The sequence below is a fragment of the Micromonospora sp. AMSO31t genome, from assembly GCF_008868175.1.
In the GTDB taxonomy this organism is placed as follows: Bacteria; Actinomycetota; Actinomycetes; order Mycobacteriales; family Micromonosporaceae; genus Micromonospora.
In genome coordinates, this window is sequence record NZ_WBKT01000004.1 from 1 (window position 1) to 54,601 (window position 54,601).

Consider the following 54,601-nt stretch of genomic DNA (forward strand, 5'->3'; position numbering starts at 1 on the left):
CCTGCCACCGGCCCACCCGTACCCCGATCTGTTCATCACCGCCGACACGGCGACGGTCGACGGGGCGGAGGCCGTCGCCGACCGGCTCTCGGCGGTCGGCGGCGTGGACATCCTGGTGCACGTGGTGGGCGGCTCGCACGCGCCCGGCGGCGGGTTCGCCGCCCTGGACGAGGCGACCTGGCTGGAGGAGCTGAACCTCAACCTGCTCGGCGCGGTCCGGCTGGACCGCCGGCTCGTCCCCGCCATGATCGAGGCGCGGCGGGGCGCGATCGTGCACGTCTCGTCGATCCAGCGGCGCAAGCCGCTGCACGAGGCCACCCTGGCGTACGCCGCAGCGAAGTCCGCGCTGACCACCTACAGCAAGGGCCTCGCCAACGAACTCGCCCCGCACGGCATCCGGGTCAACAGCGTGGCGCCCGGGTTCATCCAGACCTCGGCGGCCGACGCGCTGATCGACCGGCTGGCGGCCGCGTCCGGTGTCGACCGCGACGCCGCCCTCGGGCAGCTGATGGACAGCCTCGGCGGCATCCCGCTGGGCCGTCCCGCCTACCCGGCCGAGGTGGCCGACCTGGTCGCCTTCCTCGTCTCGGACCGCGCCTCGGCGATCGTCGGCGCCGAGCACGTCATCGACGGCGGCACCATCCCGACCGTCTGACCACCCCATCCGCCGGAAGGAGCACCCCATGGACACCGCACCCGCCATCATCCCGGCGGGCACCGTGGTGACCGCCACCATCACCGGCGACTTCCCCGGCAGCCCGTTCGCCGGCCTGCGGTTCCGCTTCGAGGACTTTGACGACACCCACATCCGCCGGCTGCGCATCGCCCCCTGACCACCGGCGGGACGTGCCCCACCGCGCCGGTCGGCGGCGGCTCGGGCACCCGGCGGAAATCCGCTACGGCCGTGCCCCGGCGACGGGCTACCGTGCGCGGATGAGCGACGCCCCGACCCTGCACTTCTACACCGACCCGGCCGAGTTCCTCGCCGCGGCCGGCGACCACCTGGCGGCGGACCCCGTGGTCGGCACGGTCGTGGCCACCGTCGCGCACCGGCAGCTGGCCGGGCGGGCCGACGGGGTCGCGCCGCCCCCGGACGACTGGTGGCTGGTGGTCCGGGACGCCTCCGGCGAGGTCGTGGGCGCCGGGATGCGGACGGCGCCCTTCGCGCCGCGCCCGCCGTTCCTGCTGCCGATGCCCGACGAGGCGGCGGTGGCGCTGGCCCGGGTGTGGCACGAGCGTGGGGAGGAGGTGCGCGCCGTCAACGGCGCGCTTCCGGCGGTGCGGCGGTGCGCCGCCGAGGTGACCCGGCTCGGTGGCGGCCGCGTCGAGGTCGCCCAGCACACCCGGCTGCACGAACTCGGCGACCTGGTGGAACCGGCACGGGTCCCCGGGGCGTTGACGGTCGCCACCGAGGACGACGTCGACCTGGCCGTCGAGTGGTTCGAGGCGTTCATGGCCGACGCCGACGAGCAGGCGGGCCGCCCGCGCGGGGTCAGCGCGCACGAGACCCCCGACCGCACCGAGCTGCTGCGCCGGATCCGCGCGGGACGGCTGTGGTTCTGGACCGACGCGGCGGGCCGGAGGGTGCACCTCACCGCCGCCAACCCGCCGTCGTTCGGCGTCGCGCGCATCGGCCCGGTGTACACGCCGCCGGAGCAGCGCGGGCACGGCTGGGCCAGCAACGCCGTGGCCGAGGTCTCCGGGCTGCTGCGGGCCGAGGGCGCCCGGGTGTGCCTCTTCACCGACCAGGCCAACCCGACCTCGAACCGGATCTACGCCAACCTCGGCTACCGGCCGGTGGTCGACATGGCGAACCTGGTCATCGTCCGCTGACGGCGACCCGGCACGGCCGGCCCCGCAGCGCGGGACCGGCCGTCGGCGCCGGGATCAGCCGGCGAGGCCGAGGGCGGCCAGCCGCTCCGGGTCGGCGATCACGTCGATGGCCGCGATCCGCCCTCCGGTGACGGTGAACGCCATCACCGACAGCGGCCGGCCGGCCGCGCTGACCAGCACCCCGGCGGCGCCGTTGACCAGCACCGGCCGGGCGAACGGCGAGAACCGGCCGAACGTGGGGGCCTGCGCGGCGACCACCCGCGCGCCGGTGAGCACGGTGGTGTGCCGGGCCCGGGCGGTCCCGCCGTCGGAGCGGAGCACCACGTCGGGGTGCAGCACGGCGACGAGGCCCTCGAAGTCACCCTCCCGGGCGGCGGCCAGGAACGCGGTCACCACCTCCCGCTGGCGGGCCAGGTCCGGGTCGGGCACGGGCGCCTGGCCGCGCACCCGGCGGCGCGCGCGGCTGGCGAGCTGCCGGGCGGCGGCCGGCGACCGGTCGACCAGCGCGCCGATCTCCTCGAAGGGCACGCCGAACATGTCGTGCAGCACGAAGGCGAGCCGCTCGGTCGGGGTGAGGGTGTCCAGGACCACCAGCAGCGCCAGCCCGACCGAGTCGGCCAGCACCGCGGCGTGCGCCGGATCGGCGTCCGGCTCGGTGACGTCGACGACCGGGTCGGGCAGGCGTACGTCGAGGGGGTCCTCCCGGCGGGTGGCGCGGGCCCGCAGGATGTTCAGGCTGACCCGGGCGACCACCGTGGTCAGCCAGGCGGCCAGGTTGTCGACCTCGGCGGTGTCGGTGCGTGCGAGCCGCAACCACGTCTCCTGCACGGCGTCCTCGGCCTCGCTGAGCGAGCCGAGCATCCGGTAGGCCACCGCCCGCAACTGCGGCCGCTCCTGCTCGAACCGTTCGGCCAGCCAGGTGTCCTCGCCCATGTCCCAGTCCTTCCTCGCGGGTTCCCCGGTTGACCGACCCCGGCCGGCCGGTCCGTGTGACCGGAGGTGACGCCGCTCACTCCCGGTCACACATCCGGCCCGCCGCGGGTCGAGCCGGTGAAGCCGAAACGTAGCGGATCTCCGACACGGAGGACGACATGAACGCACCCATCCTGGTCACCGGCGGCACCGGCACCCTCGGCCGGCTGGTCGTGCCCCTGCTGCGCGAGGCCGGTCACCCGGTGCGTGTGCTCAGCCGCCGCGGCGGCCGGCCCGGCGACGGCGTCACGCACGTCACCGCCGACCTGCTCACCGGTGCGGGCGTCGACCCGGCGGTACGCGGCGTCGGCACCGTGCTGCACCTGGCCGGCGGCCCCAAGGGCGACGACGTGGCCACCCGCCACCTGGTCGACGCCGCCCGGCGCGCCGACGTGGGACACCTCGTGCACATCTCGGTGGTCGGCGCGGACCGGGTGCCGCTGGCCTGGCTTCGCTCCAAGCTGGACGCCGAACGCGCCGTCGCCGCATCGGGCGTGCCGTGGACGACGCTCCGCGCCGCCCAGTTCCACGACCTGGCGCTGACCATGGTGGAGAAGATGGCGAAGCTGCCGGTGGTGCCGGTCCCCGGCGGGCTGCGGCTCCAGCCGGTCGACGCCCGGGAGGTGGCGGCCCGGATGGTCACGCTGACGCTGGGCGCGCCGGCCGGCCTGGTGCCCGAGCTGGCCGGCCCCCGGGTGTACGGCCTGGACGAGCTGGTCACCGGCTACCTGGCGGCCGTGGGCCGGCGGCGGCTGCGGCTGCCCGTCCGCCTGCCGGGCAAGGCGGGCCGCGCGTACCGGAACGGGGACAACCTGGCCCGCCCCGACGCCACCCTCGGGGTACGCACCTGGGAGGCGTTCCTGGCCGAGCGGCTGAGCCGTCCGGCGGCCGGCGTTCGCGGCTGAACCATCGGCGCCGGTCAGGGCTCGCCGGACACGCCGATCGGGACGGTCCCGATCGGCGTGGCGGTCTACCACAGCGGGGGCATCGACCGAGGTGCCGGGCGAAGAACCGCAGCGAGCCAGGTCCTCCCCGGCGTGGTCCCGCAGCGTCCAGTCGGGGCAGGTCGGCACCGGCACGTCGAGGCTGGGCGCGGCGGCGACGGCGGCGCGGAAGGCGGTCCGGACAGCGATTTTCACCGCCCGCCGGCGGGACAGTTGTTGCTCGTCAGCGTGACGCTGTACTCGGTGTCGTCCTGGGTGATGCCCGACGCTGAGCCGTCGAACCAGGTCTCGACCTTCTCCCAGCCCCGGTGCTGCTCGTAGTGCAGGTGCGGCGCACCGGAGTTGCCGGTGCTGCCCACCCGCCCGAGCTGCTCGCCGCGGACGACTTTCTGTCCGGCCCGGACCAGCGGCGGTTCGAGCAGGTGCAGGTACTGCGTCTCCCACTTGCCGCCGTGGTCGATCTTCACCCAGTACCCTCCGCCACGGCCGCGCGGACCCTTCGGGTTGTCCGGGGTACGCCCACCCAGCGACCCGTTGATCCCCGCCACGGTGACCGTGCCGGCGTGGGACGCGAGCACCGGCCGCCCCCACGCCTCGCCGGCCGTGGGGAACAGGTCGACGTCGTAGTCGTCGTGGCCGGGGTAGGTGCCCAGCCGCCAGGTCTCGCCGCAGGGCACGGGAAGCTGGAACGGCGGGCGTGGGCCCGGCGGCAGCAGCAGCGGCACGACGACCACGGCGAGGGCGAGAAGGGCTGCGGCCGCGCCGACCGCGAGCCCGACGCGCACCGCCCGGCGCCGGTCGCGGCGTCTGGGTGACTGGCCGGTCGTCATCGCCCCGATCATGGCAGACACCCACCAGACCGCGGACGCCGTTCCGACCCTGCGACCCCTCCCCCGGTCGCGGCCGACGCGCGGGTCAGCCAACGACGCGGCGGACCCGCACCTTCGGACGCTCGTTGCGCAGGTGCCGGTGCAGGTGTTGCCGAACCTGTTCGTTCCAGACCTCCTGGTCGTAGTCCGGGTCCGGCGGGATCCACCGGTGCGACCCGTCGCTGTAGTGGAACTTCGCGTCCCCGGCGCGGAGGATGCTCACCGCACCCACCCGAGGAACCGCCGGTGCAGCACGCCGGCCGGCAACCAGTGCAGATCGGCGGAGGCGCGGACGAGCTGCGCACCGAGGTAGAGGGCGAGCGACACGGACGCGCCGCCGAACTCGGCCCTCAACTGCTGACGACGGGCCGCGCACGGCCACGGCCCGGCACAGCCACCACAGCTCCAGATCGGCAACACCGGCTCGTGGCTGGTCGGCGGTCGTACAAGCTGGGGCACGGCCTGTCCACTCAAGCTCACTCCCTGCCGGTCACGCCCGGCGAGACGGTCGCTGCGGGCGGAGTTTCCCTGGTCAGAAGAAGCCTGGCCAGGGACGGGTGAAAGATCCAGCGGGCCCGCGTCCGCTGTTCGTCCGTGCTGTCCGCGGACAATCACCACCGCTAGGGTGTGCCGGGTGGACGACTTCCTTCAGGTGTCGACGGCGACCGAGACCCGTGATGCCGGGGTCCGGCTCGCGGAGGGGGCCGTCGCCGCCCGGCTCGCCGCGAGCGCACAGGTGCAGGGCCCGGTGACGAGTGTGTTCTGGCATCTCGGCGAGCAGGGCACCGGCGAGGAATGGCAGGTTCTGCTCGTCACCACCGCCGCGCGATACCCGGAGCTGGAACGTTTCCTGCTCGCCGAGCACCCGTGGCAGAACCCGCAGGTCGTCGCGGTGCCGATCGTGGGCGGGGCTAAGGACTACCTGGAGTGGCTGCGGCGGTCGGTCCGGGACGCGTAGCCGCCTCGCCAGCCAGTGACCGCAGCTCGACCACACAGGGCAACTCCGCCGGCCAGCCGGAGGGCCGTGGCGGCGGCGTCGCAGGCCATGTCGACCTCGTTGGCGTCCAGATACGCGTCGGCGAGCCAGGTGCGGTACAGCGCCTTGTCCCGGGCGTAGGTGTCGTCGAAGCCGGCCAGGACCCGCTCAAGGACAGGAACGGCTCGGACCGGTCGACGAAGCGCCGTCCAGCACCCCCCGGTCATGATCTCCCCCTCTCGGCTGTCGACCCAGTAGACCCAGTCCGGCTCCGGCCGACCGTCCGACTCCGTGAGACACCTGGTGCCGATACCCAGGTACCGGTCTGCCGTGTCCGCCTCCCCGGCGTTCGCGAACGCCCAGGCGGCACGCAGGTGCAGCAACGCCCGGACCCCGGGTGTCGCGGCTGCGCCGACAGCGGCGCGCGCCGCCTCGGCCAGCTCGACGGCTCGGGCGCCCAGGGTGAGCTGTTGATAGGCGAGAAGCGCGAGTCCGTTGCCCACGAGTGCCGAATCGTCCGCCTCCTGGGCCGCCGTGAGGCTGGTCCGGTACAGGCGCTCCGCGTCGTCATGGACACCGGCGTCGAAGGCCGCCCAGCCGGCCAGTTGCGCCTGCTCGGCGAGGATCGCCAGCAGTTGCCGGCCGATGCCCTCGCGGTAGGAACCGTCCCGGATGAGGCGGGTCGTGGACTCGACCTCGGCGGCGTACGCGCGCCGGGTGTCGGCGCCGCCGAGGTAGTTGTCGAGGCGGCGGAGCCGGGCGGTGCGTTCGGCGAGTCGCGCCGGCGTGGCAGCGCCCACCTGGCGGCCGTGGTTCAGCAGGGTGTGGGGCAGGGCTGCGGCGAGGCCGGCCGCGGCGACCAGATCCCGCCGACGGACGCCAGGTCTGGCGGCCAGCGCGACCAGCTCGCCTCTGGCCCGCAACACCCGATCGAGCCGCTGGGCGATCTGCGGCGTGGGGATCTTGGCCCCGGTCTCCAGCTCGTGCAGATAGGACTTGCCGTAGAACGTCAGTCTCGCCAGACCGCGCAGGGAGAGCCCGCTTTCCTCCCGCAATGCACGTAGCCGCCCCGCGAACGAAGGATCGGTCATCTTCTCACCTACCGAGGTGACCCGAGCGACACCGGAGACACGTACGAACACCACACGGTGGCGATCGAGCACGGAAAGTCCGGCTGCCTCTCTCTCGAGGATTCCCGCGTGGGCGGCCCTCACCAACCGACGGTGGTGAGGCTGATGGGGGTGAGTTGGCGGACCTGGGGCTCGATCCACTGTGCCGCGGTGACCAGCTTGACCAGCCGGTCGATGGTCTCCGGCGGGCCGGCCACGAAGCTGCGCCGGTCGGCCGGGCAGCCGTAGCGGTCGTCGAAGCAGCCACCGTCGAGGGCCCGGACCGCCATGCCGGCCTCGGCGGCGAGCAGCATCCCGGCCGGCAGGTCGACCGCCTCCGGGCGGTAACCGACGATGCCGTCGATGTCGCCGCGGGCCAGCATCACCCAGGACAGCAGCGGCGCCCACAGTTGCAGCACCCGCCGCGCGGTGGTGTCGAGCACGACCTTCAGGGCGCGGGCGGTGCTGTCGTCGCGGGCCACCCCGTGCCCCTGGGTCCAGGCCAGCACCGGCGCGGTCGGCACCGGCCGGCGGGGCGCGTGCAGCGGGCGGGCCGCCGGCCCGGACTCGTGCACGAAGGCGCCCTGGCCGCGCACGGCGGACCAGGTGCGCCCGGCGACCGGGTCGTGCACGACGCCGAGCACCGGTGAGCCGCGGTCGCAGAGGGCGATGCCCACCACGTACGCGGGTAGGCCGATCGCCACGTTGTTGGTGCCGTCGAGCGGGTCGACCAGCCAGGCCCAGGTGTTGTCGGCGGCGTACTCGCCGCCCTCCTCGGCGATCACGCCGTGCTCCGGCCAGCGGGCGCGGATCCGGTCGACGATCAGCCGTTCGGCGGCCAGGTCGAGGTCGGTGACGAGGTCACCGGAGTCGTTCTTGGCGCGGGCGTGCAGCTCGCCCCGGGTGCCCCGGCGCAGCAGCCGCCCGGCCGCCTGGGCCGCCTCCACCGCGAACCGGTGCGCGTCGCGCAGCTCGGGCCCGTCTCTGTTCGGGTCCACGTCCATGGCTCCTCCAGCCGGTCAGCCCCGTGCCACCAGTCGCGCGATGTCCCGCGCCATCCGCGCCGTCTCGGCCGCGCCGCAGCGGTCCCGGCGGATGCGGTGGCTGCGCCCGTCCACCGCGCCGAGGCTCAGGTCGCACACGCCGGGAGTGGTCCGGCCGAGCGCCACGGTCACCGCCGGCTCGCCGGCGTCGACCTCCGAGGTGTGGAAACCGCCGGCGCGCAGCGCGTAGGAGTCGCCGGCGGAGTGCGTCTCCACGGTGGCGGTCGCGGCGGTGACCAGCCGGTCCGTGGCCGCCATCTCGTCCACGTCGCCCCGGCTGTGCACCTCGTAGATGCGCCACGACGGGTCGGCGGGCGCGTCGGTCACCTCGATCAGCTCGTTGCGGACCGTGCCGTGCAGGACGTGGCTGAGCAGGTCCCAGCTGTGCGAGTGCATGGTCGAGGTGGTCGGCTGCACCGGCGGCGGGTCGGCCGGCCAGGCGTGCACGCAGATCCCGTCGGGGCCGGTGCGTTCCACCGGCAGGCAGGTGAAGCCGAGCGGGTGCCGGACGGCCAGCAGCGGCCGCCGCCCCTCGGCGACGTCGTCGAGGACGTCGAGCACCCAGCCGCGCAGCAGTTCCGGCCGGGCGCCCCGGTCGATCTCCCGTTCGAGGTCGGCGTAGGTCATCATGCGTACGGGTTCCTCGCCTGGAGGGCCCGGCCCACGATGTCGGCGACCTCGCGGTCGCCGAAGGACCGGGGTAGCGGCAGCCCGAGCGCGGCGAACAGCTTGCGGACCTGCTCGACGGAGGGCTCGTCGTCCAGCTTCACGGCCGCGGCGGCCTCAATGGGCACCCGCCGGCTCTGCTTGCGGCTGTAGTCCAGCTCGATGTTGAACCGGTTGTAGTAGAGCTCCCTGCGGTCGATCCGCAGGGCCGGTGTCTGCGGGTTCTCCTGCGTGATGATGACGCAGGACGAGGAGAGGTCATAGCGGAAGGTGGTCATCTGCGCGGAGAGCCGGACCTCGACGGTGAGCAGCCCGGAGCGTTGCAGGTGCCAGCAGGCCGCCAGCACGGTCGCGTAGGACTCCTTGCGGGTGCGGTCGACCGTCCAGCGCTCCCCCGGCGCGTCGGGGTCGAGGCTGCGCCGGAACCGCGCGTAGCGCTCGCAGACGTCCTCGTCGGTCGGGTCGATGATCTCGATGGCGAAGCTCAGGGTGGCGTTGCGCCGGCGGGCGTGCTCCAGGCACTGCGGCAGGGTGACCGCGCGGGTGAAGGTGCCGGTGCCGCCCTTGAACGCCCACGAGTCGGTGTGCTGGCGGGCCTCGGCGAGGGCCCGACCGACCTCGCTGCCGTGCAGCACCCGCACCATCGAGACGCTGTCGATGGCCTCGCGGGCCCGGTTGAGGGCCCCGTCCGGGCCGGTGATCTCGTGCATCTGCGGGACGAGTTCGGTGAGCCGGTCCCGGGTGGCCCGCATGACCTCCCGCACCTCCTGCTGGGCGGTCTCCCGGCGCAGCCGGTCGCGGAGCACGGCCTGGGCGAGCACGGCGAGGACCAGCAGGATGGCGCTGTTGACCACGTCCTGGCTGACCGTGTTGGTCAGGCCGAGGACGGCCACGGTCACGGCCAGGACGAGGCCGATGAACGCGTCGAGATTGTTGACGACCCAGGTGAACAGGCGCGCCATGACATCCCCCGGTCGACGACGGAACCCCCATGATAGCCCTTTGTCAATCTCACCATCACGCGCTGTTCGGGTGGCCCGTACCCCTGGGTGACGGCGCCTGCGCCGTGCGCCGGGCGGCGCAGATCAGCGACCCGCCGAGCCCCGGCGCCAACCGCGCCAGCAGGCGGGAGGCGACCCACCGTCCACCCGGGAGCCGCCAACCGACCTCGTTGGACCGGATGGCCAGCGGCGTGAACCCGGCCCGGCACAGCACCCGCCGCAGCAGCGAGGCCGTGAACGGCCGGATGTGCAGCCAGAGGTAGGGGTGCAGCGGGTCCACCTGGCGGGGCGCCCGGCCGGCGAGGAACGCCAGCCGGTCCTGCGCGGGCGCCAGGTTGGGGGTGGTCAGCACGAGCAGCCCGCCCGGGGCGAGGACCCGGTGGCACTCGCGCAGCAGCGCGAGGGGGTCGTAGACGTGCTCGATCAGCTCGCCGGTGAGCAGGCCGGCGAAGCTGCCGGCGCGGAACGGCAGGCCGCGGGTGGCGTCCAGGCAGACCGGCAGGGCCGCGCCGCCGGCGGCCCGGCGGGCCGCGCCCAGCGCGGTCTCGGCCATGTCGGCCACCACGAGCGGGCCGGGCAGCGTCGCCGGGTCGAGCATGCCGCGCGGGCCGCAGCCCAGCTCCAGCACCGGCCGTCCGCCGGGCACGCCGTCGACCATGAGCCGGGCCGCGACCGCGCGGCGGACCCGGTGGTACGGGTCGTCGACGTACCCGTTGACCTGCGCGCCGTCGTGGTAGCTGCGCCGGTTGGCGCGGCGGCCGTGCGCCTGCGCGCTGCGCGACGAGGTCCCGGTCGGCGGCTCGGCCATCGCACCCTCCACTGCGGTCGTCGCCCCCGTCGGCGACGCCCTCCCTCCAGCCTCGCACCGCTCCCGGCCGGGGGCGCGGAAATCCACCCCGGGTACGCCGACGCGGCGGCCGGGGTCCGGTCGCCGCGTCGCGGGTGTCGGGTCAGATGGCGCGGGCCCAGTCCAGCCGGCTGCTGTCGTCGTACTCGTCGCCGGGGATCCACCAGGGGTCGCCGAAGCCGCTGGTCGAGACGATGATGTTGCCGCCGTCCGGGGCCTCGTTGGTCGGGGGCACGGACAGCGCGGCGCAGTAGCGCCCGTCGGGCGAGAACACCGGGGACTGGTAGTAGCGGGTCTCGTCGGTCAGCCGCTTCAGGCCGGTGCCGTCGATCCGCACCGAGCCGAGCGCCTGCCCGCCGAGCACCTCGGTGTCCCGGGTCCACCGGTTGGTGCAGAACACCACCCGCTCCGAGTTGGGCATGAAGACCGGCCCGTGGAAGAGCTCGCCGGCCGCCTCCGGGGTGTAGATCGGCCGTACCTTGCCGGTGGCCAGCTCCAGCGTGCGCAGCTGCGGCCCCTCGGAGCGGCTGGTCCAGCGCATGACGATCATGGAGCCGTCCCGGGACCAGTTCGGCTGGGACATGGCGTGTCCCTGGACGAGCACCCGCTTCGCGGCCGTCGCCACGTCGACGGCGACGAGGGTGTCGCGGTCGACGACCAGGGCGATCTGCGTGCCGTCCGGGGACCAGGTCGGTGCGCCGTAGACGACGCCGAACGGGTCGGCGAGCAGCGTCCGGATGTCACCGGTGACCCGGTCGAACAGCGACACGTAGGGCTCGAGGCTGCCGTCCCCGGACCGGGCGTTGTTGATCCAGGCCACGTAGCGGCCGTCGGGCGACGTGGTGGCCTGGTCGCCGTCGGTGAGCAGCTGCTGCGGCGTGGTGCGCCCGGGGTTGACCTGGAGCACACCCCAGCCGACGCTGACCAGCCAGGGCCCGTTGACCACCTCGGTGGTCGCCGCCGCAGCGGCGGGCGCCGCGGCGGTGAGCCCGGTCGCCGCGGCCACGCCGGCGAGCGCGGCGGTACGCAACAGGGCGCGTCGATTCATCTCGGTCATGGAAACCCCCCGTGGTGGACGTCGCCCCACCCTCCTGAACGGACGATCACGACGCATCGGACGAGCGGCTGGTCCACGCTCGGCCACTCGGTCAGCCCGTACGGCGACCGCCCCGGTGGCCGGTACCCTCGCCCCGGTGACCTCCGACGCGCTGCGCCGCGCCCTGACCGACCCCGGCGACCCGCCGCTGCCACCCCTGCCCGAGGTGGCCGTCGAGCTGCTCGACGCCCTCGACGCGCCGCCCCGCCTGGCCGCGCACCTTCGGCTCGTGCACGACGTCGCCCGGCAGCTCACCGCCGCGTTCGCCGACCGGTTCCCGCTGGTGCCGTTCGACCGGCAGGCGGTGCTGTTCGGGGCGGCGATCCACGACCTCGGCAAGGTGGCGCACCCCGAGGAGCTGTCCGGGCCCGGCTCGGCGCACGAGGAGGCGGGCTACCAGCTGCTGCTGCGCTTCGGCGTGCCCGAGGAGCGGGCCCGCTTCGCCGTCACCCACGCGGCCTGGCACGGGCCGGGCGTGCAGTTGGAGGACCTGCTGGTCAGCCTCGCCGACAAGGTGTGGAAGGGAAAGCGCGTCACCGACCTGGAGGAACTGGTGGTCGACCGGCTGGCCGACATCACCGGCCAGCCGCGCTGGCAGGCCTTTCTGGACCTCGACGACGTGCTCGCCGGGCTGGCCGCCGACGCGGACCGCCGGCTCGCCTTCCAGGCCGAGCATCCGGTGCACGGCTGACTCCGGTCTCAGGCGTCGGCCGGCTCGGGCGACCCGGCGCCGGCCAGCAGGGCCTCCGCCGAGCTGGTCCGCGCGTACAGCAGGAACCGCCCGGCCCGATGGGTGCCGACCAGGCCGGCGTCGCGCAGCGCCGTCAGGTGGTGGGAGACGGTGCCGGCGCTGAGGTCGCAGCGCCGGGCCAGCTCGGTAGTGGCGGCCGGCACGGCGAGTTCGTGCAGCAGGGTGGCGCGGGTACGCCCCAGCACCCGGGCCAGCGCCGCGCTGGCCGGGGCGGCGCTGCGCTCCCAGAGAGTCCCGACCGCGCGGGCCGGATAGCGCAGGAGGGGCTGCGAGGTTCGCTCGGACAGGTTGGACCAGACCCGCGCGCCGCCGAAGACCGACGGGACCAGCAGCAGGCCGCGCCCGCCCAGGTCGACCGTCCCGGCGCGGGTCAGGTGGTCGACGTGCAACGTCCCGTCGTCCCAGGAGACGTACGGGTCGATCTGGTTGAGCAGGCCGCGCACGCCGTCGGTCGCCATCCGCCCGGCACCGACCAGCACCTCGCGTTCCAGCAGCGTCCGCATCCGGGGCCAGTACGGGGCGATCGCCACCTCGGCGTAGTCGGCGATCACCTGCGCGAGGCGGGCCAGCCCGGCCGGCGGGTCGGCGTACAGGGCGGCGAGCCGGGGCGGGCGCGGCCCGGGCAGCTCGTCCAGGCCGGCCCGGACCGCCTCCGGCGGGGTGGCGGCGAGGGCGGCCAGCTCCCCGTCGATGGTGGGCAGCGCGGATCGCGGGGGCGGGCAGACGAAGCCCGGGATCACCACGGTCGGCATCGGCACGAGGTCGGCGAGGAGCCGCCAGTCCACCGCGGAAAGCCGGGGCCGCACCTGCCGGTGCCAGAGCTGGTGGGCGGGGAACCAGTCGGGGCTCCGGAGCACCCGGACGCTGGCAACCGCCTCCCACAGCGGTGAGATCGCGAAGCGGACCCCGGCAAGGTCCCGCATCCCCAGCGTGACGCTCAGCACCCGCGCCTCCCGACAGATTCGACCTGGCTCAAAGTTATCGACCGCGGCGGCGACCCCGGCCATGGTCCCCTGTCATGACCACCACCGTCCCGGCGGCCACCCGCTGGCCCCGCCCGTTCCGCTATGTCTACGCGGCCAACCTGACCGAAGGCCTGGGCTTCCAGGTGGGCTACCTGGCCGTGCCGGTGCTGGCGGTGTCGGTGCTCGCCGCCACCCCCGGCCAGGTGGGCCTGCTCGCGGCTCTCAGCACCGCCGCCTTCCTGCTGGTCGGGCTGCCCGCCGGGGTCTGGGTGGACCGGTCGCCCCGCCGCACCGTGATGGTCGCCGCCGACCTGGCCCGCGCCGCCCTGTACGCCTCGATCCCGCTGGCCTGGTGGGCGGACGCGCTGACTCTCGGCCAGCTCTACGCGGTGGTGCTGCTCACCGGCGTCGGCACGGTCTTCGGTGACGTGGCCGCGCAGAGCTTCCTGCCGGAACTGGTCGGCCGGGACCGCCTGGTGGCGGCCAACTCGCTGCTCATGACGACCAACGCCAGCATCCAGATCGGCGGCCGGGGATTCGGCGGTCTGCTCGTGCAGTGGCTCGGCGCCCCGCTCGCCCTGGCCCTGAACGCGGTCACCCACCTGCTCTCGGCGCTCGCCCTCACCCGGGTACGCCCCATCGCCACCGTCGGGACCGGCCGGGACCGGCCAGCCGGCGGGTTCGGCCGGCAGCTCGCCGAGGGCGTCCGGCACGTGCTGGGCAGCCCGCTGCTGCGCCCGCTGGCCGTGTCGCTGGCCGGCATCAACCTCACCGTGAACCTGATGACCACCATGCTGCCGGTCGTCTTCCTGCGCGACCTCGGCCTCGGCGCCGGCGCGCTCGGGCTCTTCCTCGGCGCCGGCGGGGTCGGGGCGCTGCTCGGCGCCGTGACCGCCCGTCCACTGGCGACGCGGATCGGGCACGGCCGGGCGCTCTGGCTGCCCGGGCTGCTGGTGGCGCCCGCCGGCGCGCTGGTCGCCCTGGTCGACACCGGAGCGTGGCTGTGGCTGGCCGGCCTCGGCTGGCTGGCGCTGGCCTGGCGGACCGGGATCGGCAACGTGATCGGCGTCAGCCTGCGGCAACGGGCCACCCCGGACGCGCTGCTCGGCCGGATGAACGCCACCTTCCGGTTCCTGCTCACCGGCGCGATCGCGGTCGGCGCCGGGCTGGCCGGCCTGCTCGGCCAGTACGCCGGCCCCCGTACCCCGCTCTGGGTCGGCGCGATCGGCGCCGCGCTCACCTGGCTGCCGCTGTACCGGTCCCCGGTGCGCACGCTGCCCGACCCGGACCGGCTGCCTCCGGCCGCCGGGTGAACCGGGCACCGCTGTTACCCGGTGGTTACGCGGCTGCGAAGGCGCTGTGGCACGGCCGGCCGACCGTCTGGGCAGGGACACCGGACGGGGTCCCGGCACACCGCCAGGGAGGCCACCATGAAACTGAGGAGAACACTGCTGGCGCTGGTCGTCGCGCTCGGCGGGCTGGTCGCTGGCGCCGGCAGCGCCACGGCGGCGGCCGCGCCGTACTGCGGGATCACCTGGGGCAGCACGGCCAAGACGGCCGGCGCCCTGAGCTCCGACCCGCTGATCGAGGTGCGCACGGGGCGGCACGACTGCTGGGACCGGGTGGTCTTCGAGTTCGCCGGACCGGCGAACGGCTACTCCGTCGCCTACGGCGAGACGTACACCGAGGGGCAGGGCCTTCCGCTGAGCCCGTACACCGCCGGGGGCGCGCTGCTGTCGGTGTCGCTGCGGGCGCCCGCGTACGACGACGGGCACGTCGCCACCCTCCCCTACCGCGCGGGCGAGCACGCCGCGACCGTGCTGGGCTACCGCACGCTCCGGGACGTCGTCTTCGGCGGCAGCTTCGAGGGCTACACCACCTTCGCGGTGGGTGTGCGCGCCCACCTGCCGTTCCGGGTCTTCGTGCTCAGCGGCCCCGGCACGCACAGCCGCATCGTGATCGACGTGGCCCACCAGTGGCAGGCGTGACCTTTCCCCAGGTGAGAGGGGCCGACCGGCCCCTCATCACCGTCCGTTGCGCCCACGCCCCCGGCGTCGCACCGGACTACCCTGGGTGGTCATGGAGGGCCGTGTGCTGGTCGTCGAGGACGACGCCTCCATCCGGGAGGTGACGGCCCTCGGCCTGCGCCGGGCCGGGTTCCGGGTGGCCACCGCCGCCGACGGCCCGGCCGCCCTCGCCGCCTGGCGGGCCGGCCCGGTCGACCTCATCGTGCTCGACGTGATGCTCCCCCGTCTGGACGGATTCGAGGTGTGCCGGGAGATCCGGCGCACCAGTCAGGTGCCGATCCTCATGCTCACCGCCCGCACCGACACCATCGACGTGGTGGTCGGCCTCGAATGCGGGGCCGACGACTACCTCCGCAAGCCGTTCGACCTGCCGGAGCTGGTCGCCCGGGTCCGTGCCGTGCTCCGCCGGACCGTCGCACCGGCTCCCGACACCACCGTGACCGCCGGGCCGCTGGAGATCGACCCGGCCCGTTTCGTGGCCCGCCGGGACGGCCGCGAGCTGACCCTCACCGCCACCGAGTTCCGGCTGCTGCTGGAGCTGGCCCGGCGCCCCGGCCAGGTGTTCACCCGCGAGCTGCTGCTCGACCGGGTGTGGGGACACAGCTACCTCGGCGACTCCCGGCTGGTCGACGTCGCCGTGCAGCGCCTGCGCGCCAAGGTGGAGGACGACCCCGCCGCGCCGACCCTGATCCGGACGGTCCGCGGGGCCGGCTACAAGCTCTCGACGGGGTGAGCGCGCCATGGTGGCCGGCAGAGTCGTACCCGGGCGGCTGCGGCGCCGGCTCGTCGTCGCGTTCGTCCTCGTCGCCGGCATGTCCGCCGGCACGCTGGCCACCGGGTCGTACCTCATGCTGCGGCAGGCCCGGTTCGACGGCTCGCTGCAACGCGCGGCCGCCGACGCCCGCTACCAGTTGGTGGTGGCCGCGCAGTTCCTGCCGCTGACCGACGCCCGCCGCACCGACCTGCTGGCCAGCTTCGAGGAGTCCGGGCGGCACGTGCTGCTGGTCGCCGGGGACACCCAGGCGTCCAACCCGCGCTACGCGCCGACGCCCGACCCGGACCTGCGCGCGAGCGTCGCCGCCGGCCAGCTCGGCTTCCAGCGCACCTCCGGCCGGCCCCACCTGCTGGTGGTCGGCGGCCGGATCCCCGGCTCCACCGTCGAGCTGTACGTGGTGACCGTCGAGGACGACCTCGTCGACGCCCTCGACCAGCTCCGCACCGCCTCGATCGTCGGCTGGGCGGCGGTGGTGCTGCTCGCCGCGGGCGTGGGCAACGCCCTCGCCCGCCGCACCCTGGAACCCGTCGGCCGGGCCAGCCGGGCCGCGCGGGCCGTCGCCGAGGGGCTGTTGCACACCCGGCTGCCGGTGCGCGGCCGGGACGAGTTCAGCGCCTGGGCCAGCTCCTTCAACGAGATGGCCGAGGCGCTGGAAACCAAGATCGAAGCGCTGTCCCAGGCCCAGGCCCGGGAGCGGCGGTTCACCGGCGACGTGGCGCACGAGCTGCGTACCCCCGTCACCGCACTGGTGGCGGCGGCCTCGCTGCTCGCCGACCAGCTCGACGCCCTCCCGGCCGACGCCCGCCGCGCCGCCGAACTGCTCGTCGCCGACGTGGTCCGGTTGCGCCGGCTGGTCGAGGAGCTGATGGAGATCTCCCGCCTGGACGCCGGCCGGGAGGTGCTCGCCACCCGCCCGGTGGACGTCGGGGCGCTGCTGCGCCGGATCGTCGCCGCTCACCCGGACGCCGCCCGGACCACGGTGGACGGCGACGCGCCGCCCGTGGTGACCGACCCGCGCCGGCTCGAACGGGTCCTGAGCAACCTCGTGGCCAACGGGATCGAGCATGGCGGCGGCGACCTGCGCGCCGAGATCCGGCACACCGGCGTCGACCTCGTCATCGACGTCGCCGACCGCGGGCCCGGCATCCCCGCCGAGCACCTGGCGCACCTCTTCGACCGGTTCTACAAGGTGGACCCGGCTCGCACCGGCCCGGGCAGCGGGCTCGGCCTGGCCATCGCCCGGGAGAACGCCCGGCTGCTCGGCGGCCGGCTCGACGTGACCAGCGAGGTCGGCCAGGGCACCCGCTTCCGCCTCACCCTCCCCCTCGACACCGGGGGCACACCATGCGACGCCTGATGCCGCCGCTCGCCGCGCTGCTGCTGCTCACCGCGGGCTGCGTCCCGCCGCGGACCGGCACACTCGGGCCCGCCCCGGCCGGGCCGTCGCCGACCACCAGCGCCGCCGCCGCACCGACCGGCGCTCCCGCGCCGACCCCGCCCGCGCCGGGCATCCCCACCACAGCCGCCACGACGGGTACGCCGACCAGCGCCGCACCGACCGGGCCGGACGGGACGCTGACCGTGCAGCTCTGGTTCGCGCGGGCCGGGAAACTCGTGCCCACCCGGCGGACGCTGCCGGCCACCGTGGCCACGTCCCGGCTGGCGCTCACCGAACTGGCCGCCGGCCCGTCCCCGGCCGAGCGGGCCGCCGGCCTGACCACCCTGGTCCCGGCCGGCACGGAGGTCACCCGCATCGCCGACGGGGTGGCGACGCTGGTCCCCCCGGCCGATCTCGACGCCGGCGGGACGGTCACCGCGCGGCTGCGGCGGGCCCAGGTGGTCTGGACGCTCACCCAGTTTTCCACCGTCCGGCGGGTCGCCTTCGCCCCGACCGACACGGCGACCGGGCGGGACGACTACGCCGACCTGCTGCCGCCGATCGTGGTGACCGCCCCGGCGATCGGCGACCGGCTCGCCAGCCCGGTCACCGTCGCCGGGACCGCCGACGTGTACGAGGCGACGGTGAGCGTCCGGGTGCTGGACGCGGCGGGCCGGGAGATCGGCACCGCGTTCACGACGGCGTCCTGCGGCTCGGGCTGCCGCGGCACCTACCGGCTGAACGTCCGCTACCGGCACGCCGCGGCCGGACGCGGCACGGTCGAGGTGTACGAGGTGTCGGCGCGCGACGGCTCGCGGATCAATCTGGTGCGCGTCCCCGTCGACCTGGCCGCCGGCCGGTGACGGAGGCAGAGCTTGTCGCGCGGAACCGATTGCCTTTCGATAGGTTACGAGCGATAGTCGATGCATGTTCACAGCTCAACGGGCGGTGGCTCCGCTCAAAGCCTTCCTCGTGCTGCTGTTCGGAATCCTCGTCCTGTTCCAGGTCATGTCGCTGCCGGGGCAGTTCGCGCACATGGCCAGAGAAAATCCGGACCTGGCCTACCTGAGGTGGCCGGCGACCGCGGTGTCGGTGTTCTGGGTGCTCTGCATCCAGGTGGTGATCGTCTGCACCTGGAAGCTGCTCACCCTGGTCAAGAAGGACCGCATCTTCAGCGAGGCGTCCCTGTCGTTGGTGGATGCGATCGTGTGGGCGATCGCCACCGCGTGGGTGGTGCTCGTGGGCGTCTTCCTCTACGTCGGCTTCAACGCGAACGACCCGGGACTGCCGCTCCTGCTCTTCCTGCTGGTGACCGGGGTGACCGTGCTGGGGCTGCTGATGGTGGTGATGCGGGAGCTGCTGCGGCAGGCCACCACGCTTCGGACCGACATGGAAGCGGTGATCTGATGCCCATCGTCGTCCGCATCGACGTCGAGCTGGCCAAACGCAAGATGAGCGTCGGCGAGTTCGCCGAGCGGGTCGGGCTCACCCCGGCCAACGTCGCGGTGCTGAAGAACGGCCGGGCCAAGGCCGTCCGCTTCAGCACCCTGGAAGCCATGTGCCGGGTTCTGGACTGCCAGCCCGGTGACCTGCTCGAGTGGGTCGAGGAACAGGGAGAAGACCGATGAAGTACGCACTGGGCCTCGTCGCCGTCCTCGCCGTCGCGCTCGGCGTCGCCGGCTTCGTGTACGGGGAGGCCGACGACTCGCCCGGCCTCCAGCTCCTGGCCGGCCTGCTCGTCATCGGCGCGGTCGCGGTCGGCGTGCGGATCGTCCGGCGCAGCCGGTAGGCGTCGCTGCGAGCTGAGGATTCGAACCTCAATTCCCCGATCCAGAGTCGGATGTGCTGCCTGGTTGCACCAGCTCGCAGGGGATCCGCGGACCGCGGACCGTGCCCCGACCAGGATTCGAACCTGGGCTCTCCGGTTTCGTAGACCGGCGCGCTCTCCGCTGCGCCACCGGGGCGGACGACCGGCGCCCCTCCCCCTCGCGGGGCGCCGGTCGGTTCAACCCTTCACACAGACGACCTGCTTGAGGTGGGCGACCACCTCGACCAGGTCCTCCTGCTGGGCCATCACCTGGGTGATGTCCTTGTACGCGCCGGGGATCTCGTCGACCACCCCGGCGTCCTTGCGGCACTCGACGCCGGCCGTCTGCGCGGCCAGGTCGGCCGTGCTGTACGTCCGCTTCGCCTGCCCCCGCGACATCCGCCGCCCGGCCCCGTGCGACGCCGAGCAGTACGCGTCGAGGTTGCCCCTGCCGCGCACGATGTACGACCCGGTGCCCATCGACCCCGGGATGATGCCCAGGTCCCCGCGGCCCGCCCGGATCGCGCCCTTGCGGGTCACCAGCACCTCGACCCCGTCGTAGCTCTCCTCCGCCACGTAGTTGTGGTGGCAGGAGATCGGCTCGTCGTAGCCGACCTGCGGGAACTCGTCCCGGACGACGCCGCAGAGCAGGGCGAGCATGACGGCCCGGTTGCGGCGCGCGTACTCCTGCGCCCACCAGAGGTCCCGGCGGTAGGCGTCCATCTCCGGCGTGCCGGCGAGGAACACCGCGAGGTCCCGGTCGGGCAGGTCCACGTTGTGCGGCAGCCCGCGGGCCACCGCCATGTGCCGCTCGGCCAGTTCCTTGCCGATGTTGCGGGAGCCGGAGTGCAGCATCAGCCAGACCCGGCCCTCGTCCGGGCCGCCCTGCTCCAGGCAGACCTCGACGAAGTGGTTGCCGCCGCCGAGGGTGCCCAGCTGGCGCTGGGCCCGGGTCTCCAGCTGCGCCACCTTCCGGTCGAGGGTGGCGAAGCGCCGCCAGAACTCGTCCCAGCCGCCCTGCTCCAGCCCGCGCACCCGGCGCGGGTCGACCGCGTCGGCGCGCATGGCGAAGCCGACCGGGATGGCCGCCTCGATCGCGGTCCGCAGCGGGCCGAGGTCGTCGGGCAGGTCGGCCGCGGTGAGCGAGGTGCGCACCGCGGACATGCCGCAGCCGATGTCCACGCCGACGGCGGCGGGCGAGACGGCCTGCCGCATGGCGATGACCGAGCCCACAGTGGCGCCCTTGCCGAAGTGCACGTCCGGCATGACGGCGACGCCCTGCACCCAGGGCAGCGAGCTGATGTTGCGCAGCTGCCGGGCCGCCTGCGCCTCGATCGTGTAGGGGTCGGTCCAGACCCGGACCGGCGCCCGGGTACCGGCCAGCGGGGTGAAACCCATCGTCGTCTCCTCGGTTCAGGGGTGGTGTCGTAGGCCGTACGGGACTCGAACCCGCAGCCTCCCGGGTGAGAATCGGGTGAGCTTCCAATTGCTCCAACGGCCCGCGGAACGGCGGGTGCCGTCCGTGTGAGGTCCGGGACCGCGGAATCGAACCGCGTGTCTCTCGCGCCCAAGGCGAGCGGGTCAGCCAGCTCCCTCGTCCCGGTTGCTCTTCCGTTGAGGTACGCCCCTCGGACCCGGTGAACGAAAAAGCCGCCCGGTCCCTGGTCACGGGGCGGGCGGCTGCGCGTTGTGTCGCGCCGGCGCTTAGTCGCGCCACCACCCCGGTTGCCACTGCTGCGGTCGGCAGCGACCCTGGCCCGCTTCGCGCGGCAGGGCACCGCCGCGCGGCGCGGGCCGCTCGACCTCGGTGCGATTCTGCTGCGACACGGTGTGCTCCCTGGGCGGTGGAACCGGTTGATGTTGGCCCGTTCACGGTACGGGCGGGGGCCGGAGTGCCGCAACGGATATTGGCGAGGACGTTTCGGCCGGCGCCGAACGGACTCCGGTCTAGCGTCGGACCAGGCAAAACGGAAGGGGTACGGGATGGACCTGCGGTGTCGGGTGGCGGAACGGTTCCGGGAGGTCAACGGGGAGCACCCCATGACGGCCGCGGACGACGCGTACGTCAGCGCGCAGTTCGTGGTGCTCGACGCGCTGTGCGCGGCGTCCGGGCGGGACCCGGACGGCGTACGCCGGTTGATGCTGGACCGGCGGTTGCCGCTGCCGGGCTACCTGCGCTCGGACGGCGCGGAGATGGTCCCGGCGGACCTGTTCGCGCTGGCGGAGCGTGCCGGCGGGGTGGACGCGCTGCCCGGGTGGTTCGTGGGGCAGTGGGCGGACCCGGCGGACGGCGCGGAGGAGTGGGACGCCTACCTCAGCGGCCAGTACGTCTGCCTGCGTGCGGTGACGCCGGAGTCGATCCGCCGCAAGGGCGAGCTGACCACGGCGATCGGGGCGGCGCCGGCCGAGCCGGACGCCGGGTCGCCGGCCTGGCTCGACCGGCTGCACGCGCTGGTCGACGAGTTGGACGCGCTGGAGCCGGCCTTCACCGGCTACGACCGGCTCCGGTTCGGCGGCCCCACCTCCCGCGACACCTGCGTCGACGCCGTGCGCGCCCGGTATCCGCGGCGGGTCAGCGCGCCGACCGGCCGGTGACCCGGCGGGCGACGGCCAGCAGGTACTCCCTGCGGTGCAGCGGGTCGTGGTCCCAGCGGGGCCGGCTCGGGGCCGGCCCGCGCACCGGCCGGTAGTGGTCGAACTCGGCCTCCAGCGTGCCCTCGCCGCGGGTGAGCCCGGGCAGCCGCTGGTCCAGCGCGTGCACCCGCCCGGCGGGCACCTCCCCCTCGACCAGGTAGGAGGCGCCGCGCAGGGTGCTGGTGCGGGGCGCCGCGCCCAGCCCGGCGAGCACGGGCAGCACCGTGCCGACCAGGTCGGCGGGGAGGTCGAGCCGGAAGCGGTGCACCGGCTCGTGGACGCGGGTGCCGGCGCGGGTCAGCGCGGCCATCAGGACCAGCGGCGTGAGGTTCCGGAAGTCCCCGGCCGTGCTGGACATGCTCTTGTCGAACACGCCGTGGGCGTGGCTCTGCCGCGCCCAGTAGCCGCCGTGGGTGAGGGTGACCACGCAGTCGATGACGTCCCAGCCGTGCAGGCCCTGCCGCAGGGTCTCCCGGACGGTCTCCTCGATGGCCTTGAGGAAGGCCAGGGGCATCGAGCCGAGTTCGATGCCGAGCCGGAACGCGACGCCACTGCCGGCCGGCCCGGGCTCGACGCGCAGGCCGACGGTGCCGAGGAACGGGTTGGGGTCCCGACCGATCCACTCGACGGCAGTCCCGACGCCGACCACCCGCTCCACGCAGACGGTGGTGGTCTCCCGGAAGGTGACCGGGACGCCGTAGTCGTCGGCGAGGGTGGCCTCGATGACCTCCTTCTGCACCTCGCCGTAGAGGGACACGGCGATCTCCTGGCGCCGGTCGTCCTGGCGCAGGTTGATCAGCGGGTCCTGCTCGGCGAGCTGGGTGAGGGCGGCGTGCAGGGCCGGGCGGTCGGCCGGGCGTACCGGTTCGACGACGGTCTCCAGCGTGGGCGGGGCGAAGTGGCGGCGGGCGGCCGGACGCTCGGGCGGGACGCCGAGCACGTCGCCGACGCGGACGCCGGCCAGGCCGTGCAGCCGGACGATCCGGCCGGCCCCGGCCGCGTCGCCGGGCGTCGCGTCGCCGCCCTCGAAGACGCCGAGGGCGGTGACCCGGGCCTCCTGGCCGTCGCCGTGGCGGATCCGGTCCCGGACCCGCACGCTGCCGGCGAAGATCCGGGCGTACGCGACCTTCTCCCCGGCAGGGCCGCGCTCGACCTTGAAGACGGCACCGGAGAGCGGGGCGTGGTCGTCGCCCGCGGTGGCCGGGAGCAGCGCGGTAACCGCGTCGATCAGCTCGGCCACGCCGGCGCCGGTGATGGCGGAGCCGGCGAGCACCGGGTGCACCCGGGCGCGGGCGGCCTGCGCGGCGAGCGCCGTCCGCAGCCGGTCCGGGGTGACCGCCCGCTCGTCGGCCACGTACGCGGCCAGCAGCGCGTCGTCGTGCGCGGAGAGCAGGTCGACCAGGTCGGCGTGGTGGCCGGGGTCGCCCGGCGGGTGCGGGACCCAGCGCGCGCCCGGGGTGCCGGCCGCGTCGACCCGGCCGAGGGCGACGACGTCGGGAGTGAGCCGGTCGGCCAGCTGGCGCAGCACCCGGTCCGGGTCGGCGCCGGCCCGGTCCACCTTGTTCACGAAGAACAGGGTGGGGATGCCGAGGCGGCGCAGGGTGCGGGCCAGCACCCGGGTCTGGGCCTGGACGCCCTCGACGGCGGAGACCACGAGAACCGCGCCGTCGAGCACGCCGAGCACGCGTTCCACCTCGGCGATGAAGTCGGGGTGCCCGGGGGTGTCGATGAGGTTGACTGTGGTCCCGGCGACGGCGAAGGAGACCACGGCGGAGCGGATGGTGATGCCCCGCTGCCGCTCCAGCGCCATCGTGTCGGTGCGGGTGTTGCCGGCGTCGACACTGCCGGGCTCGTCGATGACCCCGGCGCTGTGCAGCAGCCGTTCGGTCAGGCTGGTCTTACCGGCGTCGACATGGGCGAGGATGCCGAGATTGAGGGTTTTCACGCAGCGTCATGTCCTTGTGGTCGGCGGTGATTCGCTTCTGCGGGGACATGCACGCGGCTCGCATCTCGAGCTCCTCCTTCCCTGGCTGTCGTGGTCGATTGCAGCAACCGGCGCGGGCGCCGGCAACCGAATTACCGGTGGTGCGCTACTGGGCGTGCGCCACCGGGTGGCGCTTCATCTCCTCCATGAAGGGATAGCGCGCGGTCAGCTCGGCGAGGGTGCACCCGGCCCGCCACGCGGCGGCCACCTGGGCGACCTGGAGCAGGTCGGTGGCGTCGCCACGGGCCTGCATCTGGCCGGAGACCCGGAGGTCGATCATGAAGTAGCGGGCCTGGGAGCCGAGGCTGACGCAGACTACGCCCCGGTCGGAGGTCGCCTCGGCGCAGGTGAACCGGCTGCGCCCCTGCTCGGGGGCGGTCACCCGGCCGATGTCGAGCTGGTGCCGGGCCGCGGTCTGCACGAGTGCGGGAGCCAGGCCGCCCGGCTCGACCAGGTCCGGGTAGAGGCGCACACCCAGTGCTGTCGACACGTCGCTCATGACTGACTCCCACTTCCTCGTGACAGAGACCAGCTGCACGCAGGTTACGGGTGTGTTTCCGGCGCGCCTGGTCATCCTGTCCCCCCTGGACGCCCCACGGCAATAGGAACGGTCGATTCGACCACCTTCGGGCCAGCCCGCGGCGCCGGGTACGCTCCCGCTGCATGGCCCGGATCCGGTGTGACTTCTTCTCCTCGGCGCTCGGCATGGGCACGTCGATGACGGTGCTGCTGCCCGACCGCTCGGCCGGGATCGGCATGGCCGGCGGGGCCACCGCCGGCGACCCGCCGGTGCTCTACCTGCTGCACGGCCTGACCGACGACGACACCATCTGGACCCGGCGCACCGCCATCGAGCGGTACGTCGCACCGCTGGGGCTGGCCGTGGTGATGCCGCAGGTGCAGCGCAGCTTCTACTGCGACGAGGCGCACGGCAACCGGTACTGGACCTTCCTCAGCGAGGAACTGCCCGAGGTGTGCCGGTCGTACTTCCGCCTCTCCGACCGCCCGGCGGACACCTTCGTGGCCGGCCTGTCGATGGGCGGCTACGGGGCGGTGAAGTGGGCGCTGCGCCACCCGGACCGGTTCGCGGCGGCGGCCAGCCTCTCCGGCGCCCTGGACGTCGCCCGCCGGCGCCACCACCCCACGAGCCCTCTGGACCCCGCCGTCTGGCACACGGTGTGGGGCGACCGGGAGGTGGCCGGCCCGGACGACGACACGGTGGCGCTGCTGGAGCGGGCCGGCGACGACGTGCCGGCGCTCTACGTCGCCTGCGGCACCGAGGACTTCCTGTACGCGGACAACACCCGTTTCGTGGAGACGGCGCGCCGCCGGGGCGTACCGGTCACTGTGAACTTCTCCCCGGGCGACCACGACTGGGCGTACTGGGACGCGAGGATCCAGGACGTGCTGGCCTGGCTGCCCCTGCGTCAGCGCAGCGACGAGCGGGCCACCGGGAAGTCGAAGTAGGTGTCCGGGTACGGCTCGTCGACGTACCGGTAGTGCCACCACTCGCGCGGGTAGTTCTCGAAGCCCTGCGCGGTCATGAGCCGCTTCAGCAGCTCCCGGTTGTCCCGGGCCGCCCCGGTGATCCGCGGGTCCGCCGTGTGCGCGCGGGGGTCGAAGCAGTCGAACCCGGTGCCCATGTCGACGGAGTTGTCCGGGAAGCGCCGGCCGGTCGGCGCGGTGCAGGCGGCCAGCGGCTGGCCCGGCACGTACGCCGGTTGGTCGGGGGTGGACGCCGGGACCAGGGTCAGGTCGAGAGTGCTCCCCCGGCTGTGTGCGGTCGGCGCGCCGATGTAGCCGTCGGCGAAGAGCCGGCCCTTCGGCTCGTCCGGATAGAACTCCCCCTTCATCTGCTGCTCTCCGGGGAGCTTCGCCCAGGCGACGAACTCGTCCACGGCCCGCTGTGGGCGGTAGCAGTCGTACACCTTGAGGCTGCGGCCCTGCGCCAGGGCGGTGGCCTGCACCCGGTGCAGCGCCTCCGCGGCCGGGCGGGTGAGCAGGCAGAGCGGCTCGGCATAGCCGGTGATCGGCCGGCCGACGAAGTTGTGCGCGGTGGCGTACCGGATGTCGGTGCGGACGCCCGGGTCGACGGCGGCCAGGTCGACGATGTCGGCCGGGGCGCGGGGGCCGCTCGGGCGCGCCGACGGCGTGGGCGGGGCGGACGGAGCGGGCGGCGCCGGGCGCGGCACGGGCCGCTGGCAGCCGGCGGCGAGCGCCGCGGCCAGCACGGCCAGGGCGGCCGCCACCCGTGTCCCGGTCCCCACCCTGCCGTGTCTACCAGCACGGCCCGGGCCGCGGGCCGGCATCGGCGGTTCGCCGGTCGACGCCCGTACGGCAAGATGGCCCGTGGGACGGGGCCGCCGTTCCATGCTCGGCGGCCGGAACTTCCGGCCGGTGAAGGAGACACGGGTGAACGCGGACGACGAGCCCAGGGTGACCATCACCGCGATCGCGCGGGAGGCGGGTGTCTCCGTGCCCACCGTGTCCCGGGTGCTCAACGGACGCTCGGACGTCGCACCCGACACCCGGGAACGGGTCGAGGAGCTGCTGCGCCACCACGGCTACCGGCGCCGGGGCAGCCGCACGGTGCGCCGGGCGGACCTGGTCGACCTGGTCTTCAACGACCTGGACAGCCCGTGGGCCGTGGAGATCATCCGGGGCGTGGAGGACGTCGGCCACGCCGCCGGGGTGGGCACCGTCGTGTCGGCGATCCACAGCGAGTCGACCTCGACCCGGAAGTGGTTGCAGAACCTGCGGGCCCGCGCCTCGGACGGGGTCATCGTGGTGACCTCCCACCTGACCCCGCCGGTGCACGCCCAGCTGCGCCGGCTCAACGTGCCGGTGGTGGTGGTCGACCCGGCCGCCGGCGTGCCGGACCGGGACGTGCCGGCGATCGGAGCGACCAACTGGGCGGGCGGCCTGGCCGCCACCGAGCACCTGCTGGGGCTGGGCCACCGCCGGATCGGTTTCGTGGCCGGCCCGACCCACCTGCTGTGCAGCCGCGCCCGGCTGGACGGCTACCGGGCCGCGCTGGAGGCGGCCGGCGTGCCGCCGGACGACCGGCTGGTGCAGCCGGGCGACTTCTACCACGCCTCCGGCTTCACCGCCGGCAGCACCCTGCTCGACCTCGACGACCCGCCCACCGCGATCTTCGCGGCCAGTGACCAGATGGCCTTCGGCGTCTACGAGGCCGTCCGCCGGCGCGGGCTGCGGGTGGCCGACGACGTGAGCATCGTCGGCTTCGACGACCTGCCGGAGACCCGCTGGGCCTCCCCGCCGCTGACCACGGTGCGCCAGCCGCTGGTGGAGATGGGCCGGCTCGCCGCCCGCACGGTGCTGCGCCTGGCCCAGGGCGAGGAGCTCGAGTCGCCGCGGGTGGAACTGGCCACCGAACTGGTGGTGCGGGACAGCACCGCGCGCCCCGCCGGCCGGTAGGCCGGAGCCCGTTCAGTCGTCGTCCGGAATCGCGCCGCCGAGGGTCGTGCCGGGCGGCAGCGCGGCGAGCGCGGCATGCCGGCGCCGCCGGGCCAGCAGCACCGCTCCCCCGGCCACCAGCACCACGCCCACCGCGATCGACGGCCCGGTGCCCGGCCAGGCGCCGGTGGCCGCCGAACCGGCGCCGGCCAGCCCGGCGCCCCCGGCGAACGCCGACGCCGCCCCGGTCGGCGTCGCCGCGGCACGGTCCAGCTCGCCGGGGCCGACCAGCCGGCCGACCGCCGCGTCCCGCGGCAGGCCGAAGCCCCAGTCGAGCAGGGCGGCCCCCTGCTGCCAGCCACGCTGGGTGGGGGTCTCCGCGCCGAGCAGGGTCACCACCAGGCGACGCCCGCCCCGTTCGGCCGCGCCAACGTACGTGTGCCGGGCCAGGTCGGTGAAGCCCGTCTTGCCGCCGATCGCGCCCGGGTAGTGGTCGAGCAGCATGTTGTCGTTCTGAATCTCGAACGCCTTCTCGCGCAGCGCGGGCTGGGCGGGAATCCGCGCGGTCCGGGTGGCGGTGTACCGGCGGAACGCCGGGTCGGCGAAGCAGGCCCGGGCGATCAGCGCCAGGTCGTACGCGCTGGTGAACTGCCCCGCACCGTCCAGCCCGGACGGCGTGACGGCATGGGTCTGCAACGCGCCCAGCCGCCGGGCCTCCTCGTTCATGGCGCGGATGCCGCCGGCCGTCCCGTCCGGGCCGCCGCCCAGCCGGGCCAGGGCGTTGGCCGCCTCGTTGCCGGACTTCAGCAGGAGCCCCAGCCAGATCGTCTCGATCCGGTACCGCCCGCCCTCGGCCAGTCCCACCGCCGAACTGCCCGGCTCGATGGCCAGGTCCTCGGCGGTCACGGTCACCTCACGGTCCGGGTCCAGCCTCGGCAGCATGGTGGCGGCCAGCAGCAGCTTCTGCACGCTGGCCGGTACGCCGTACTCGTGCGGTCCGCAGCCGCCGAGCACCGCGCCGCTGTCCACGTCGGCGACCACCCAGGAGGTCGCGGTCACCGCCGGCGGCGCGGGCGCGGCGGGCGGCAGGACCAGCCCGACGGTGGCCAGGGCGGCGCCGCCGACCGCCCGTGCGGCGGGGCCGGCGGCGGGCGGCGGCTGCGGCGGCCGGGTCGCCGGGGCCGGCACGTTCGGGCAGGGCGGCGCCCCGGCGGGCAGCCGGCCGGCAGGGGCGGCCGACGCCCCCGCACGGGCGGCCGCCGTGGCGGGCGCGGGCAGCATCGATGCCGGTACGAGCAGGGCGGCGGCCAACGCCACGGGCGGTCCCCAGGTCCTCATGGCCGGAGGCTAGCCACGCCGACCCGAACGGGTCGTCGGCTTGGGGATTCGCAGCACGGGGACGGCGGCGCGGAGTAGATTGCCCGCCCGCTCTGCCGGGCGTCACACCGCGCCACGCCGCACGAGCAGTCGTAACGCCAGGTAGCCGGGCAGCACCGGCAGCCAGAAGGTGGCCAGCCGGTAGACGAGCACCCCGGCCACCGCGGTCTCGATCGGGACGCCGTAGACCAACAGGCCGGAGACCAGGGCGGCCTCGGTGGCGCCGAGCCCGCCGGGAGTAGGCGCGGCACTGGCCACCCCCTCTCCCAGCACGCACACCAGCACCACCGGCGCGAGCAGCGCCGGCCGGGCGGGCAGGCCGACGGCGAGCAGCGCCAGCCAGAGCGCCGCGGCGTAGGCCAGGGTCAGCGCCACGCTCACCGTCAGCAGCGGCACGACCCGGCCACCGCGGACCAGTGCGCGCAGGGCGTCCACGACCTGGTGCCGGGCTGCCCGGAGCCGGGCCCGCCACGGGGGTACGGCGAGCGCCACGGCGACGGCCAGCAGCACAGCGAGCACGGTGAGCAGCACGACCAGACCCCGCCCGGCGGCGGCGTCGGCGAGATGCCGGCGGGTCCCGCGGGCGAACGGCAGCAGGACGGGCAGCAGCAGGACGACCCCGAGCACCCCAGCGACCCGGTTCACGGCGACCGCGGTGGCCGCCGCCGGCACGGTCAGTCCCTGCCGGTGCAGGTAGCGCAGGCTCAGCGCGGCACCGCCGAGCGCGCCGGGCGCGAGCCGGTTGACGAAGGCGGCGGCCACCTGGACGGCAACCGTGCGGCCGAGTGGCACCGGGCCGGCGACGGCGAGTTTCAGCGCCAGCGCGCTGAGCAGATAGGTGGCGGCCGCGGCGAGCAGGGAGCCGGTCACCGCGACCGGGCCGGCGTGCCGCAGGGCGTGTAGCGCGGCGCGTACCTGGCCGAGCTGCGGCAGCAGCAAGTGCACCAGCAGGCCGAGCATGACCAGCAGGAACACGTTCCGCGGGGTGATCCGCACGGCTCCGGCCAGGCGGTCGGAGTGCGGGTGACTCCGGCGCATCGCCGGCCTCAGCGGCCGGTCACCGGACGCCCGTGCACCGCTGCGGGCGCGACCGGCGTTGTTCCGCCGGCTGTCCCGCATGACCCGACCATAGGGGGCGCCCCGCCGGGGCGGGCGGCATCGTGCCCGATCCCCCCGACCGGTGCGCGGGCCGACGGCCGGTCAGGCGCGGCGGCGACCAGCCCGGCGGGACCGGCCGCGGCGGGCCACCACGACCGCCGCGAACCCGCCGACGATGAGCGCGAGCAGGCCGGCGGCGGGCACGATGACCTGCCAGTCGCCGTCGGCCATCCGGCGCAGCGCCGTCCCGGCCGGTCCGCGCCACTCGGGCGGCGGGGTCGGGCGGGCCGCCGCCGGGGAGCCGCTCGGGGCGACCCGCTCGGCGTCCAGCTCGCCGGGGTCGACCAGCCGGCCCACCGAGGCGTCCCGGGGCAGCGAGAAACCCCAGTCGAGCAGCTGACCGCCCTGCTGCCAGCCGCGTACCGGGCGGGACTCGGCGCCGAGCAGGGTGACCACGAGCCGCCGCCCACCGCGCTGGGCCGCGCCGACGTAGCTGTGCCGGGCCAGCTCGGTGAAGCCGGTCTTGCCGCCGAGGGCACCCGGGTAGCGGTAGATCAGCTGGTTCTCGTTCTGGATCTGGAAGCCGCCCTTCTTGAGCGCGGGCTGGGCGGGGATCTGGGTCCGCTCGGTGAGCGCGTACTGGCGGAACCGCGCGTCGGCGAAGCAGGCCCGGGCGATCAGCGCCAGGTCGTACGCGCTGGTGAACTGCCCGGGACCGTCCAGTCCGGACGGCGTCGCGGCGTGGGTCTGGCGGGCGCCCAGCCGGTGGGCCTCGGCGTTCATCTCGGCGACGCCGGCGCGGGCGCTGCCGGCGCCGAGCCGGGCCAGCATGTTCGCCGCGTCGTTGCCGGACTGGAGCAGCAGCCCCAACCAGAGCGTCTCCACCGGGTAGCGCCCGCCGACGAGCAGGCCGACGGCCGAGCTGCCCCGCTCGATGTCCAGGTCGGCCCGGGTCGCGGTGGCCACCTGCTTCGGGTCGAGCCGGTTCAGCAGGGTGGCCGCCAGCAGCAGCTTCTGGGTGCTCGCCGGGATGCCGTACTCGTGCGGGCCGCAGGCGCCGAGCACGGCGCCGGTGTCCAGGTCGGCGACCAGCCAGGTGGTGGCCGTGACCGCCGGGGGCGCCGGGCTGCCGGGGGCCGCCACGAGGCCCGCCGTGGCCAGCGCGTCACCGCCGACGGCCTGCTCCTCGGGCACGGGCGGTGGCGGGGTGGGGCGCGGCGGCCGGGTCACCTTCGGCGCCGGCAGCCGCGGGCAGGGCGCCGCCGCCGGTGCGGCGGTCACCGGCGGCGCCGCGTGCGCCGGGGCCGGCGCCCCGGTGACGAGCAGGGCGAGGACGGTGGTGGCGGCCAGGGCCCGGGCTCTCATGAAGAGGCACCCTACCGAGCGGCCCGGGCCACGCCGCGCAGCCATCGGCGCTGCCACGGGGTTTCCACCGCGCGGGGGTGGTACCGCGCCCGGACCCAGGTCACCGCCTGCCCGGGATCGAGGCCGTCCAGGACGGCGAGCGCGGCGAGGGCCGTCCCCGTCCGGCCGACGCCGCCGTGGCACGCGACCTCGACCCGCTCCCCCGCGTACGCGCGGCGCCACCCCTCGCGCAGCGCGTCGAGCGCGTCGGCGCGGTCCAGCGGCACCCAGAAGTCGGGCCACCGGATCCGCCGGGCCGGCCAGGCCGGGTCCGGCCCGGGGGCCAGCAGCAGGGCGAAGTCGGCGGGCGCGGCGGGCGCGGCGATCCGCCGCCCCCGTACGGTGGCGCCGCCGGGCAGCACCAGCAGGCCGGTGCGGTCCGTCCACGGCTGCGTCGGGTCCATCCGGTCATTGTGCAGCGTCGGGGACCCGCAGGCGTGAAGGTGCCCGCCGGACCACGTCCGGCGGGCACCTTCAGGAACGGTCCGGGCGTTGCCCGGGGTGTCGCAGGGTCAGCGGGAGCCGATCCCGAAGCGACCGCGCCGACGCCAGGCCAGCGAGAGCAGCACCAGCACCGCGCCCGCGCCGGCCAGGCCACCGCCGAGCTTCAGCGGGGTGCCGAGGCTGTCACCGGTCACCGGCAGGTTGCCGCCGCCCGGCCGCCCCGGCCGGTCCGGCCGCGCCGGCAGCACGATGCCCGTGGCGCTGTCCACCCGGTCCGCCTGGGTGGCGGTGAAGGTGTGCCGCCCGGTCCGGGTGGGCTTGTAGGTGATGGTGAACTCGCCGTCGTCGTCCGCCGTCACGGCGAACGCGGTCGGCGCCGGCTGCGGCTGCTGGTAGGCCACCGCGGTCATCGCGACGGTGCTGCCGTCGCTGCGGACCGACCCCTGGGCGGGCGCGGCGTTGGGGTTGCCGCTGATCGCCACGTTGATCTGGACGGCGCCGGCCAGGAAGCCCTCGCCCCGGATCGTGAAGGTTCCGCCGAGGCGGATGGTCGGCGGCGAGACGGTGAGCGTCGGATTCGTCGGCGGGTACACGGGCGGTTGCGGCTGTGCCGCGCCGGCCGCGGTCGGCACGGCCGCCACGGCCAGGCCGACCGTGAACGCCATGATGATGCGGGATAGCCGCATGATGGATTCCCTCCTACTGATCACAGCTTGGTGCGGAAACAACTTGGGTGGTCCATGGGGTGACGGTGGGTGTGAGCACCAGCTCGGCAGTGCCGGCGCTCGTCTTTCCGGTGAGCAGGGTGACGTCGAGGGTCCGGGTCCGACCCGGCTTGACCTCCACGTTCGCCACGGTCACCTGTCGGCTACCGGCGGTCCCGCTGCCCATCGCGGCGTCCTTGCCGTCCAGCCGGCCGCCGAGCACCGCGCCTCCGGTCGGCGTGTACACCGACACGAGGGTGCGGGCGGTGTACGGATCGCCGGAGAGGGCGAGGCCGGTGACCGACTCGGACAGGCCCGACCGCGGTGCGGTGGAGTGGACCGTGACCCGGAGCCGCAGCTCGCGGCGTCCGTCCGGCTGGCAGTCGCCGACCGTCACGGTTGCCGAGAACCTCAGGTAGTAGCCGAGCTTCGCGCCGCTGCCGTCGTTGAGGAACACGCCGACACTCGGCACGATGTCCTTCTCGCGGAGCTTCCCGGCCAGCCGGCTGTCGCCGAGGACGCGCTGCTCCGCGGGATGGACACTCCAGAACAATATCCGACGTTCGGCAATAGAACGGTTGAAAACGGTCAGAAGGGCCCGGGGATTCACCGCTTTGGTGAAGAGGGCGTCGAACACCGCGGACGCGGCCCGCGCGAAGAAGGCGTCCTGCGCCTTCGTGTCGAGCGTCCGGTAGGTGTCGCTGAGCAGCGTCCGGACCACCGTGCTGCCGGCCAGGTTCGGCTGGTCCGGCACGGTGACCGGCCCGATCACGCCGAGCAGGTACGACAGCACCAGCGGGTCCACCGCGAGCACGCCGTCCACCTCGGTGCCGGTGCGACGGCGGACCATCTCCCGGTAGAGCGCCGCCGCCGTCGGGAAGTCCGGGCTGAGGTTGACGTCCGCCGGGTACGTCCCGGGAAGGTCCTTCCAGAGGCTCCGCAACTCCCGGCTCACCGGCAGCGGCGGCGTGAACGACGCGAGGCTGCTCGCGCTCTGCTGGCCGGACATCCGGATCCGGCCGCCCTCGGCCCGTAGCACGGCGTACGCGCCGAACATGCCGCCGGTGGCGCGCAACTCGGCCGGGTTCTGCGAGACGAGCAGGTAGCTGCGGGGGCCGTCGGCGCCGAGCAGCGACGGCAGCAGCCGGGCCCCCTGGTCCGCGGCGGAGGTGAGCTCGCCCAGCCGGTCCAGTTCGGTCCGCAACCCGGAGACCGCGTCCCGCACCTGCCCGACCAGGTCGTCGGTGGACACCGCCCGCAACCGCTCCTCGGTCTGCCGCACCGCCCGGTCGGCGGCGGAGACCTCGCCCGAGACGGCACGCAGCCGGCCCAGATCGAGCTTCCCCTCCTTCGGCACCAGCGAGGCGAGGTCGACCCGGAGCAGGGTGGGGAAGGCGAGCCGGGCCAGGTCGTCCACGGCCACCGCGATCTGGCGTACCGCGGTGAGGTCGTCGCCCGCGTAGGGGGCCTGCTGGCCGAGCCACCAGGCCGGGTCGCCGGTGGCGGTCCGGGCCGAGGCGGCCTGCTCCTGGAGCGCGGCCAGCGTGCGCTGAGCCCGGGCCACGTCGCCGCCGACCACCTGGGTGCTCAGCTCCTGGGCCAGCCCGGCGGCGTTGAGCAGGTGCGCCCGGGCCTGCCAGCCACGGAACCCGACCCAGCCGCCACCGGCCAGCAGCACCGAGACGACGACCAGCCCGACGAGCAGGACCCGGCGTACGCGGGCCCGGCTGCGGCGCCGCGAGCGCCGCCGCCGGCGGGGCAGCCCACCGCTTTCCGTCACACCACTCTCCCGTGGCTCGAAACCGGACACCATTGACGATTGATCGCTTTCTAGCACGAATTTCCACCGCTTCGTGGCGTTATCACGGACTTAGCCGCTGTGCGGCGTTTTGTGAGTACCGCTCCGATCAGCGGCGGGCACTCCCGGCCCGCGACGCCACCTCGTGCAGCAGCCCCTCGATCCGGTCGACACCGGCCCGCAGCGACATCTGCCGCAGGTAGGCGTCCCGCCCCCGGCGACCCATGTCCGCCCGCGCCGGCGGTGGGATCGCCGAGGCGAGCCAGAACCGGTCCGCCAGCGCCGCCCAGTCCTCCGGCGGGCAGGACAGGCCGGCCCGCGCCCGCTCCACCAGCGCCACCGTGTCGCCGCCCGCGGACGCCACCACCGGCGCGGCGCAGGACAGCGCGGCCTGGAGCTTGCCGGGCACCATCCCCCGCAGCTCCGGCAGGTCACGCAGCATGACCAGCTGGTAGTCGGCCGCCGCGTACAGCTCCGGCATGTCCGGAGGGGACCGCCGGTCGACGAACCGCACGTTGTCGGCCTGGAGCTCGGCGGCGAGCCCCCGCACCCGCCGCTCCTCGACCCCCGAGCCGACCAGGACCAGGTCCATCCGGTCGCCCAGCGCGGCCGCCGCGCGCACCGCGGTCTCCAGCCCCTGCCGTACGCCGATCGTGCCGGCGTGCATCACGACGCATCGGTCGCCGCGGCGGATCAGGTTCCGGGCCGCCCGGCTGGGCTCGGCCGGGTGGAAGATCCGCTCGTCGGTCCAGTTCAGCACCACCCGGACCCGATCCGGGTCGGCGCCGCCCGCGACGACCAGGTCCCGCATGGAGGGTGCGGTGACCGCGACGGCGCCCGCCTCCTGGTAGATCCGGCGCAGGGTGGCGTCCAACCGGCCCGACCACCGGCGGGTGTCCCCCGCCCGGGACGGCTCCTCCTCCGGCCAGACGTCCTGCACGTGCAGCACGGTCGGAACCCGGCCGAGCAACCGCAGCAGGCCGGCCGCGGCGAACGTGACCGCCGGGAGCTGGAAGACGTACAGGGCGTCGACGTCGCCGAGGTAGCGCCGGCCGGTCAGCGCCACGCTGCCGGCGAAGGAAAGCCAGCTCGCCATCCGCGCCGAGCCCTCGCCGGCCGCGTACCGGGGCACCCGGCGGACGGTCAGCCGCTCGCTGTGCGTCTGGTGCCGCCAGCGCTGCCGCCAGCCCGGATAGACGTGCCCACCGGGATAGTCCGGGAAGCCGGTGAGCACGCGTACCTCGTGGCCGCGGGCCGCCAGCTCCTCGGCCAGGCTGCCCGGGATGAACGCGGGCTCGGGCGGGAAGTGGTACGACAGGATGCCGATCTTCATGGCCGCACTCCCGGCGCGGCTTCCCGACGCGCGGGCCCCGGCACCCCGTAGGATGCCGACATCCCCTCTGCGTCCGGCCGCGACCGCCGGAACACCGCCGTCGCGGCGCCGCCCGCGACCATGCCGACGAGAGGGGTGCAGATGGTCGACGGGGTGCTCTTCGTCTGCCACGCCAACATGTGCCGGTCACCGATGGCGGAGTTCATCGCCCGCCGGCTGCTGCGGGACCTGCCGGTCCTGGTGACCAGCGCGGGCACCGACGCGCTCGACGGGGCGGCCATGCACCCGTACGCGGTCGAGGTCGCCGCCCGCACCGGCGCGGACCCGGCGGCGTTCCGCACCCGCCGGCTCCGCCCCGAGCACCTGACCCGAGCCGCCCTGGTGCTGACCGCGACCCGGCGGCAGCGCTCGGTCTGCACCGCGTTGGCCCCGGCCGCGCTGCCCCGGACCTTCACGCTCCGCCAGTTCGCCCGGCTGGCCGCCGCCTCGGTCGAGGTGACCGAGGCGGCAGACCCGACCGAGACGGCCGAGCCGGCCGTCACGGTCGGGGACTCGCCGCTGCGGGCCGCGGTGGTGGCGGCCGCCCGCGTCCGGGGGCGGCTGCAACCCGCCACCCCCGACGCGGACGACCTGCGCGACCCGATCGGCGGCTCCCCCGCCGACTTCCGGCGCTGCGCTGACGAGATCGAGCGGTCGATGCGACCGGTGCTCGCGCTCATCGGGACAGCCGGGTGAGTTCCTGGGTGTGATCGCCCACGGGGACCTGCTGCTCCCCACGCCGGGCCACGCCGGCACGGTCGGCGGGCACGGACGGCCCGGCGGCCGGCACGACCACCTTGTACGCCTCGTACTGGTAGGCGTCCGCCTTGGCCACCTTGGCCATGTTCAGCACGCAGCCGAGCAGGCGCACCGAGACCGAGTGCAGGGCGTGGGCCGCCGCGGCGACCTGGTTGCGCGAGGTCCGCCCCTGCTGGGTGACCAGCAGCGCGCCGTCGGCCTGCACGGCCACCACGACGCCGTCGGTGACCGCGAGCAGCGGTGCGGTGTCGATGACCACGATGTCCGCCGACTCGCGCAGCGCCACCAGCAGGTCGGCCATCGCCTTGGAGCCGAGCAGCTCGCTGGGGTTGGGCGGGGTGGCGCCGCTGGGCAGCACCAGCAGCGACTTGTCGCCCCACCGCTGCACCACGTCGCCGACCTGGACGTCGCCGACCAGCACGTCGGTGAGCCCCACCCCGCCGTCGAGGCCGAGGTAGTCGGCGACCTTGGGACGGCGCAGGTCGGCGTCGATGAGCAGCACCCGCCAGCCGGCCTCGGCGAGGGCGATGGCGGTGTTGCAGGCCATCGTGGTCTTCCCCTCGCCCTGCAGAGCGCTGGTGACCGCGATGACCCGGGCGGGCTCGTGCACGTCGACGAAGCGCAGGTTGGTCCGCAGCTTGCGGACCGCCTCGGCGCGCGGCGAGTTGGCCGCCTCGCCGACGATCAGCGGGGCCGCCTTGGCCCCGGACTCGAACGGGATCTCGCCCAGCAGCGGGCTGCCGGTGACCCGCTGGAGCGCGGCGGCGTCCCGCATCCGGACGTCCGCCAGCCCTCGCAGCACGGCCAGCCCCGCCCCGAGCAGCAGCCCCAGCAGGCCGCCGAGGACCAGGTTCCGCACCGGCTGCGGCGAGACCGGGCTGGAGGTCACCCGGGGACCGCTGACCACCTCGAGCTTGATGGGCGGCGCCTTGCCGTCCGGCGGGGTCTCCACCTTCTGCACCAGCTCGATGAACTTCGCCGAGAGCGTCTCGGTGGTCTTCAACGCCCGGGTCTGGTCGGTGTCGGTGACGGTGGCCTTCAGCAGCACCGTCCCGGTCTCCGTGGAGGTGGTGATCCGGCGCTGCACCTGGTCGGCGGTGAGCCCGAGCGGGGCCTCGGCGACGACGCTCTGCGCCAGCCGGTCGCTGGTGAGCAGGTCACCGTAGGACTTCACCCGCTGCTGGAGGAAGAGGCTGCCCTGGTAGGCGTCGGTGACGCCCTGGCTCGGCGTGGTGACGAAGAAGGTCACCGAGGCCTCGTAACGGGGCGCCGTCCGGACCGTCACGAGGGCGGCGGTGCCCAAGGCGACCATCACCGTGACCAGCACGATCCACCAGTGGCGTCGGACCAGGCGCAGATAACCGAGAACGTCCATCACGCTCCCCCTCGCGACTCGCCGGTCTGCCGATGAAACTGCACGAAAGCCCCCCTAGAAACCCCAGTACGCGTGCCAGGATCAAAAACGCCTATACATGACGGTAAGCGACTCGAAGAATGTAAACGATCAGAACCGCACAGACGGTCTAAATCCTTCCAACTCGGAGCACTTATCCCGGCAACCCATGGATCGTCAGGCCGCCGGTGAGGGGGCCCTCCTCCTGTTAACGCCGGACTCGGCCGCGTGGTGCGGCCCGGCGGGCGGCCGGATAGGGTCGACAGCGGTGTGCCGGGAAGTCTGGTCGGCGACGACTCCGCCGACCCTTCTCCCGGAACGGACGCCGCATGACCGAGCGCCTCCCACCGTCCCCCCGCCTGCTGTCCCGCCGGTCCTGGCCGGAGGCCCGCTTCCTGGCCGACGTGCTGCGCGCCGAGACCGTCGGCGGCGGGCTGCTCCTGCTCGGCGCGCTGATCGCCCTGCTCTGGGCCAACTCGCCCTGGCGGGCCGCGTACGCCGACCTCGGAGCGTGGGTGCCGTGGCCGGATGGCGCCGGGCTGCACCTGGACCTCAGCCTCGCCGCCTGGGCCGCCGACGGTCTGCTGGCGATCTTCTTCTTCGTGGCCGGCCTGGAGCTCAAGCGGGAGTTCGTGGCCGGCGACCTGCGCGACCCGCGCCGCGCGGCGCTGCCGGTGGTGGCCGCACTGGGCGGCATGGTCGCGCCGGCGCTGGTCTACGTCACCGTGACGCTCACCGCCGGCGGCGCGGGGCTGCGCGGCTGGGCCATCCCCACGGCCACCGACATCGCCTTCGCGCTCGCCGTGCTCGCGGTGGTCAGCTCACACCTGCCGCAGGGGCTGCGGGCCTTCCTGCTCACCCTCGCGGTGGTCGACGACCTCTTCGCGATCGTCATCATCGCGGTCTTCTACACCGCCGGCTTCCACCCGCTGCCCCTGCTCGGGGCGGTGCTGCCGATCGCCGCCTTCGCCCTGCTGGTGCGGCGCCGGCCCACCTGGTGGTGGGCGCTGCTCCCGCTCGCGGTGACCGCCTGGGCGCTCGTGCACGCGTCCGGCGTGCACGCCACGGTGGCCGGGGTGCTGCTCGGCTTCACCGTGCCCGTGCGGCCGGCCGGCGGCGGCGGGCCGGGGCTGGCCGAGCGGCTGGAGCACCGGTGGCGGCCCGTCTCCGCGGGACTCGCGGTGCCGGTCTTCGCGTTCTTCGCCGCCGGGGTGTCCCTGGTCGACGTCGACCCGGCCGCGGTCCTCACCGACCCGGTGGTCCTCGGCGTGGCGGCCGGGCTCGTGCTGGGCAAGGCGGTCGGGGTGTTCGGCTCGACGTTCCTCCTGGCCCGGTTCACTCGGGCCGAACTCGACGAGGAGATCACCTGGGCGGACCTGGCGGGGCTGGCCCTGCTGGCCGGCATCGGCTTCACCGTGTCGCTGCTCATCGGCGAGCTGGCGTTCGGGCCGGGCAGCCCCGAGGACGAGCGGGTGAAGGCGGCCGTGCTGCTCGGCTCGCTGGTCTCGGCCGGCCTGGCCTCGGTGGTGCTGATCCGGCGCAACCGGGTCTACCGGCGGATCAGCGAGCGGGAGAGCCGCGACTCCGACGGCGACGGCATCCCGGACGTCTACCAGGAGCGGGGGGCCTAGGCGGCTCGTCGGACGCCGATCAGGAGCCGCCCCGCGCGCCGGCCGCCGGTGACGGCCGGCGCGCGGCGGTTCAGCGGCCGCGGTCGGCCGGGCGCTCCTCGCCGTGTCCCTCGGTCTCCTCCTCCAGCGCGTCCGCGACCGGCTCGGTGAGGTCGTCGCCCGGAACCGCGATCTCCTCGATCCGGTCCTGCTCGTCGGGGCGCCCCCCCGCCGGCGGTTCCGGAGCCGTCGCGCCCCCGGCGAAGCCGTACTCGTTGGGCTCGTCGTGCCTGCTCATGCGCGGGACCTCCCGGTCGTCCGGTTTCCTCTCGTGGCTCACGCCCGGCGGTGGTCGTCACCCGCCGCGGCGTCTCCCCGAGGTGCATACCCCGCCAACGGGGTCCTCGATCACCCGCGGCCGGTTCCGCAGGCGGCGGGCGCGGCGGAACCGGCCGGCGGGCTCAGGTCAGCTCGGCGACCGCCTCGAAGACCAGCCAGAGGCCGGAGATGGCGAAGAGGACGGCGGCGCCGTACCGGATGGCCTTCTCCGGCAGGTGCCGGCCGAGCAGGCGGCCCACCAGGATCGCCAGGGCGTCGGCGGCGACCATGCCCAGGGTCGAGCCGAGCCAGGTGCCGAACCAGCCGTACTTGGTGGCCAGGGTGATGGTGGCGAGCATGGTCTTGTCGCCCAGCTCGGCCAGGAAGAACGCCACACCGACGGCCACGATCGCGTGGCGGCTGCTCTTCTCCGCCTTGCGCTTCTCCTCCTCGGTCAGCTTGTCGCCGCGCAGCGTCCAGGCACCGAAGCCGAGGAACGCCAGGCCGGCGACGAGCGAGATCCATTCGGTGGGCAGTGCCGCGTGGAGGCCGTACCCGATGGCGACCGAGGCCAAGTGCACGACCGCGGTGGCGACGGTGATGCCGATGAGCACCGGCAGCGGCCGGAACCGGGTGGCGAACGTCAGGGCCATGAGCTGGGACTTGTCACCCAGCTCGGCGACGAAGATGACGCCGAAGCTGACCACCAGCGCGACGAGGAAACCGTCCATGTGAACCTTCCCGATCAAGCCGGGAGGAGGTATGGGGGCGCCCTCGACCCGGCTGCGACAGCCTGAGTCGAAGGTCTCGCCCGCCCCGGGGACCGGGGCCGCGTGGCCGGATGCGGAACGCACCAGTATGTCGACCACGACATTGGGGGCTACTCCCCTTCGCGCCGCCCAGCCTAGCCGATCATCAGGGGGCGGGCCGCGCCGGGTGAACAGGGTCACCGGCGCCTCAGTCCGCGCGGGCCAGGCTGACCCCGAACAGCCCCTCCGGGTCGGTCCAGAACGCCTGCCGGACGAACCCGGCCGCGACCAGTTCCCGGGCGATCCCCGCCGGCCGGAACTTCGCCGAGACCTCGGTCCGCAGCTCCTCGCCGGCGGCGAACGCGACGTCCAGGTCGAGCACGCGCACCCGGACGGGGCGCTCGGCCCGCAGCCGCATCTCGATCCACTCGTGCTCCGGGTCCCAGACCGCCACGTGCCGGAACGCCGCCGGGTCGAAGTCCGCCCCCAGCTCCCGGTTGATCACCCGCAGCACGTTGCGGTTGAACTCGGCGGTCACCCCGGCCGCGTCGTCGTAGGCGGGGACCAGCACCGACGGGTCCTTCACCAGGTCGGTGCCGACCAGCAGCCAGTCGCCGGCCTCCAGCGCCGCGCGCATCGCGGTGAGGAACTCGGCCCGCTCGGCGGGCAGCAGGTTGCCGATGGTCCCGCCGAGGAACAGCACCAGCCGCCGGCCGCCGGTGGGCAGCCGGTCCAGGTGCCGGGTGAAGTCGCCGACGATGCCGCGCACCCGCAGCCCGGGGTACGCGGCGGCGATCTGCTCGGTGGACCCGCGCAGCGCGCTGACCGAGACGTCCAGCGGCACGAAGCTGCCCAGGTCGCCGTGGCGGGTGAAGGCGTCCAGCAGCAGCCGGGTCTTCTCCGACGAGCCGGAGCCCAGCTCGATCAGCGTCTTCGCACCGGTCAGCGCGGCGACGTCGTCGGCGTGCGCGGCCAGCACCGCCCGCTCGGCCCGGGTCGGGTAGTACTCCGGCAGCCGGGTGATCTCCTCGAACAGCTCGCTGCCCCGGGCGTCGTAGAACCACTTCGGTGGCAGCCACTTCGGCGTCGCGGTCAGGCCGATCCGGACGTCCTCCCGCAGGCCGCGGTCGAGGTCCTGCTCCTCCAGGTGGATCTCCAGTGGCTCCGCGCTCATCAGCTGTCCTTCCTGTTCCTACCGGTGTGGGAAACGGGATGTCAGGCGACCGTCAGCTCCCGGACGTCCAGCCCGGTGGCGGTGGCCACCACCAGCCGGCCGTCCGGCACCGGCCGCCAGCCGGGGTCGTCGTCGGAGGGCTCGGAGGCGAGCAGCACCGAACCCGGGGTACGGCGTACCGACAGCGCGTGCCCGGCCACGCTGGCCGCCACCGTGGCGCCGTCGGTCAGCAGCAGGTTCAGCCGTGATCCGGGGGCGGCGGCGGAGACCGCGGCGACGGTGTCGGCCACCGCGTCGCCGGGCGTGGCGCCGGCGCGCAGCCGGTGCCGGACCAGCGCCCAGAGCAGCGCCGAGTCGGTCGGCACCTCCAGGGTCAGCAGGTCGCGGACGGGAAGCCCGCCGGCCAGCGGGACCAGGGTGTCCGGCCAGCCCCGCACCACCCCGTTGTGGCTGAACAGCCAGCGCCCCTCGACGAACGGCGCGGCCGCCGTCTCGTGCAGCGGCATGCCGACCGTGGCGGAGCGGACGGCGGCCAGCACCGCGCCCGCGACCGTCACGGCGGCCAGCTCCGGCAGGGTCGTGTCGCTCCACATCGGCTGCGCCCGCCGGTAGCGGACCGGTTCCCCGCCGTCCGGGTACCAGCCGACGCCGAAGCCGTCGGCGTTGATCGTGCCGCCGCCACGCATGTCGCGGGGCGCCCAGGACTGCCGCAGCAGCCCGTACGGCGGGTCGAAGAGCAGGCTCCGCAGGCTGACCGGCGGACCGAGGTACGCCAGGTGGCGGCACATCAGGCGGCGCCTCCCGTCACGCCGTCTCCTCGGGGCGGGCGTCGCGGGCGCAGCGGAAACCGCTGAAGATCTGCCGCCGGATCGGGTAGTCCCAGTTGCGGAAGGTGCCCCGGCAGGCCGACCGGTCGGTGCCGAACGAGCCGCCGCGCAGCACCCGGTGGTCGTCGCCGAAGAACACCTCCGAGTATTCGCGGTAGGGGAACGCCGCGAAGCCCGGGTGGCCGCGGAAGGTGGACGAGGTCCACTCCCAGACGTCGCCGATGAGCTGGTGCACGCCGAGCGGCGACGCCCCCTCCGGGTACGCGCCCACCGGCGCCGGCCACAGGTGCCGCTGCCCCAGGTTGGCGTGCGCGCCCGTCGGGTCCGCGTCGCCCCACGGGTAGCGGCGCGACCGGCCGGTCGCCGGATCCCAGCGGGCCGCCTTCTCCCACTCCGCCTCGGTGGGCAGCCGCCGGCCGGCCCAGGCCGCGTACGCCTCCGCCTCGTGGAAGCAGACGTGCACCACCGGCTCGTCGTCGCGCACCGGCGACCAGCGCCCGAACCGGCGGTACGCCCAGCCGTCCCCGTCGCGCCGCCAGTGCATCGGTGCGCTCAGCCCGGCCTCGACGCGGTGCCGCCAGCCGGCCGCGCTCCACCAGCGCGGCTCGTCGTAGCCGCCGTCGGCCAGGAACGCGCGGTACTGCCCGTTGGTGACCGGCGCCGCGTCGATGGCGTACGCGGGCAGGTCGACCGTGTGGGCGGGACGCTCGTTGTCCAGCGCCCACGGGTCGGTGGAGGTGCCCATGGTGAACGGGCCGGCCGGCACCAGCACCTCGCCGCCCACCCGGGCGCGGGGCTCCGGCGGCGGCGGGGCGTCCAGCACCGGGCCGCCGGCGCGCAGCTGGTGGGTGGCGAGCATGGTCTCGTCGTGCTGCTGCTCGTGCTGGACGATCATGCCGAACGCGAAGCCGTCCTCGACCAGCTTCCGGTCGGTGAACCGGATCCCGTCCAGCAGGTCGTACACCTTCTCCCGGACGGTCCGCACGTATGCCCGCGCCTCAGCGGGCGGCAGCAGCGGCAGCGCGGGCCGGTCCCGGCGGGGCTGCTTGAACGCGTCGTACAGGTCGTCGATGTCGTGGCGCACCGGCTCGCGCCCGCCGACGTCGCGGACCAGCCACAACTCCTCCTGGTTGCCGACGTGCGCCAGGTCCCAGACCAGCGGCGACATCAGGGTCGAGTGCTGCCGCACCAGGTCGTCGTCGTCCACCGCGTCGGTGAGCAGTGCGGTGCGGGCGCGGGCGCGCTCCAGCTCGGCCGCGATCCGGCCGCGCAACCGCTCGCCCTCGATCGCCGGCCGCTCGGTCGTGGTCACCGGTGTCCCCTCCCCGCGGCGGCGCGGCGCCGCCGGATCGCTCGGCTCGTCTCGTCGTGGATCCCGGCCGGCAGGTCCAGCCGGGGCAGGGCCGCCAGGGCCAGGTCGAACAGCGCGGCCGCGGCGGTCGCCAGCGGCCGCTCGGCCAGCCCGCGCCGGGCCGCCGCGACCCATCCCCCGGCGACCGGGGCGGCGACGGCGAGCGCGTCCCGGGTGGTGGCGGGGTCGGCGAAGAGCGCCGCCAGCACCGCCAGCGGCACGGTCCACTCCCGACCGGGCTGGGCGTCCAGGTAGCGGACCTCCAGGTAGCCGCGGGGGCGGACCGGTGGGAAGAGCGTGCTGAGGTGGTATTCGAGGTCGTCGGTGGTCGGCGGCTGCGGCAGCGCCCCGGCCAGCCAGTCGGCGAAGGTGACGCCCTCGGGCGGCGTCCAGTCCGGACCGTCGCCGCGGACGCAGAGCAGCGGCGCGGCCAGCGCGTACCCGCTCCAGGCGGCGATGGGGTCGCGGTCGGCCCGCACCGGGGACCAGACCGGCCGGGTGCGCGCCGGGTCGATCGCCAGCCAGGCGGCCATCCGGGTGGAGGCCCAGCCGGTGGGCCGCCCGGCGTGCCGGTCGGCGGTGGCGAAGGCGGCCAGCAGCGGCGGCCCGACGGCGTGCGCCGCCGCCCACCGCTCGGCCAGCTGGTCCGGCTCGCCCGCGTCCAGGCAGACCTGGAGCCCGGCGGTGCTGTACATCATCGCCCGGCCGGCCGGCCCGTGCCGGTCGAGGACGGAGCGCATGGCCCGGTAGCGCGGCGTGTCCACGACGGGGCGCGGGGGGCGCCAGGGGTCCATGCCGGTGCGGCCCAGGACCAGGCCGGCGGCATCCAGGAGGGCCCGCAGCTCGGCAAGGTCGGCCTCGGTGGCCAGGATGAGCGCGGCGACCGACGGTCGCGGCGCGGAGGAGATCTCCACCTGCCCGCCCGGCTCCACGGTCACGGTGCCACCGCGCCGGAGCCCGGCGGCCGGGCTGGTGGGGTCGAGGGTGACGGGGCTGTGCCGTCCCAACGCCCGGTGCAGCCGCTCGCGGTCGACCGGGCGGGTCGGGTCCGCAGCGTCGTGCACCGTCCATTCCAGCTCGACGCCGGTCAGGCTGGGTGGCCCGGTCTTGAAGCAGATCCTGGCGATGTGCCCGCGGGCCGCCGCCTCATCCCCCAGCACGGTGGTCCGGTCCAACTCCGGCGACATCACCAAGAGACGGCTCCTCTCCCCAGGGCGCGCGACCACGCTGTCGGCCGGCGCCCGTGCCGTGGCGGCCGGGCGTCGGCGGTCCCACCATCTTCTGTCTAGCAGACGGATTCCGCGTGCCCGGGGAGATGAATTTTTGTCCGGAATCCGGTTGCGGCGGGGGCGGTGCCCGCTCAGCGACTACGGCTTCGACGTCGACTTCGGGTCCGACTTCGGCTCGGCTTTCGGGTCCGACTTCGGCTTGGGCGTCGACTTCGGCTTGGGCGTCGACTTCGGCTTCGGCTTCGACTCCGACGTCGGCTTCGACTCCGGCGTCGGCGTCGGCGTCGGCTCCGGCGACTTCTCCGGCACCAGCGCCAGGCAGTAGCTCTCCACCCGGTCGGCGCCGCCGGCGGCGGTCACCAGATCGGCGAACCCGGGGCTCTCCAGCGCCTTGGCCCGCTGCTGGTCGGACTTGGCCAGGTAGGCCCGGCAGTGCCCGGCGAGCTTGCCGGCGCTCGCCGGCCTGCCGGACCCGCCGGGTCCACCGGAGCTGCCAGGTGTCGGTGCGCTCGACGGGACACCGCCGGAGGCCCCACCGCTCGGGGTCGTGCCCCCGGAGGGCGCCGGGGAGCCCGGCTCGCTCGCACCACCGGTGCTGCCGCCCGGCGTGGTGGGGGCCGGCGGCGGCGCCGGCTCCGGGGTCCGGTCGAGGTTCACCGCGGCGAACGCGACCCCGGCGGTGGCGGTGGCGGCGAGCCCGGCCAGGACCGCGCCGACCCGGAAACGGCGTCGTGGCCCCGGCGCGGCGGCCGGGGCCGGGTTGGCCCGGGCGGCGCGGAACGCGGCGAGCGCCTGCTCCTCGCCGGCCAGTTCCGCCGCGGTGCCCGGGGCGGCCGCCGCGGCGAGCAGGTGCGCCAGCGGGTCGGCCGGCGCCTCCGGAGGTGTCCCGGCGCGGGCCGCGTCGAGGAGGCGCTCCGACTCCGCCGGATCGGCGGGCCAGTCGGACCGGCCAGAACTCATCCCGTTTCCCTCCACGTCAACCGTCCGCCGGCTCGGCCTTGGGCGCCTGCGACGCCTGCCGTCCCGGGCCGGTGCGGGCGCGGGGCGGCGTCGCTCCCCCGGCCCGGTCCGCCGGCTGATCCGCATCGGCGCGCTCCAGCAACCCGGCCAGACGCCGCAGCCCCCGGTGCGCGGCGGTGCGCACCGCGCCGGCCCGCCGGCCGAGCACCCGCCCGGCGGTCTCCGCGTCGAGCCCGATCACGGCCCGCAGCAGCACCGCCTCCGCCTCCCTGGGCGGCAGGCTGGCGATCAGCGCCAGGGCGCTCTCGGTGCCGATGGTCTCGCCGGCCCGCTCGGCGGTGTCCGCGTCGCCGGCCAGCTCGCTGAGCGCCTGGACGGGCACCGGCAGGGCGGGCCGCCGGCGCTGCCGGCGCAGGTGGTCCATGGCCCGGTTGCGGGCGATGGTGACGGTCCAGGCGCGGAACTCGCCACCGGTGAAGCTGGGCAGGTCGCGGGAGATCTGCAGCCACGTCTCCGAGGCCACGTCCTCGGCGTCGCCGCCGACCAGGGCGGTGAGGTAGCGCAGCAGGCCGGGCTGCAGGCTGCGGTAGAGGAAGCGGAACGCCTCCTCGTCGCCCCCCTGCGCGGCGGCGACCGCCTCGCTCAGCTCACCGGTCATGGATCCGCCGTTCCCGCCCTGCCGACTCCCCGCACCGGCGCCCACCGGTGCCGGCGTGCCCGACGCCCGCCCGGACGGACAACCGGACCTCCACCCGCACCATCAGTCCCCCGCTGACCTGATCGGCACCAGCACCGGAAAGGGTGCGGGCGCGCGTATGGACACCGCCGTGTAAGGACGGCCGTCGGCGGACATACCGTACCGGCGTCATGGGGCGGCCGGGAGCCGGGCCAACGGTAGGAGCGGCCGGCGGGTTCGACAAGGTGCCGCCCGCCGGAGAAAGAGTGAGAATTCTCTACGGCCCGCCACGGCGGGTCGGCGTAACGAAATCCGTCCGCGTTGCGCTGCGCGGCCGGCGAACCGGGACGAAACACCAGGTCGGAGCCGGACAGACGAACCTCCGGGCACATTTTACTGCCCGATCGTGCCCGATTCGTCACCGTCAGCCGATCGGTGCGGGGGCGGTTGACCGTTCGGCCCAGGCGCCTCCGGCCGCCCGCCGGTCGTGACGGGAGAGATCGCGGGAAATACTCCGCGGCCCCTCTGGGTACGGTATTGACGTGTTGACTTCCGACGTCGTACTCAGCGGTCGGTACCGCCTTGATGACCGTGTCGCCACCGGCGGCATGGGCGACGTCTGGCGTGCCACGGACCTGGTGCTCGGCCGGCCGGTCGCGGTGAAGGTCCTGCTGCCCGCGCTGGTCTCCGACCCCGACTTCATCGCCCGCTTCCGCTCCGAGGCGCGGATCATGGCGTCGCTGCGCCATCCGGGCGTGGTCCAGGTCTTCGACTGCGGCGAGGACGAGCTGCCCGACGGCAGCCGGGCCGACTACCTGGTCATGGAGTTCGTCGCGGGCGAGCCGCTCTCCCGGCGGATCGAAGCGGCCGGGCAGCTCGGGGTCGGCGAGACCATGTCGATCGTGGCGCAGGTGGCCCAGGCCCTGCACGGCGCGCACGCCCGGGGCATCGTCCACCGTGACGTGAAGCCGAGCAACCTGCTCGTGCAGGACGACGGGACCGTGGTGCTGGTCGACTTCGGGGTGGCCCGGTCGACCAACGTCACCAGCATCACCAGCACCAACGCGGTGCCCGGCACCGCCCTCTACATGGCTCCCGAGCAGGCCGCCGGGCGGCCGGTCTCCGGCGCCACCGACGTCTACGCGCTCGGCGCGGTGGCCTACTGCTGCCTCACCGGCAGCCCGCCGTTCACCGGTGACAACCCGCTGCAGGTGGCCGTCCGGCACCTCGACGACGAGCCGCCGGAGCTGCCGGCGGAGATCCCGCCGCCGGTCCGGGACCTGGTGGCCCGGGCCCTGGCCAAGGACCCGGCGGACCGCTTCCCCACCGCCGCCGCGATGGCCGAGGCGGCCCGCGCGGCCGGGTCCGAGTCGCCCACCGCCATGGTGCCGGTGACGCTGCGCGGTGCGACGGGATCGAGCCGCACCCGAGACGACCTGACGGCCACCGCGCCGGGTGCCCTCGTGGCGCCGGCCCGCCGGCCGGGGCGGCGGGGCACGCTGGTCGGCGCTGCGGCCGTGGTGCTGGTGGCGCTGACCGCGCTGGGCGCGGCACTGGGCGCGGCGAAGAACGCCGACGCGCCGGCCACCCGGATCGACACGACCGCGCCCGCGGTTGCCCCGAGCAACTCGGTCGCGGACGCCGCGGTCACCGAGGGACCGTCAACGGACGACGGCCACAGCTACCGCCCGGTGGGCCCGACCGGCCGGCCGTCCGGTTCGGTCACGGCCACGCCCAGCCCCTCGTCGAGCCTGTCGGGGCAGCCGGCGCCCTCCGGCAGCCCGTCGTCGTCCGCGACGACGGATCCCCAGACCTCGCCCACCACACCGGCGAATCCGCCACCCACCACGGCCAGCACTCCGCCGGATCCCCCGCCGACCACGGAGAGCACTCCGCCGGAGCCGCCGGCGGGCGAGACCGAATAGTCCGAAGATCCGTGCTGGTCGGCCACTCCGTGCAGTGGCCGACCAGCACGCGTTTCCCTACTCCGCGCCGAGGGCCGCCACCACCGGACGGGACAGCGCCCGCCGGGCCGGCAGGATCGAGGCGGCCAGCGCGGCGACCACCGCCACCGCGACGATCAGGCCGAGCCGCCCCCAGGGCAGCACCAGGGTGAAGTCCCCGCCGATGCGGGCCAGCACGGCCATCCCGCCGGCGGCCACCCCGGTGCCCAGGGCGACGCCGAGCAGCGTGCCGACCAGCGCGGTGAGCACCGCCTCGACGGCGAGCACGGCCCGCATCCCGCCGCGGGTCAGGCCCACGGCGCGCAGCACCGCGTTCTCCCGGGTCCGCTCCACCACCGAGAGGGTGAGCGTGTTGGCCACGCCGACAAGCGCGATCACCACGGCCAGGCCGAGCAGCGCGGTGACGAAGCCGAGCACCAGGTCCACCGTGCCGGTGAGCATCTTCTTGTAGGCCGCCTGGTCGAGCAGGTTGACCGTCGGATAGCGGGTGAGCACCGACTCGACGGCGGCCCGGGCGGCGTCCGTGGAAACCCCGTCGGCGGGGTCCACCTCGGCGAGGTAGCCACGCTCGGCCGGGAAGAGGCGGGCGAAGTCGGCGTCGGCGACGTCCACCACGTGCCCGGCGGGCACCGCGCTGCCGGCGAGCGCCGGGGTGTCGTCGGCCACCACGGCGGCCACCCGGAACGAGCGGCCGGCGAGCGGGACGGTGCTGCCGACCGACCAGCCGCGGGCCGCGGCCAGCTCACGGTGCACCAGCACCGCGCCCGGACCGAGGGCGGCCGGGTCCCCGGCGTCCACGGCGGACAGCGTCCGGCGGACCAGCGCCGGGTGGGCGGCCCGCACCTCGATCCCGTCGACCACCCGGCTGCGCTGCTCGTGCACCACGCCCAGCTCCGGCCGGGCGGCCAACTCACCGGCCAGCGGCGCCGGCAGGCCCCCGCCGATCCCGGTGACCACGAAGTCCACCCCGATCTGCGCGTCCACGGCACGCTCGATGCCCGCCTTCGCGCTGCCCGCGCCGACCACGAACGCGGAGACCAGGCCGATGCCGATGACCATGGCGGTGGCAGTGGCCGCCACCCGGCGCGGGTTGCGCACGGCGTTCGCCACGGCCAGCGCTGCCGGGACGCCGAGCAGCCGGCGGGCCGGTAGACCCAGCACCCGGACCAGGGCCGGCACCAGCACCGGGCCGAACAGCACGATGCCCAGGAAGGCCAGCACCCCACCGGCGGCGACCAGCGGCACCTGGCCGAGGGCCCCGGCGCCGACCAGGGCGGCCACCCCGGCGGCGAGGACCAGCGCTCCGGCCACGAGCCGGACCCGGCCGGCCCGCCCGGCGGGCTGCACGGCGGCGTCGGTCAGCGCGGCCACCGGCGCGACCCGGGTGCCCTGCCAGGCCGGCACGGCGGCGGCCACCACGGTCAGCAGCGTCCCGAGGCCGAGGGAGAGCAGCACCGTCCGGGCGGTGACGCTGACCGCGCTGGCGACCGGCGCGTCGAGGGTGGACAGCAGCACGCCGAGGCCCGCGGCCAGGCCCACCCCGGCCAGCACCCCGGCGGCCGAGGCGAGCAGCCCCGTGAGCGCCGCCTCGCCGAGGGCCGCCCGGTAGACCTGCCCCCGGCTGGCGCCGACGAGCCGCAGCAGCGCGGTCCGCCGCGACCGCTGGGCGAGCACGATGGCGAAGGTGTTGGCGATCACGAAGCCGGCCACCACCACCGCCACCGCGGCGAAGGTGCCCAGGAACAGCTCGAACTGCCGCCGGTCGCGGACCGCGTCCGCGACGGCCTCGTCGAGGATCGCCGCGCGGTCCCGGACCGCGACCGCCGGCCCGACCGCCGCGCGGACCCGGTCGGCGAGCACCGTCCGGTCCACGCCGGGCCGCGCGGCCACCATGATCCGGCCGTAGCCGCGCTCCCCACCCACCGCGAGGGCGTCCGGGCCGGCCAGGCCGATGAAGGGGCCGCCCACGTCGCGCGAGCTGCCGGCCACGTCGACGGTGCCGACCAGGGTGTACGGGCGGGCCGGCCCGCCGTTCCCGCCGACCCGCACCGGGCTGCCGAGGGCGAAGTGCTGGTCGGCGACGGTCTCCTCGTCGAGCACCAGCTCGCCGGCCCGCTGCGGCAGCCGCCCTGCAACGACGTCGTACGACTGGAGGGCCGGGTCGGTGGGGATCGCGGCGAGCACGGCGTAGCCGAGCACCGGCCGCCCGTCGGCGCCCACCACACCGGCGGTGCCGGTCAGCTCCCCCTCGGCGGCGGCCACCCCGTCGACCGCGCGCACCCGGTCGACCAGGGACGGGGGCAGCGGGGCCTTGCCGGCGTACGCGGCCAGGTCGGTGTGCCGGTCGAAGGCGCCGGCCCGCTCGTACGCCCCGGCGCGCATGCCGTCGGTGAGCATCAGGGTGCCGGCCACGAAGGCGACGCCCAGGACGATCGCCAGCGAGGAGAGCAGCAGGCGCAGCCCGTCGGCGCGGATCTGGCGCAGGGTGAGGCGCAGCATGCCGGTCACCGCCCCACCGGCGTCGCGCCGGCCTCGAGCCGGGTGAGCGCGTCGAGGACCTGGCCGGCGGTCGGGGCGTGCAGCTCGTCGACCAGCCGGCCGTCGGCGAGGAAGACCACCCGGTCGGCGTGGGCGGCGGCCTTCGGGTCGTGGGTCACCATGACCACGGTCTGGCCGAGGGTGTCCACCGCCTCGCGGAGCAGCCGCAGCACCTCCGCGCCGGAACGCGAGTCCAGGTTGCCGGTGGGTTCGTCCGCGAAGATCACCCAGGGTTGGGTGACCAGGGCCCGGGCCACGGCGACCCGCTGCTGCTGGCCGCCGGAGAGCTCGGCGGGCCGGTGCCGGAGACGGTCGGCGAGGCCCACCGCGGTCACCACCTGGCGGAGCCACTCCGGGTCGGGCCGCCGGCCGGCGATGGCCAGCGGCAGCACGATGTTCTCCTCGGCGGTGAGGGTGGGCAGCAGGTTGAACTTCTGGAAGACGAAACCGATCCGGTCCCGGCGCAGCCGGGTCAACCGGCGGTCGTCCAGTCGGGCGAGGTCGGCGTCGCCGATGCGCACGCTGCCGGCGGACGGCCGGTCCAGGCCGGCGAGGCAGTGCAGCAGGGTGGACTTGCCGGAGCCGGACGGTCCCATGACGGCGGTGAACCGGGCGGCGGCCAGGTCGAGGTCGACGCCGTCGAGGGCGACGACCCGGTACAGCCCGGTGCCGTACTCCTTGCGCAGCTCACGGGCGGTGACGGCGACGCCGGTGGTGGTGGTTGCGGACAACGTGGTGCTCCTGTCGGGCCGGGTCCTGAAGACCCTTCCGACGCTATGGGCGGCACCCCGCCGATGATCTCCACCTGCGCGCTCGACCTCGGTACGCCGGTGGTCGCCCCCGACCGGGTCGACCCGTACGACCCAGGTCGTACACGGGGTCAGCCGCCCGGGGTGACCAGCCCGCTCTCGTAGGCCAGCACGACGGCCTGGACCCGGTCGCGGAGCTGGAGCTTGGCCAGGATCCGGCCGACGTGGGTCTTCACGGTCGCCTCGGCCACGTGCACCCGGGCGGCGATCTCCGCGTTGGAGAGCCCCTGCGCGACGAGCAGCAGCACCTCCCGCTCCCGCTCGGTGAGCTGGGCCAGCCGCGGATCCTCGGTGGGTGCCGGTCCGAGCTGCCCGGCGAACCGGTCGAGCAGCCGCCGGGTGATCGACGGGGCCACCACCGAGTCGCCCTCGGCGACCACCCGGATGGCCGCGAGCAGATCCTCCGGCGGCACGTTCTTGAGCAGAAAGCCGCTGGCGCCGGCGCGCAGCGCGGCGAACGCGTCGGCCTCGGTGTCGAAGGTGGTGAGCACCAGCACCCGGGGGCGGCGCTCGGCCGGCCGGGCGCAGATCCGCTTCGTCGCCTCCACGCCGTCCATGGTCGGCATCCGCAGGTCCATCACCACGACGTCGGCCTCGACCCGGTCCAGCACCCGCAGCGCGTCCGCGCCGTCGATGGCCTCGCCGACCACCGCGAGGTCGGGCTGGGAGTCGAGCACCATCCGGAACCCGGCGCGCACCAGCGCCTGGTCGTCGACGATCACCACCCGGACAGTCATGCCGCCGCCTTCCCTTCCTCGGTGCCCGACGCCGACGGTAGCGGCAGCCGCGCCTCGACCCGCCACCCCCCGCCCAACGTGGGGCCGGCGGCGAGGCTGCCGTCGTACACCCCGACCCGCTCGCGCATGCCGACCAGCCCGTGCCCGCCGGACGGCGCCGGCCGCACCACCGGACGGCCGCGCCCGTCGTCGACCGCCCGGACCACGACGGCGTCCGCGGACCAGTCGAGGCGCAGCTCGACCGCCGCGCCGACGCCGGCGTGCTTGAGCGCGTTGGTGAGGCTCTCCTGCACCACCCGGTAGACGGTCAGCTCCAGGCCGGGCGGCAGGGCGACCGGCGTGCCGGTGGCGGTGTCGGTGATCCGCAGGCCGGCGGCGCGGAAGCGGTCCAGCAGGTCGGGCAGCTCGACGAGGGCCGGCCGCCGGTGCGCCGGCTCCGCGTCGAGAGCGGCGTCGGGGGCGGCCGCCGGCTCCGGCCGGCTCGGTTCCCGGAGTACGCCCACGAGGCGCCGCATCTCCTCCAGCGCCTGCCGGCCGGTGTCCGCCACCACCTTCGCCGCCTCCCGCGCCGTTTCGGGGTCGCGGTCGATGGTGAACCGCACCCCGTCGGCCTGCACGATCATCACGGCCATGCTGTGCGCGACGACGTCGTGCAGCTCGCGGGCGATCCGGGTGCGCTCCTCGGCGACCGCCGCCCGCGCCTCGGCCTCCCGCTCGCGTTCCAGCGTGGTGGCCCGCTCCTCCAGGCTCACCACGTAGAGCCGGCGGGTCCGCACGTTCAGCCCGACGAGCCACACCGCGCCGGTGACCAGCCCGTAGTAGAGCGCGCCGGCCCACCAGGGCGCCGCCCCGGGCATCTGGGCGGCGGCGAGGAGCACACCGATGGCCGCGCCGATCCCGGCCAGGACGCCGTCGCGCAGCCGGTCGGCGTACTTGACCACGCTGTAGAGGGCGATGAGCACGCCGATGTCGTAGGCCAGCGGGCCCCAGCCCAGGACCACCTGGAGCAGCGCGAGCACGGCCACCCCGGCCGCCACCGCCGACGGGTGGGTCCGCCGGAACAGCAGGACCAGCGCCATCACCAGGCCGACGGCCGTGGCCGCGACCCCGCCGTTCTCGACGAAGATCCCCAGTACGGCGAAGAGGGCCACCAGCCCGGAGACGGCGACGTCGAACGCGACGCTGCGCAGCGGGCGGCCGAAGACGATGCGCTCCACGGTCACCCAGGGTACGGGTTGACGCGCACGTCGATGCTCAGCCAGTCACGCGGACGGATCGGCTACGAAGACCCCCAGGCCCTGGTGTCCGTACAGTTCGCCGGTTTCGATCAGGATCGTGATCGCCTGCCGAACGGTGGACGGGCTGCCGACCTCGTACAGGTCGGCCAGCGCCTTGGTCGACGGCAGCTTGTGGCCCGGCGGCCACTCGCCGGAGGCGATGCGTTGCCTGATGTCGGCGATGATCCGCCGGTAGTGCGGCTCGAACTTCCGTGGTGCGGGCATGCGAAGTACTCCCAGCTAGGCACGCCCATCTGATCACGCCGCCGGGGAGGACTTCAAGAGCAACGTTGACTTTACCAGTATTGTCGGTAGAGTTCCTGAGCGAGGAGGCTCCCAGCTAGGCACTGCGGCGTCACCTCTCGGAGCGGCGTCCGGCGGCCCGCTGCTCCGACCACAGCCCCGGCACCAGAGACGGGCCCGGGGCGGGTGCCGGGCTCCGGCCGGCTCGGGCGCGCGATCGCGCCGGCCGCCCCCGCCCGCCTCGGCGCCGCCCTCCGTCACTCCCAGGGAGAGCCATGGACTCCACCGGCGCGGCCTCCGAGCCGCGATGGATCATCCACCTGCCCACCGTGCTCACCCGGCTCACCGAGGCGACCGCGCTGGCCGTCGCGCTGCGCGAGTCGCTGGGCCACGTCACCGCCGTCGACTTCGGCGAGACCACACTCAGCGAGGAGGATCGCCAGTTCGTGCGTACCCGGATCTGGTGTGACGCCCGGCTGCCCGACCACACCCGCTGCCGGCTGCGGACCGACCACGACGGACCCTGCGGCGGATGAGCGGTCACGGATCTTGGACAGTTGGCGTTCGGTGCGAACGGCAAGTCTCCCAGATCGGAGGAGTCAGGCGCCGATCAGCTCGCGGAGGCGGGTGATCTCGGCGGACTGCTCGACGGCGACGGCGTTGGCGAACTCCTGGAGGGTCTGGTCCGCGCCGACC

Annotated in this window: 57 protein-coding genes, 4 tRNA genes and 1 pseudogene (1 of these 62 cut by a window edge); 21 read left to right on the forward strand and 41 right to left on the reverse strand. The window is 75.0% G+C overall.

All coding sequences use genetic code 11. From position 1 onward, the window contains the following. From F8274_RS01575 to F8274_RS01580, 3 genes are all read left to right on the forward strand, one after another. Window positions 1–655 (forward strand): SDR family oxidoreductase (locus F8274_RS01575; RefSeq protein ID WP_151460460.1); only part of this gene is annotated, 655 nt, incomplete at its 5' end. 28 nt (window positions 656–683) lie between these two features. Further along, window positions 684–833 carry a hypothetical protein gene (locus tag F8274_RS31090; RefSeq protein WP_192579660.1) on the forward strand — a complete coding sequence of 50 codons (150 nt, stop codon included), beginning with the start codon at window positions 684–686 and terminating at the stop codon, window positions 831–833. 100 nt (window positions 834–933) lie between these two features. Beyond that, window positions 934–1,833, forward strand: a complete 900-nt coding sequence (locus F8274_RS01580) for a GNAT family N-acetyltransferase (RefSeq protein ID WP_151460461.1) — start codon at window positions 934–936, stop codon at window positions 1,831–1,833. A 54-nt stretch (window positions 1,834–1,887) separates the two neighbouring features. Here F8274_RS01580 and sigJ read toward each other — a convergent pair whose 3' ends face one another. Next, complete coding sequence (gene sigJ, locus F8274_RS01585) at window positions 1,888–2,766, reverse strand: RNA polymerase sigma factor SigJ (protein WP_151460462.1); 879 nt, start codon at window positions 2,764–2,766, stop codon at window positions 1,888–1,890. Window positions 2,767–2,924: 158 nt separating this feature from the next. Between sigJ and F8274_RS01590 the strand changes: the two genes are divergently transcribed. Next, a complete protein-coding gene (locus F8274_RS01590; RefSeq protein ID WP_151460463.1) occupies window positions 2,925–3,710 on the forward strand; it encodes an SDR family oxidoreductase in 786 nt (261 codons plus the stop codon). A gap of 230 nt (window positions 3,711–3,940) precedes the next feature. On the opposite strand, the gene F8274_RS01595 is transcribed toward F8274_RS01590, so the two are convergent. The 3 genes from F8274_RS01595 to F8274_RS32255 form a co-directional block, all read right to left on the reverse strand. Continuing rightward, a complete protein-coding gene (locus tag F8274_RS01595; RefSeq protein ID WP_151460464.1) occupies window positions 3,941–4,579 on the reverse strand; it encodes a M23 family metallopeptidase in 639 nt (212 codons plus the stop codon). 85 nt (window positions 4,580–4,664) lie between these two features. Then, window positions 4,665–4,841, reverse strand: a complete 177-nt coding sequence (locus tag F8274_RS31095) for a hypothetical protein (protein ID WP_192579661.1) — start codon at window positions 4,839–4,841, stop codon at window positions 4,665–4,667. Beyond that, complete coding sequence (locus F8274_RS32255; RefSeq protein WP_255474541.1) at window positions 4,838–4,972, reverse strand: hypothetical protein; 135 nt, start codon at window positions 4,970–4,972, stop codon at window positions 4,838–4,840. Before F8274_RS32255 ends, F8274_RS31095 begins: the two co-directional genes overlap by 4 nt. A 280-nt stretch (window positions 4,973–5,252) precedes the next feature. Here F8274_RS32255 and cutA point away from each other — a divergent pair, with 280 nt between their 5' ends. Next, complete coding sequence (gene cutA, locus F8274_RS01605) at window positions 5,253–5,576, forward strand: divalent-cation tolerance protein CutA (protein WP_225853541.1); 324 nt, start codon at window positions 5,253–5,255, stop codon at window positions 5,574–5,576. Here cutA and F8274_RS01610 read toward each other — a convergent pair. The 6 genes and pseudogenes from F8274_RS01610 to F8274_RS01635 all read right to left on the reverse strand — a co-directional run bounded on the left by F8274_RS01610 (window position 5,530) and on the right by F8274_RS01635 (window position 11,317). Continuing rightward, window positions 5,530–6,685, reverse strand: a pseudogene (locus tag F8274_RS01610) (helix-turn-helix domain-containing protein). The gene cutA and the pseudogene F8274_RS01610 sit on opposite strands and share 47 nt — an antisense overlap. 119 nt (window positions 6,686–6,804) lie before the next feature. Continuing rightward, a complete protein-coding gene (locus tag F8274_RS01615) occupies window positions 6,805–7,707 on the reverse strand; it encodes an inositol monophosphatase family protein (RefSeq protein ID WP_151460466.1) in 903 nt (300 codons plus the stop codon). 15 nt (window positions 7,708–7,722) lie between these two features. Further along, on the reverse strand, window positions 7,723–8,376 hold the full coding sequence (locus F8274_RS01620) for a hypothetical protein (RefSeq protein WP_151460467.1): 654 nt from the start codon (window positions 8,374–8,376) through the stop codon (window positions 7,723–7,725). Continuing rightward, on the reverse strand, window positions 8,373–9,374 hold the full coding sequence (locus F8274_RS01625) for a hypothetical protein (RefSeq protein WP_151460468.1): 1,002 nt from the start codon (window positions 9,372–9,374) through the stop codon (window positions 8,373–8,375). The genes F8274_RS01620 and F8274_RS01625 overlap by 4 nt, the downstream gene beginning before the upstream one ends. Before the next feature lie 55 nt (window positions 9,375–9,429). Further along, on the reverse strand, window positions 9,430–10,221 hold the full coding sequence (locus tag F8274_RS01630; RefSeq protein ID WP_151460469.1) for a class I SAM-dependent methyltransferase: 792 nt from the start codon (window positions 10,219–10,221) through the stop codon (window positions 9,430–9,432). 142 nt (window positions 10,222–10,363) lie between these two features. Further along, window positions 10,364–11,317, reverse strand: a complete 954-nt coding sequence (locus F8274_RS01635; RefSeq protein ID WP_151460470.1) for an LpqB family beta-propeller domain-containing protein — start codon at window positions 11,315–11,317, stop codon at window positions 10,364–10,366. Between the two features lie 136 nt (window positions 11,318–11,453). On the opposite strand from F8274_RS01635, the gene F8274_RS01640 reads away from it, so the two are divergent. Beyond that, on the forward strand, window positions 11,454–12,047 hold the full coding sequence (locus F8274_RS01640) for an HD domain-containing protein (RefSeq protein WP_151460471.1): 594 nt from the start codon (window positions 11,454–11,456) through the stop codon (window positions 12,045–12,047). Window positions 12,048–12,055: 8 nt separating this feature from the next. On the opposite strand, the gene F8274_RS01645 is transcribed toward F8274_RS01640, so the two are convergent. Further along, window positions 12,056–13,051, reverse strand: coding sequence for a DUF5937 family protein (locus tag F8274_RS01645; protein ID WP_225853542.1), 996 nt, complete (start codon window positions 13,049–13,051; stop codon window positions 12,056–12,058). 74 nt (window positions 13,052–13,125) lie between these two features. Here F8274_RS01645 and F8274_RS01650 point away from each other — a divergent pair, with 74 nt between their 5' ends. From F8274_RS01650 to F8274_RS31100, 8 genes are all read left to right on the forward strand, one after another. Beyond that, the gene (locus F8274_RS01650; protein WP_151460472.1) at window positions 13,126–14,385 is read left to right on the forward strand and encodes an MFS transporter; all 1,260 of its coding nucleotides are present in this window, start codon (window positions 13,126–13,128) and stop codon (window positions 14,383–14,385) included. Between the two features lie 117 nt (window positions 14,386–14,502). Continuing rightward, window positions 14,503–15,060, forward strand: coding sequence for a hypothetical protein (locus F8274_RS01655; protein ID WP_151460473.1), 558 nt, complete (start codon window positions 14,503–14,505; stop codon window positions 15,058–15,060). A gap of 91 nt (window positions 15,061–15,151) precedes the next feature. Continuing rightward, the gene (locus tag F8274_RS01660) at window positions 15,152–15,832 is read left to right on the forward strand and encodes a response regulator transcription factor (RefSeq protein ID WP_151460474.1); all 681 of its coding nucleotides are present in this window, start codon (window positions 15,152–15,154) and stop codon (window positions 15,830–15,832) included. A gap of 7 nt (window positions 15,833–15,839) precedes the next feature. Then, the gene (locus tag F8274_RS01665) at window positions 15,840–17,231 is read left to right on the forward strand and encodes a HAMP domain-containing sensor histidine kinase (RefSeq protein WP_151460475.1); all 1,392 of its coding nucleotides are present in this window, start codon (window positions 15,840–15,842) and stop codon (window positions 17,229–17,231) included. Continuing rightward, window positions 17,219–18,115 carry a Gmad2 immunoglobulin-like domain-containing protein gene (locus tag F8274_RS01670; protein ID WP_225853543.1) on the forward strand — a complete coding sequence of 299 codons (897 nt, stop codon included), beginning with the start codon at window positions 17,219–17,221 and terminating at the stop codon, window positions 18,113–18,115. The genes F8274_RS01665 and F8274_RS01670 overlap by 13 nt, the downstream gene beginning before the upstream one ends. A gap of 64 nt (window positions 18,116–18,179) precedes the next feature. Next, complete coding sequence (locus tag F8274_RS01675; protein WP_151460476.1) at window positions 18,180–18,659, forward strand: DUF2975 domain-containing protein; 480 nt, start codon at window positions 18,180–18,182, stop codon at window positions 18,657–18,659. Continuing rightward, the gene (locus F8274_RS01680; protein WP_151460477.1) at window positions 18,659–18,880 is read left to right on the forward strand and encodes a helix-turn-helix transcriptional regulator; all 222 of its coding nucleotides are present in this window, start codon (window positions 18,659–18,661) and stop codon (window positions 18,878–18,880) included. The genes F8274_RS01675 and F8274_RS01680 overlap by 1 nt, the downstream gene beginning before the upstream one ends. Further along, on the forward strand, window positions 18,877–19,041 hold the full coding sequence (locus tag F8274_RS31100; RefSeq protein WP_192579662.1) for a hypothetical protein: 165 nt from the start codon (window positions 18,877–18,879) through the stop codon (window positions 19,039–19,041). Before F8274_RS01680 ends, F8274_RS31100 begins: the two co-directional genes overlap by 4 nt. Window positions 19,042–19,047: 6 nt before the next feature. Here F8274_RS31100 and F8274_RS01685 read toward each other — a convergent pair. The 5 genes from F8274_RS01685 to F8274_RS01705 all read right to left on the reverse strand — a co-directional run bounded on the left by F8274_RS01685 (window position 19,048) and on the right by F8274_RS01705 (window position 20,662). Then, window positions 19,048–19,120 (reverse strand) — tRNA-Gln (locus tag F8274_RS01685). A 23-nt stretch (window positions 19,121–19,143) separates the two neighbouring features. Further along, window positions 19,144–19,216 (reverse strand) — tRNA-Arg (locus tag F8274_RS01690). Window positions 19,217–19,257: 41 nt separating this feature from the next. Further along, window positions 19,258–20,457 carry an RtcB family protein gene (locus tag F8274_RS01695; RefSeq protein WP_151460478.1) on the reverse strand — a complete coding sequence of 400 codons (1,200 nt, stop codon included), beginning with the start codon at window positions 20,455–20,457 and terminating at the stop codon, window positions 19,258–19,260. Window positions 20,458–20,487: 30 nt separating this feature from the next. Further along, window positions 20,488–20,560, reverse strand: a tRNA-Glu gene (locus F8274_RS01700). A 29-nt stretch (window positions 20,561–20,589) separates the two neighbouring features. Continuing rightward, window positions 20,590–20,662 (reverse strand) — tRNA-Pro (locus F8274_RS01705). 380 nt (window positions 20,663–21,042) lie between these two features. Between F8274_RS01705 and F8274_RS01710 the strand changes: the two genes are divergently transcribed. Beyond that, window positions 21,043–21,654, forward strand: a complete 612-nt coding sequence (locus tag F8274_RS01710) for a DUF6058 family natural product biosynthesis protein (RefSeq protein WP_151460479.1) — start codon at window positions 21,043–21,045, stop codon at window positions 21,652–21,654. Here the strand turns inward: F8274_RS01710 and F8274_RS01715 are convergent. After that, window positions 21,632–23,638 carry a translation factor GTPase family protein gene (locus F8274_RS01715; RefSeq protein ID WP_151460480.1) on the reverse strand — a complete coding sequence of 669 codons (2,007 nt, stop codon included), beginning with the start codon at window positions 23,636–23,638 and terminating at the stop codon, window positions 21,632–21,634. The genes F8274_RS01710 and F8274_RS01715 overlap by 23 nt on opposite strands. A gap of 145 nt (window positions 23,639–23,783) precedes the next feature. After that, on the reverse strand, window positions 23,784–24,176 hold the full coding sequence (locus F8274_RS01720; RefSeq protein ID WP_151460481.1) for a hypothetical protein: 393 nt from the start codon (window positions 24,174–24,176) through the stop codon (window positions 23,784–23,786). A 164-nt stretch (window positions 24,177–24,340) separates the two neighbouring features. Between F8274_RS01720 and F8274_RS01725 the strand changes: the two genes are divergently transcribed. Next, window positions 24,341–25,144, forward strand: a complete 804-nt coding sequence (locus F8274_RS01725; RefSeq protein ID WP_151460482.1) for an alpha/beta hydrolase family protein — start codon at window positions 24,341–24,343, stop codon at window positions 25,142–25,144. On the opposite strand, the gene F8274_RS01730 is transcribed toward F8274_RS01725, so the two are convergent. Next, window positions 25,105–25,944: a M15 family metallopeptidase gene (locus F8274_RS01730; RefSeq protein WP_225853544.1), complete on the reverse strand. Its 840-nt coding sequence runs from the start codon at window positions 25,942–25,944 to the stop codon at window positions 25,105–25,107. The two genes, F8274_RS01725 and F8274_RS01730, sit on opposite strands and share 40 nt — an antisense overlap. Window positions 25,945–26,089: 145 nt before the next feature. Here F8274_RS01730 and F8274_RS01735 point away from each other — a divergent pair, with 145 nt between their 5' ends. Continuing rightward, window positions 26,090–27,115 carry a LacI family DNA-binding transcriptional regulator gene (locus F8274_RS01735; protein WP_151460484.1) on the forward strand — a complete coding sequence of 342 codons (1,026 nt, stop codon included), beginning with the start codon at window positions 26,090–26,092 and terminating at the stop codon, window positions 27,113–27,115. A 12-nt stretch (window positions 27,116–27,127) separates the two neighbouring features. Here the strand turns inward: F8274_RS01735 and F8274_RS01740 are convergent, their stop codons facing one another. From F8274_RS01740 to F8274_RS01770, 7 genes are all read right to left on the reverse strand, one after another. Further along, entirely contained in the window at window positions 27,128–28,375 is a 1,248-nt protein-coding gene (locus F8274_RS01740; RefSeq protein WP_225853548.1) for a D-alanyl-D-alanine carboxypeptidase family protein, read from the reverse strand. A 159-nt stretch (window positions 28,376–28,534) separates the two neighbouring features. Continuing rightward, window positions 28,535–29,590, reverse strand: a complete 1,056-nt coding sequence (locus F8274_RS01745) for a YbhN family protein (RefSeq protein WP_151460486.1) — start codon at window positions 29,588–29,590, stop codon at window positions 28,535–28,537. An 81-nt stretch (window positions 29,591–29,671) separates the two neighbouring features. Next, window positions 29,672–30,934: a D-alanyl-D-alanine carboxypeptidase family protein gene (locus F8274_RS01750; RefSeq protein WP_151460487.1), complete on the reverse strand. Its 1,263-nt coding sequence runs from the start codon at window positions 30,932–30,934 to the stop codon at window positions 29,672–29,674. 11 nt (window positions 30,935–30,945) lie between these two features. Then, window positions 30,946–31,377, reverse strand: coding sequence for a protein-tyrosine phosphatase family protein (locus tag F8274_RS01755; RefSeq protein ID WP_151460488.1), 432 nt, complete (start codon window positions 31,375–31,377; stop codon window positions 30,946–30,948). A 108-nt stretch (window positions 31,378–31,485) separates the two neighbouring features. Then, window positions 31,486–32,103: a hypothetical protein gene (locus F8274_RS01760; protein ID WP_151460489.1), complete on the reverse strand. Its 618-nt coding sequence runs from the start codon at window positions 32,101–32,103 to the stop codon at window positions 31,486–31,488. 13 nt (window positions 32,104–32,116) lie between these two features. Further along, window positions 32,117–33,901: a DUF4012 domain-containing protein gene (locus tag F8274_RS01765; protein ID WP_225853545.1), complete on the reverse strand. Its 1,785-nt coding sequence runs from the start codon at window positions 33,899–33,901 to the stop codon at window positions 32,117–32,119. 127 nt (window positions 33,902–34,028) lie between these two features. Continuing rightward, a complete protein-coding gene (locus F8274_RS01770) occupies window positions 34,029–35,252 on the reverse strand; it encodes a glycosyltransferase family 4 protein (protein ID WP_151460491.1) in 1,224 nt (407 codons plus the stop codon). Between the two features lie 141 nt (window positions 35,253–35,393). Here F8274_RS01770 and F8274_RS01775 point away from each other — a divergent pair, with 141 nt between their 5' ends. After that, entirely contained in the window at window positions 35,394–35,987 is a 594-nt protein-coding gene (locus tag F8274_RS01775) for a low molecular weight phosphatase family protein (protein ID WP_151460539.1), read from the forward strand. On the opposite strand, the gene F8274_RS01780 is transcribed toward F8274_RS01775, so the two are convergent. Then, window positions 35,968–37,425, reverse strand: coding sequence for a polysaccharide biosynthesis tyrosine autokinase (locus tag F8274_RS01780; RefSeq protein ID WP_151460492.1), 1,458 nt, complete (start codon window positions 37,423–37,425; stop codon window positions 35,968–35,970). The two genes, F8274_RS01775 and F8274_RS01780, sit on opposite strands and share 20 nt — an antisense overlap. 347 nt (window positions 37,426–37,772) lie before the next feature. Here F8274_RS01780 and nhaA point away from each other — a divergent pair, with 347 nt between their 5' ends. Further along, window positions 37,773–39,074: a Na+/H+ antiporter NhaA gene (gene nhaA / locus F8274_RS01785; protein WP_151460493.1), complete on the forward strand. Its 1,302-nt coding sequence runs from the start codon at window positions 37,773–37,775 to the stop codon at window positions 39,072–39,074. A 70-nt stretch (window positions 39,075–39,144) separates the two neighbouring features. On the opposite strand, the gene F8274_RS01790 is transcribed toward nhaA, so the two are convergent. The 8 genes from F8274_RS01790 to F8274_RS01825 form a co-directional block, all read right to left on the reverse strand. Then, complete coding sequence (locus tag F8274_RS01790) at window positions 39,145–39,351, reverse strand: hypothetical protein (protein WP_151460494.1); 207 nt, start codon at window positions 39,349–39,351, stop codon at window positions 39,145–39,147. A gap of 163 nt (window positions 39,352–39,514) precedes the next feature. Next, window positions 39,515–40,102 (reverse strand): TMEM165/GDT1 family protein, encoded by a 588-nt coding sequence (locus tag F8274_RS01795; protein ID WP_151460495.1) that lies wholly within the window; start codon window positions 40,100–40,102, stop codon window positions 39,515–39,517. Window positions 40,103–40,328: 226 nt separating this feature from the next. After that, the gene (egtD, locus tag F8274_RS01800) at window positions 40,329–41,294 is read right to left on the reverse strand and encodes an L-histidine N(alpha)-methyltransferase (protein WP_151460496.1); all 966 of its coding nucleotides are present in this window, start codon (window positions 41,292–41,294) and stop codon (window positions 40,329–40,331) included. Between the two features lie 41 nt (window positions 41,295–41,335). Beyond that, a complete protein-coding gene (gene egtC / locus F8274_RS01805; protein WP_151460497.1) occupies window positions 41,336–42,082 on the reverse strand; it encodes an ergothioneine biosynthesis protein EgtC in 747 nt (248 codons plus the stop codon). 16 nt (window positions 42,083–42,098) lie between these two features. Further along, a complete protein-coding gene (gene egtB, locus F8274_RS01810) occupies window positions 42,099–43,433 on the reverse strand; it encodes an ergothioneine biosynthesis protein EgtB (RefSeq protein WP_151460498.1) in 1,335 nt (444 codons plus the stop codon). Beyond that, complete coding sequence (gene egtA / locus F8274_RS01815; RefSeq protein ID WP_151460499.1) at window positions 43,430–44,665, reverse strand: ergothioneine biosynthesis glutamate--cysteine ligase EgtA; 1,236 nt, start codon at window positions 44,663–44,665, stop codon at window positions 43,430–43,432. The genes egtB and egtA overlap by 4 nt, the downstream gene beginning before the upstream one ends. A gap of 174 nt (window positions 44,666–44,839) precedes the next feature. Further along, entirely contained in the window at window positions 44,840–45,661 is an 822-nt protein-coding gene (locus tag F8274_RS01820; RefSeq protein WP_151460500.1) for a hypothetical protein, read from the reverse strand. Between the two features lie 16 nt (window positions 45,662–45,677). Continuing rightward, window positions 45,678–46,319, reverse strand: coding sequence for an RNA polymerase sigma factor (locus F8274_RS01825; RefSeq protein ID WP_151460501.1), 642 nt, complete (start codon window positions 46,317–46,319; stop codon window positions 45,678–45,680). A gap of 560 nt (window positions 46,320–46,879) precedes the next feature. Here F8274_RS01825 and F8274_RS01830 point away from each other — a divergent pair. Then, a complete protein-coding gene (locus F8274_RS01830) occupies window positions 46,880–48,262 on the forward strand; it encodes a serine/threonine-protein kinase (protein ID WP_151460502.1) in 1,383 nt (460 codons plus the stop codon). Between the two features lie 57 nt (window positions 48,263–48,319). Here F8274_RS01830 and F8274_RS01835 read toward each other — a convergent pair whose 3' ends face one another. From F8274_RS01835 to F8274_RS01855, 5 genes are all read right to left on the reverse strand, one after another. Further along, window positions 48,320–50,800, reverse strand: a complete 2,481-nt coding sequence (locus F8274_RS01835) for an ABC transporter permease (protein WP_151460540.1) — start codon at window positions 50,798–50,800, stop codon at window positions 48,320–48,322. Between the two features lie 5 nt (window positions 50,801–50,805). Further along, window positions 50,806–51,570, reverse strand: coding sequence for an ABC transporter ATP-binding protein (locus F8274_RS01840; protein ID WP_151460503.1), 765 nt, complete (start codon window positions 51,568–51,570; stop codon window positions 50,806–50,808). Window positions 51,571–51,719: 149 nt separating this feature from the next. Beyond that, on the reverse strand, window positions 51,720–52,385 hold the full coding sequence (locus F8274_RS01845; protein ID WP_151460504.1) for a response regulator transcription factor: 666 nt from the start codon (window positions 52,383–52,385) through the stop codon (window positions 51,720–51,722). Continuing rightward, window positions 52,382–53,608: a sensor histidine kinase gene (locus F8274_RS01850; RefSeq protein ID WP_151460505.1), complete on the reverse strand. Its 1,227-nt coding sequence runs from the start codon at window positions 53,606–53,608 to the stop codon at window positions 52,382–52,384. Before F8274_RS01850 ends, F8274_RS01845 begins: the two co-directional genes overlap by 4 nt. Window positions 53,609–53,647: 39 nt before the next feature. Continuing rightward, the gene (locus F8274_RS01855; protein WP_151460506.1) at window positions 53,648–53,887 is read right to left on the reverse strand and encodes a GntR family transcriptional regulator; all 240 of its coding nucleotides are present in this window, start codon (window positions 53,885–53,887) and stop codon (window positions 53,648–53,650) included. A gap of 293 nt (window positions 53,888–54,180) precedes the next feature. Between F8274_RS01855 and F8274_RS01860 the strand changes: the two genes are divergently transcribed. Beyond that, window positions 54,181–54,441 (forward strand): hypothetical protein, encoded by a 261-nt coding sequence (locus F8274_RS01860; RefSeq protein ID WP_151460507.1) that lies wholly within the window; start codon window positions 54,181–54,183, stop codon window positions 54,439–54,441. 63 nt (window positions 54,442–54,504) lie between these two features. On the opposite strand, the gene F8274_RS01865 is transcribed toward F8274_RS01860, so the two are convergent. Next, on the reverse strand, window positions 54,505–54,601 hold the 3' portion of the coding sequence (locus tag F8274_RS01865; RefSeq protein ID WP_151460508.1) for a DUF305 domain-containing protein. The gene runs 599 nt beyond the window's last position; 97 of the gene's 696 nt are visible here — the last part of the coding sequence; its start codon lies off the right edge, out of view; the stop codon is at window positions 54,505–54,507.

Bases quoted from the DNA above. Each gene is read 5' to 3' on its own strand.
- F8274_RS31090 (WP_192579660.1), top strand. From the start codon at position 684: ATGGACACCGCACCCGCCATCATCCCGGCGGGCACCGTGGTGACCGCC.
- F8274_RS01580 (WP_151460461.1), top strand. From the start codon at position 934: ATGAGCGACGCCCCGACCCTGCACTTCTACACCGACCCGGCCGAGTTC.
- sigJ (WP_151460462.1), bottom strand. From the start codon at position 2,766: ATGGGCGAGGACACCTGGCTGGCCGAACGGTTCGAGCAGGAGCGGCCG.
- F8274_RS01590 (WP_151460463.1), top strand. From the start codon at position 2,925: ATGAACGCACCCATCCTGGTCACCGGCGGCACCGGCACCCTCGGCCGG.
- F8274_RS01595 (WP_151460464.1), bottom strand. From the start codon at position 4,579: ATGACGACCGGCCAGTCACCCAGACGCCGCGACCGGCGCCGGGCGGTG.
- F8274_RS01615 (WP_151460466.1), bottom strand. From the start codon at position 7,707: ATGGACGTGGACCCGAACAGAGACGGGCCCGAGCTGCGCGACGCGCAC.
- F8274_RS01620 (WP_151460467.1), bottom strand. From the start codon at position 8,376: ATGATGACCTACGCCGACCTCGAACGGGAGATCGACCGGGGCGCCCGG.
- F8274_RS01625 (WP_151460468.1), bottom strand. From the start codon at position 9,374: ATGGCGCGCCTGTTCACCTGGGTCGTCAACAATCTCGACGCGTTCATC.
- F8274_RS01630 (WP_151460469.1), bottom strand. From the start codon at position 10,221: ATGGCCGAGCCGCCGACCGGGACCTCGTCGCGCAGCGCGCAGGCGCAC.
- F8274_RS01635 (WP_151460470.1), bottom strand. From the start codon at position 11,317: ATGACCGAGATGAATCGACGCGCCCTGTTGCGTACCGCCGCGCTCGCC.
- F8274_RS01650 (WP_151460472.1), top strand. From the start codon at position 13,126: ATGACCACCACCGTCCCGGCGGCCACCCGCTGGCCCCGCCCGTTCCGC.
- F8274_RS01655 (WP_151460473.1), top strand. From the start codon at position 14,503: ATGAAACTGAGGAGAACACTGCTGGCGCTGGTCGTCGCGCTCGGCGGG.
- F8274_RS01660 (WP_151460474.1), top strand. From the start codon at position 15,152: ATGGAGGGCCGTGTGCTGGTCGTCGAGGACGACGCCTCCATCCGGGAG.
- F8274_RS01665 (WP_151460475.1), top strand. From the start codon at position 15,840: ATGGTGGCCGGCAGAGTCGTACCCGGGCGGCTGCGGCGCCGGCTCGTC.
- F8274_RS01670 (WP_225853543.1), top strand. From the start codon at position 17,219: ATGCGACGCCTGATGCCGCCGCTCGCCGCGCTGCTGCTGCTCACCGCG.
- F8274_RS01675 (WP_151460476.1), top strand. From the start codon at position 18,180: ATGTTCACAGCTCAACGGGCGGTGGCTCCGCTCAAAGCCTTCCTCGTG.
- F8274_RS01680 (WP_151460477.1), top strand. From the start codon at position 18,659: ATGCCCATCGTCGTCCGCATCGACGTCGAGCTGGCCAAACGCAAGATG.
- F8274_RS31100 (WP_192579662.1), top strand. From the start codon at position 18,877: ATGAAGTACGCACTGGGCCTCGTCGCCGTCCTCGCCGTCGCGCTCGGC.
- F8274_RS01695 (WP_151460478.1), bottom strand. From the start codon at position 20,457: ATGGGTTTCACCCCGCTGGCCGGTACCCGGGCGCCGGTCCGGGTCTGG.
- F8274_RS01710 (WP_151460479.1), top strand. From the start codon at position 21,043: ATGGACCTGCGGTGTCGGGTGGCGGAACGGTTCCGGGAGGTCAACGGG.
- F8274_RS01720 (WP_151460481.1), bottom strand. From the start codon at position 24,176: ATGAGCGACGTGTCGACAGCACTGGGTGTGCGCCTCTACCCGGACCTG.
- F8274_RS01725 (WP_151460482.1), top strand. From the start codon at position 24,341: ATGGCCCGGATCCGGTGTGACTTCTTCTCCTCGGCGCTCGGCATGGGC.
- F8274_RS01740 (WP_225853548.1), bottom strand. From the start codon at position 28,375: ATGCTGCCCGCGCCCGCCACGGCGGCCGCCCGTGCGGGGGCGTCGGCC.
- F8274_RS01745 (WP_151460486.1), bottom strand. From the start codon at position 29,590: ATGCGGGACAGCCGGCGGAACAACGCCGGTCGCGCCCGCAGCGGTGCA.
- F8274_RS01750 (WP_151460487.1), bottom strand. From the start codon at position 30,934: ATGAGAGCCCGGGCCCTGGCCGCCACCACCGTCCTCGCCCTGCTCGTC.
- F8274_RS01755 (WP_151460488.1), bottom strand. From the start codon at position 31,377: ATGGACCCGACGCAGCCGTGGACGGACCGCACCGGCCTGCTGGTGCTG.
- F8274_RS01760 (WP_151460489.1), bottom strand. From the start codon at position 32,103: ATGCGGCTATCCCGCATCATCATGGCGTTCACGGTCGGCCTGGCCGTG.
- F8274_RS01770 (WP_151460491.1), bottom strand. From the start codon at position 35,252: ATGAAGATCGGCATCCTGTCGTACCACTTCCCGCCCGAGCCCGCGTTC.
- F8274_RS01775 (WP_151460539.1), top strand. From the start codon at position 35,394: ATGGTCGACGGGGTGCTCTTCGTCTGCCACGCCAACATGTGCCGGTCA.
- F8274_RS01780 (WP_151460492.1), bottom strand. From the start codon at position 37,425: ATGGACGTTCTCGGTTATCTGCGCCTGGTCCGACGCCACTGGTGGATC.
- nhaA (WP_151460493.1), top strand. From the start codon at position 37,773: ATGACCGAGCGCCTCCCACCGTCCCCCCGCCTGCTGTCCCGCCGGTCC.
- F8274_RS01790 (WP_151460494.1), bottom strand. From the start codon at position 39,351: ATGAGCAGGCACGACGAGCCCAACGAGTACGGCTTCGCCGGGGGCGCG.
- F8274_RS01795 (WP_151460495.1), bottom strand. From the start codon at position 40,102: ATGGACGGTTTCCTCGTCGCGCTGGTGGTCAGCTTCGGCGTCATCTTC.
- egtD (WP_151460496.1), bottom strand. From the start codon at position 41,294: ATGAGCGCGGAGCCACTGGAGATCCACCTGGAGGAGCAGGACCTCGAC.
- egtC (WP_151460497.1), bottom strand. From the start codon at position 42,082: ATGTGCCGCCACCTGGCGTACCTCGGTCCGCCGGTCAGCCTGCGGAGC.
- F8274_RS01820 (WP_151460500.1), bottom strand. From the start codon at position 45,661: ATGAGTTCTGGCCGGTCCGACTGGCCCGCCGATCCGGCGGAGTCGGAG.
- F8274_RS01825 (WP_151460501.1), bottom strand. From the start codon at position 46,319: ATGACCGGTGAGCTGAGCGAGGCGGTCGCCGCCGCGCAGGGGGGCGAC.
- F8274_RS01835 (WP_151460540.1), bottom strand. From the start codon at position 50,800: ATGCTGCGCCTCACCCTGCGCCAGATCCGCGCCGACGGGCTGCGCCTG.
- F8274_RS01845 (WP_151460504.1), bottom strand. From the start codon at position 52,385: ATGACTGTCCGGGTGGTGATCGTCGACGACCAGGCGCTGGTGCGCGCC.
- F8274_RS01855 (WP_151460506.1), bottom strand. From the start codon at position 53,887: ATGCCCGCACCACGGAAGTTCGAGCCGCACTACCGGCGGATCATCGCC.
- F8274_RS01860 (WP_151460507.1), top strand. From the start codon at position 54,181: ATGGACTCCACCGGCGCGGCCTCCGAGCCGCGATGGATCATCCACCTG.